Here is a 47,763-nt window from a genome sequence, read left to right on the forward strand (position 1 = left end):
CCTGCACCGGCTGCGGCGTCCACATGCACGGCCCGGTCGAACGCGACCATCCGTTCAAGGGCCTGTCTTTCATCCATCCCGAGCGTTTTGAGGAAGATGGCTGGTCACCGCCCGGCTTCACCGCTTTCGTCTCATCGATCATCGAATCCGGTGTCGATCCGAAGCGCATGGACGGCATTCGCTCCCAGTTGAAGTCGATCGGGCTCGAACCCTATGACTGCCTCAATCCCGGCCTGATGGATTATATCGCCACGTGGACGGCGAAGAAGTCCGGCGCGCTGCCGGCCTGACAGTAAGAGATTTCTGGCATGGGGCCGGGTAACATGCCGGCCCCATGTTCGTTTCGGAGAGACAATGCCTGCACCCGCCATCTACGTCGACGCCGACGCCTGCCCGGTGAAAGCCGAGGTCGAAAAGGTCGCCGAGCGCCATGGCGTCGTCGTCACATACGTCTCCAATGGTGGGCTGCGCCCCTCTCGCGACCCGATGATCCGCAACGTCGTCGTCTCCAAGGGAGCCGACGCCGCTGACGACTGGATTGTGGACAACGCGAAATCCAACGACATCGTGATCACAGCCGACATCCCGCTTGCCGCCCGCGCGGTGGCGCTGGGCGCCCATGTGATTGGGCCGACCGGGCGGCCGTTCACGCCTGAAACCATCGGCATGGCGGTGGCGATGCGCGACCTGAAGCAGCATTTGCGCGAGACCGGCGAGAGCAAGGGCTACAATGCCAGCTTCGCGCCGCAGGACCGTTCGCGCTTCCTGGGCGAGCTCGACCGCATCTTGCGGCGCGCGCTGAAATCCGTCACACCGGGCTAGAAACGGCACCAGGGGCCGGGCCATGGCGACAGACATCCCGATCACAAACCCGCTGCACCGGCACAAGCAATTCCTGGTGTCGGCCTGTGTCGGCCTGCCGGCGCTGGCGATCGCGCTGATCGCGGGCGCACCGCTTGCCTATTCGATTTCGATTGCCGCCGACGCCTTCTTCGTCGTCTTCATTGCGCTGGTCATCGCCAAGATGCCGCTGCTGTCTGGCCGCTATCTCAGCAAGAACGCGCGCGAGGTCGACCTGCCGGTGCTGGGCATCTTTGCCATCACGCTCGGCGTCGTCGGCATCGCCATTATCCTGTTGTTCCTGCTGATCAACCACAAGGACCGCGACCCCTTCGAGTTGGGTATCGCGATGCTGTCAATCCCGCTTGGCTGGTTCACGATCCATGCCATGGCCGCACTCCACTATGCCCACGTCTACTGGATGGACGGCGACGCAATCGATACCGAAACCAGGAAGAAAATGCCGGTCGGCGGCCTCGATTTTCCCGGCAGCAAACGGCCAGAGGGCTGGGATTTCCTCTATTTCGCCACGGTGATCGGCATGACGGCACAGACCGCAGACACGGCGATCACGACCTCCCACATGCGCCGCGTCGTGCTTGTCCACTCGATTCTGTCGTTCTTCTTCAACACGGTCATCGTCGCCGCCGTCGTCAATCTCGCGGTCAGTCTCGGCAACCCATAGCAATCCGCGCCCGTAATAAAAACGTGATCGCATGAAACATCGCTTTCGATAGCGACGTATTGGAAGGAAAGGACGAGCGCGGCCATGCCAGGATCGCGCAGACGAAAGGCAAGGAAAAGGATGAATACCGTTGCCATGAGCCAGACTGGCGCCGATAGCGCCGCTCCGAAGGATACGACGCTCATCTATCGGCAATCGCGCTGGACGCGTCTGACGCACTGGCTGTGGGCCATTTCGCTGTTCTTCATGCTCTTGTCCGGCCTGCAGATCTTCGGCGCCCGCCCGCAGCTCTATATCGGTAAACAGTCGGGCTTCGGCTACAACAACACTGTCTTTGCCATCGGCGCCGAGAACACCGCGACCGGGCCGCGCGGCTACACCGAAATCTTCGGCCATCGCTTCGACACCACCGGCGTGCTCGGCTGGTCGGGCCCGGCCGGTCAGGAAACCTCGCGCGCCTTCCCGTCCTGGGCGACGATCCCGTCCTACTACGACCTCGGCACCGCCCGCGTCGTGCATTTCTTCTTCGCCTGGATACTGACCACCACTTTGGTCGTCTGGCTGGTCGCCAGCCTGGCCAACGGCCATCTGCGCCGCGATCTGGCGCCGCGACTGGACGATCTCAAGCGGCTGCCGCAGGACATTATCGACCACGCCAAGCTCAGGTTCCACCACACGCGCGAATACAACACGCTGCAGAAAATGGCCTATGGCGGTGTGCTGTTCGTGCTGTTGCCGCTGATGATCATCACCGGCCTTGCCATGTCGCCAAGCATGAATTCGGTACTGCCCTGGCTCAACGAGGTGCTCGGCGGCCGGCAGACGGCGCGCACCATCCATTTCACGGTGATGGTGCTGCTGGTCGGGTTTTTCATCATCCACATGCTGATGATCCTCGCTGCCGGCCCCATCAACGAACTGCGCTCGATCATCACCGGCTGGTACCGCACGGACCCGCCGGCGCACGGCAACGAAGCCTCGAAGAGGAGCGCCTGACATGGCCAAATTCCAGATCAGCCGCAGAAAGTTCCTGACCGGCGCCAGCCTCGGCGTTTCCGGCATCATGCTGTCGGGCTGCGATGCGTTCGACAGCCAGCTCGGCATGGGCGACGGCCTGCGCAGCTTCCTCGAAAATGCCAACGGCCTGACCTATCGCGCGCAGCGCTGGCTTGCCGGCCGCGACGCGCTGGCGCCGGAATTCACCGAGGCTGACATCCGCCAGCCGCAGCGGCCGAATGGCGTCACCGCTCCCGACGACGACACCTACAAAGACCTGCTCGCCAACAATTTCGCCGACTGGCGGCTGGAGGTGACGGGACTGGTCGAAAAGCCGTTGTCGCTGAGCCGCGAGCAGCTGCAGAACATGCCGAGCCGCACCCAGATCACCAGGCATGATTGCGTCGAAGGCTGGAGCTGCATTGCCAAATGGACCGGAACGCCGCTGTCGCTGGTTCTCGACCAGGCGGTGGTCAAGCCTGAGGCGCGCTACGTCATGTTCCACTGCCTCGACACGATCGACCGTTCTCTCTCCGGCGAGATCAAATATTACGGCACCATCGACCTGATCGATGCTCGCCATCCGCAGACGATTCTGGCCTACGGCGTCAACGGCAAGCCGCTGCCGGTCGAGAACGGCGCGCCGCTGCGCGTCCGCGTCGAACGCCAGCTCGGCTACAAGATGCCGAAATACCTATACAAGATCGAGTTGGTCGACAGTTTCGCCAATGTCGGTGGCGGCCGCGGCGGCTACTGGGAAGACAATGGCTACGACTGGTATGGCGGTATCTGAACGTCACGCCGCAAATGCCGATCGGCCCGTGGAAGGCCACGAGCCGACTGGACCCTTTCGAAACAGATAGCTATTTTCCGGCCTGCCAAATCCAGCGGCGACGCTTCCCGGTCAGGCAACCTTGTCGAGCAGCGGCTTCAGCGCCGGATGGATCTCCGGCGAAGCGTGCTTGATCAGCGTCAGCAACGCACGCTCATTGTCATGCAGCGGACGGTCGGTCCCGATGCGCTCGGCCAGCCATTTCGCCTCGCCGGCATCGATCGTCTCGGCGCGGCGGGCGAGCGCCTCGGCGGCCCGGTTCTTCGATTCCCACTCGGCCTCGATATCACCGGGCGAGCGATAGGCTTCCATGATGCCGGCGAGCCCGCCCGACACCATGCGGCTGAAAAAGCCGCCAATCTCAGGCTCGGCCTGTTCGAAGAAACTGTCACGGCGCAAGGCAGCCTCGCGCGTCGGCGCCTCGTAGCCGGCCGAACACATGACGAAATTGGCGAGCGCCTTGACGAACAGCTCGTTCCAGGACGGATCATTGTCGCCCGCCGCAGTCTGCTCGTTGATCCTGAACAGCACTTCCGCCTCGGCGCGGGTGATGGCGATGTTGCCGTCGCCGCCATAGGCATGGAGGATGCGGCGCAACAGATCGACCTCGGCCTTGGCGACCAGCCCGGGAACCAGCGCAGCGCCTGAAATCAGCGGCCCCTTGCCGTCGACCACCGCATGGGCGACCTGCTCCAGCGCATAGGCGGACAGCCGGCCAGGCGACGATTTCGCCCTCTCCAGCACATGCACCAGCAACTCAAGCTCGGTCAGGCTGTCGACCATGCCGTCACGCGAGATGGTGCTCACCAGCCAGTTGGCATTGTCCTCCGAGATATAGCCGGCAGGCTTTTCCTGGTGGACGATGTAATCGGTGACGGCCTCGACGAAGAAGGGCGGCCATTCCTGGCATTTGTATTTCGCCGTCGCGTCGAGCGCAAACAGCGCCTCGGCCTCGCCGCGGCTCACCACGCCGTCCCCGAACACGTCGCGGCGTAGCATCAGCACGTCCTCGGCCGCGATGCGGTTTTTCGAAATCAGCCCTGCCACCGTTGCGCTCATGATCAGTTCGCCCATTTCGCCCCCGTCGGCTGCTGCCGGTCGCCAAGCGTCATCTCAACCCGTTCTATCAGCAGTGTCTTGAAAAACCGGCAAACGGCGTGGTTAGCGAAGACTTGTCAGGAAGATGTCGCTGACAGGTGACAAGGTGTCGCCGACAAGCTATGGATGGCGCGTCGAGGATTTAGGTAACTGAGTCCTACCTGTTTGCGGGAGAGAGCAGCGCAAGCTGCCGCCGAAGGGGAAATCGCCCGAAATCTCTCAGGCAAAAGAACCGTAGACGGGAAAGACACTCTGGAAAGTCGGGGCTTGCCCCCGCGCCGAAGGTGTAAGCGTCGCCGACAGAGTTCCGGTTGCGCGAGTCTCTCAGGCTTCAGACAGAGGGGCACGGACTGGTCGCCAGCAGCGGCCGATTGCGTGCGACTCTGGAGATGACATGACGGGCGACGACACCAAGCACCTTCCCCTCGAGGATCTGCACACTGCCGCCGGCGCGCGCTTCGGCGCCTTTGCCGGCTGGTCGATGCCGCTGACCTATCCGGCCGGCGTCATGAAGGAGCACCTTCACACCCGCGAACATGCCGGCCTGTTCGATATTTCGCACATGAAGCTGTTCGAGGTCAGCGGACCGGGCGCTGCGGCACTTCTCAACCGCGCCTGCCCGCTCGATGCCGGCGCGCTCGACATTTCCCAGTCCAAATACACTTTCTTCCTCAATGAGGCCGCCGGGATCATCGACGATCTGATCGTCACCCGCCTCGGCGATACCAGGTTCATGGTGGTCGCCAATGCCGGCAATGCTGTCGAGGACGAAAAGCATCTGCGCACGCTGGCGGCGGATTTCGATGTGACGGTCGATGCGCTCGACCGCGTCTTTCTCGCCATCCAGGGGCCGGAAGCCTGGGCCGCCCTCTCCCGCGCCGGCATCGAGACCGGCTCGCTGCTGTTCATGCACGGCATCGAGCCGAAGCAGAACTGGTTCATGAGCCGCTCCGGCTATACCGGCGAGGACGGCTTCGAGATCGGCCTGCCGGAAGCGGATGCGCGCGCCTTGGTCGCGAAACTGGTCGAGGATGAGCGCGTGCTGTGGATCGGCCTCGCCGCCCGCGACTCGCTGCGGCTGGAAGCCGGCCTCTGCCTGCATGGCCAGGACATCACGCCGGAGATCGATCCGGCCAGCGCCGGCCTGATGTGGGCAATCCCCAAGGATATCAGAGCGACCGGTTCCTTCATCGGCGCCGATGCCTTGCGGGCAGTCCTCGAGCGTGGCCCGTCGCAAAAGCGCGTCGGCCTGAAGCCGGACGGCCGCCAGCCGGTGCGCGCCGGTGCTGCCCTGTTCGATGCCGACGGCAATCCGGCCGGCCACGTCACCTCGGGCGGCTTCGGCCCTTCGGCGAGCCATCCCGTCGCCATGGGCTATGCCACAACGGCATTGGCCAAGCCTGGCACGAAACTCTTCGCCGATGTTCGCGGGACAAAAATACCGATTGATATCAGTTCCTTGCCCTTCACTCCTCATCGCTACCGCAAAGGATAATCCCGATGGCAAAAACCTATTTCACCGCAGATCATGAATGGCTGAGCGTCGAGGGCGGCATCGCCACCGTCGGGATCACCGACTATGCGCAGGAACAGCTCGGCGATCTCGTCTTCGTCGAACTGCCTCAAATCGGCACGAAGCTGAGCAAGGGCGATACCGCCGTGGTCGTCGAATCCGTCAAGGCGGCCTCCGACGTCTATGCCCCGGTCGATGGCGAGATCACCGACGCCAACGGCACGCTGTCGTCCGACCCGTCGCTGGTCAACTCGGCAGCGACCGGCGACGGCTGGTTGTGGAAGATGAAGCTCGCCGACGAAGGCCAGCTCGCCGGCCTCATGGATGAGGCCGCCTACAAAGCCCATATCGGTTGATATCAGGACCTATTGCCATGACCGCAGCACTTATCCCCTTCTCGGCCCGCCACATCGGTCCTGATGTCAATGATGTCAGAGCCATGCTTGCCGTGATCGGCGTTCCCTCAGTCGAGACGCTGATCAGCCAGGCTGTGCCACAGTCGATCCGCCTCGACCTGCCGTTGACCCTGCCCGCGCCGGCCAGCGAAGCCGAAGCGCTGGCCGAATTGTCGGCGACAATGGCAAAAAACACAGTGCTGAAGAGCTTCATCGGCGCCGGTTACCACGGTGTCCACGTGCCGCCGGTCATCCAGCGCAATCTGTTCGAGAACCCGGCCTGGTACACCGCCTACACGCCCTATCAGGCCGAGATCAGCCAGGGACGGCTGGAAATGCTGTTCAACTTCCAGACCCTGGTCACCGAACTGACCGGACTGCCGGTGGCATCGGCCTCGCTGCTCGATGAAGCGACTGCGGTCGCCGAAGCGGTCGGCATCGCCTTGCGCTATCACCGCGACAAGCGCACCAAAGTGGCGCTCGCCGGTACGCCGCACCCACAGACGCTGGACGTGGTGCGCACCCGCGCCGAGCCGCTCGGCATCGAGATCGACGGCGAAACCATCGACGACAACACTGCTGCCCTGCTTGTCTCCTGGCCGGACACGTTTGGCGTCTACGGCGACCACAAGGCGGCGATCGATAAGGCCCGCGCCACCGGCGCGGTGGTCGTCTTCATCGCCGATCCGCTTGCGCTCACGCTGACCGATGCGCCGGGCAAGCTCGGCGCCGACATTGCCGTCGGCCCGATGCAGCGCTTTGGCGTGCCGATGGGCTTTGGCGGCCCGCATGCCGCCTATTGCGCCGTCTCCGACAAATTGACTCGGCTGATGCCTGGCCGCCTCGTTGGCCAGTCCACCGACAGCCAGGGCCGCCCGGGCTATCGTCTCGCCCTGCAGACACGCGAACAGCATATCCGCCGCGACAAAGCGACCTCCAACATCTGCACCGCGCAGGCGCTGCTCGCCAACATGGCGACGGCCTATGCGATCTGGCATGGCCCGGCCGGACTGCAAGCCATCGCTGGGCGCATCCATGAACTGGCCAATCGTCTTGCGGCAGGTCTGAAGGCATCAGGTGTTTCCGTGCTCGGCTCAAGCCGCTTCGACACGGTGACGGCCGAGGTGAAGGGCAAGGCAGCTTCGATCGCGACCTCGGCCGAAAAGGGTGGGCGGCTGCTGCGTGTAATCGATGCCGACCGCGTCAGCATCGCCTTCGACGAGACCTCGACCGAGGCAGACCTCGAGGCGATCGCCGACCTGTTCGGGGCCAAGCCAGCTGCTGCCGACGCCGGCTCGATGCCCGGCAAGCCACGCGGCAAGGCGTTTTTGACCCAGCCGGTTTTCCGCGAGAACCACTCCGAGACCGACATGATGCGCCTGCTGCGCCGACTGGCCGACAAGGATTTGGCGCTCGACCGCACCATGATCCCGCTGGGATCCTGCACCATGAAGCTCAACGCTGCGGCCGAAATGATGCCGGTGAGCTGGCCGAGCGTCGCCAACCTGCACCCCTTCGCGCCGGCCAGCCATTCGGCCGGTTATCGCGCCATGGTCGGCGAACTCGAGGGATGGCTGTCGGAGATCACAGGCTTCGACGCCGTCAGCCTGCAGCCCAATGCCGGCAGCCAGGGCGAATATGCCGGCCTGCTCGCCATCCGTGCCTATCACCGCGCGCGCGGCGAAGGCCATCGCACCATCTGCCTGATCCCGCAGTCCGCGCATGGCACCAATCCGGCCAGTGCGGCCATGGCCGGCATGAGTGTGGTCGTCGTGCGCTGCCTGGAGGACGGCAATATCGACATGGACGATATGCGGGCCAAGGCCAACGAGCACTCGAAGAACCTCGCGGCGCTGATGTTCACCTATCCCTCGACACACGGCGTCTACGAGGAAGGCGCGCGGCACCTGTGCGCCCTCATCCATGAGCATGGCGGCCAGGTCTATTTCGATGGCGCCAACCTCAACGCGCTGGTCGCGCTGGCGCGGCCCGCCGACATCGGCGCGGATGTCTGCCACATGAACCTGCACAAGACCTTCTGCATCCCGCATGGCGGCGGCGGTCCGGGCGTCGGCCCGATCGGCGTCAAGGCGCATCTCCAGCCTTATCTGCCGGGCCATGTCACCGAAGGTTCGGCGCATGCCGTGTCGGCAGCACCGTTCGGCAGCGCTTCCATCCTGCCGATCACATGGATGTACATTCGCATGATGGGCGCCGCCGGCCTGAAGCAGGCGACGGAGACGGCCATCATCTCGGCCAACTACGTGGCGACGCGCCTCGCGCCGTATTTCCCGCTTCTCTACAAGGGCAGGCACGATCGCATCGCGCATGAATGCATCCTCGACACCCGCGTGCTCAAGGAGAGCGCCGGCATCAGTGTCGATGATATCGCCAAGCGCCTGATCGACTACGGCTTCCATGCGCCGACCATGTCGTTCCCGGTCGCTGGCACGCTGATGGTCGAGCCGACCGAGTCCGAACCCAAGCGCGAGCTGGACCGGTTCTGCGAGGCGATGATTGCCATTGCCGGCGAGGCCGCGAAGGTGGCGAAGGGTGAATGGCCGCTCGAGGACAACCCGCTGGTCAATGCCCCGCACACGGCGGCCGAAACGCTGGCCGGCCAGTGGGCCCACCCCTATTCGCGGCTGGAAGCGGCCTACCCCGCCGGTGACGTGGATACAGCAGCCAAATACTGGCCGCCGGTCTCCCGCATCGACAATGTCGCCGGCGACCGCAACCTCGTCTGCTCCTGCCCGCCGCTGTCGGAATATCTCGGCGCCGCCGAGTAACACTCTGGCTTGTCAGGCAGAACGCAAGGCCGGCCCGTCGGCCTTGCTCACACGGTCGTGGACAAGCACGCGGTTTCGCCCGGCGTGCTTGGCGGCGTATAGCGCCTTGTCGGCCTCGGCCAGCACGTCGTCGAGGCTGCTGCCGCCCTCTTCGCCGAAGCCGATGCCGCCGCTGACGCTGCTGCGCAGGGGACCGCGCGGCGTAGGCACCACTTCCGTACCGAAAGCGACGCCGATCTTGCTGGCGAGATCGTAGGCCTTGTCCTCAGTCATCCGCGACATGACCAGCGCAAACTCCTCGCCGCCCAGCCGGAAGGCGTCGACGCCGCCCCTGTCATACTTCCTGATGATTGCGGCGAAGCGGCACAGCACCCGGTCGCCGACCGGATGGCCATAGACATCGTTGGTCCGCTTGAAATGATCGAGGTCGAACATGGCGACCGACATGAACGGACCGAAGACGCGCTCGCCATAGAGCGAATTCAAGGCCCGCCGGTTCATCAGGCCGGTCAGCGGGTCGGTCAAGGTCTCGGCCTTCAACTCGATCTGCGCCTGCAAATGGTGCAGCGACAGCGTCAGCGCGCCGAGCGCCGTCATGCAGGCGACCGCGACGACGGAATTCAATCGCTCGGCCCAATTGTCGGGCGCAACGCCAAGCACCCACTGGCCCTTGACCAGAAGCACCGCGCCGCAGAGCCCGAAGGACAGACCACAGACGCCGCTCAAGGCCGAAACGACCAGCAGAATGCCGCGATCATGACCGCCCTTGATCCAGAACATCACCCCGATCGAGGCGAGCAGCCCTGTTGCCGTCGTATAGGTGAGGATGAGGCCGACACCGTCGAAGCCGAGATAGGTCACGCCTGCACAGACCGCCATTGCAAGCAGGGTCGGCAGGACGGCGCGGCTGTGATTGCGCACGCCGAGATACTGCATGGCCGAAAGCGAGAGGGTCAGGAAACCGAGGCAGAGCAGCGCCAGGGCCGCCTGGCAAAGCAAGGGGCTGGGCTCCCTGGTGTAGCGCCAAAAGACGATGACGTGGGCGACAAGCACCAGAATGCCGCACGCTACCGTCAACACGAAACGTGCGCGCGGCGCCGTGAACCAGATCCCAAACATGGTAATGCTCAGGCATGTGCCTGACAGCGCGGCTGCCAGCAGGAGCGAACTGAAATCAAGCATGGGTGAACGACAGCCTTCAGGGATCGTCGGTTGCGCCGCATCATAGGCGAGAGGTCGCGTCGAGATACCGTTTTTGGCCAGGCTTCCAGTGCAACTTTCCGACAGGGTTTACAAACCGTCGATAGATCGCGGCCGATACCGCAAACCCCGGTTGCGGAGCCTCACCCCTTGTTGAGCAGCGCCAGATTGGCGTTGACCACGGTCGGGTCGGCCATGCCGGCCCTGGCTTCCAAAAGCAAGGCCCTCGCCTTCTTCTTGTTGCCGCGCAGCAGCTGCGAATAGCCCATATTGTTGACGATCTGCGGCTTGCGGCCGGCAACCTTCAACAGCTGGTCGTAGGCACGGTCGGCGAAGTCGAAGCGGCCGAGCTCATCATAGGAGGCGGCGAGCCCCATCCATCCCTCGGCACTGTCGGCCTTCAGCTCCACCGCCTTGCGGAAATGCTGTTCGGCAAGGCCATAATTGGCCTCGCGGAACTGTGCCTTGCCTTGCGCCAGGTCGGACGTGCTGACGTCCTTCGCCGTTGGTTGGATCGAAGTGGTCTTGGTCTTGTCGACGTTCTCGGTCGTACAGCCGCTGCCCACCAGGACGGCCGCTAGCGCGGCCATTGCCGTGAAACTTCTGTGACGCATGCCCCTGGCCCCAATCGCCCGATTTACCGGGTCATTCTCTGGAAATCATGTGTACAGGAGAGCGATTAAGCTTCGGTGCTGAAATGCGCTGAAATTTTGGTTTCCGGCATACCAGCCATTAACCACCAGCGCCTCCGATGTGTTCTAAATTGCGGTGGCGCTCGCTACGCGACGCATCGGCAGGAGTTCGCCTCCAAATATCGAAATATCCTACTGCGTGGCAGTCATTTTGACGATGATCGGGATGACGGCGATCATCAGCACCACCGGCAGGATGCACACCACCACCGGCACCGACATCTTGGCCGGCAAGGCGTGTGCCTTTTCCTCAGCCAATGACATGCGCTTGTGGCGCATTTCGTCGGAGAACACACGCAACGCCCCGGCGAGGCTGGTGCCGAGTTCCTTGGACTGCTGCAGCAGCGTTGCGAACGAGCGCACCTCGTCCAGGCTGAGGCGATCGGCGAGCGCCTTCAAGGCATCGTCGAGGCTACGGCCAGCCCTCAGTTCCAGCGACACCAGTTGCAGGTTTTGGCTGAGAGACGGATAGGTCTTGGCCAGTTCCTTCGAGACCCGCTCGATGCCGGCTTCCATGCTCATGCCGGCATCGGAGCAGACGATCATCAAATCCATGAAGTCGGGAAAGCCGTTGCGGTATTCGCGCATCTTTTCCCGCACCTTCTGGCCGAGCACCAGGCCGGGCACGAAATAGCCGGCGGCTCCCGACAGGATGATGAAGGCCCAGCGGCTGGTCGCGGTGGAATCGGCGCTCGCCATCCACTGATTGACCAGGAACGCGCCGATCGCTGCGCCGACGAGGCAGGCGAAGCGGATCAGGAAGAACGTGCCGACGGCGCGCGGCTCCATATAGCCTGCCTGGATCAGCTTCATGCGCAGCCGGGCGACATTTTCCGGATCGCTCTTGGCGTAGAACTCCTGCGCCCGCTTCACCGCCTTCTCGCGCACGACGCTCTGGCTTTTCTTCGGCGCCGCCTCGACCTGTTCGGGAGCCTTGCTGTCGTCAACCTTCAGCCGGCGCTTGAGATCGTTGCGGTCGCCTTTGGCCACCACCAGCGGCCATGCCACCGCGCTACCGCCCAATGCCAGGAGCAGCGCAGCCACCGGCATCAGTGACGTCGGCGCCAGCGAGGCGAGGAACCGGATCACGTGTTCCATCTTAGAACCGGAAGTTCGACATCTTGAACATGATGATGTTGCCCAGCATCAGCCATGTCACCGAGCCGCCCAGCAGATACCAGGTCTTCGGCACGCCCCAGACGCTTTGATAGAATTGCGGCATCATCACCATGATGGCGGCGAACAAAAGCGCCGGCACCGCCGTCAGGATATAGGCCGACATACGGCCTTCGGTCGAAATGGCGCGCACCTTGCGGCGCAGCTTTCCACGTTCGCGGATGGTCGTAGACAGCCCGTCGAGGATCTCGCGCAGATTGCCGCCCGAACTCGTCTGGATCGACACCGCGGTGACGAACAGCGGCAGATCCTCCTGGCCGACCCGGTCGAACAGCGAATTCAGCGCCGAGACCAGGTCGGAGCCATAGGTCACCTCGTCGGAGACAACGCCGAACTCGGTACCGATCGGATCGGGCATCTCGCGCGACACCATGGAGATCGCCACCGGAACCGGATGCCCGGCCTTGAGGCCACGCGTGATCAGCTCCAGCGCCTCCGGCAACTGCACACCGAACCGCTTCACCCGCCGGTTACGCTTGGAACGCAGCACCAGCACCGGCAGCAGCGGCGCGAGCATCACAAACAGCAAGATGGCAAGCAGCAGCGGCAGGCCGTACCAGAGCGCGGTGAGCATCATCGCCAGCGCCACGCCCGTGGTGATCGTCAGGAACTTCGGCAACGGCATCACCATGCCCGACTGCGTGCGCAGTGCGCGGAAGCGGTCGGGCGAGAACAGCGACGTGCCGGCGTCCAGGCCGCGCTCCTTGCGCAGCTGGATCAGCACCTGTTCCTGGCTGATCTTGTTTTCCTGCAGCTTCATGCGCCGGTTGATGGCCAGGCGCTTGTCGCTCCGTCCGGCATAAAGCAGATAGCAGCCTTCGGCGATCATGATGCCAGTCAGCGCTGCCGCGGCATAGACGACATAGATCGGGCTGAAACTCTCGAACACAAGCCTACTCCTGCGGCCGGCCAGGTTCGAAATATTTGCCGGGGAATTCGATGCCCATATTGCGCAGATCCTCAAGAAAGCGCGGGCGAATGCCGGTCGCCTCGTAATGACCGAGGATGGTGCCGTCGGCTTCCATGCCGGTGCGCACGAAGCGGAATATCTCCTGCATCTGGATGACGTCGCCTTCCATGCCGGTCACCTCGGCGACGCTGGTCACCTTGCGCTTGCCGTCGGACAGACGCGTCAGCTGGACAATGAGGTCGAGCGCGCTGGCGATCTGGCTGCGGATCGACTGCACCGTCATCGGCATGCCGGTCATGCCCAGCATCTGCTCTAGGCGTGAAATGGCGTCGCGCGGCGTGTTGGCGTGGATGGTCGCCATCGAACCTTCATGGCCGGTGTTCATCGCCTGCAGCATGTCGAAGGCCTCCTCGCCGCGGCACTCGCCGAGGATGACGCGGTCGGGGCGCATGCGCAGTGCGTTCTTGACCAGGTCGCGCTGCTTCAGCTCGCCATGACCTTCGATGTTGGCGGGGCGCGTTTCCATGCGCGCGACATGCGGCTGCTGCAATTGCAGTTCGGCCGCGTCCTCGATGGTGATCAGCCGTTCGTCTTCGGGAATGAAGGCCGACAATGCGTTGAGCATGGTCGTCTTGCCGGTGCCGGTGCCGCCCGAGATGATGGTGGTCTTGCGGGCATGCACAGCGGCGGCCAGCACCTCGGCCATATTCTGCGTGATGGCGCCGAACTCGACCAGCTTGTGCAGGCCGAGCTTGTTCTTGGAAAACTTGCGGATCGACACCAGCGGCCCGTCGACGCCCACCGGCCGGATGGCGGCATTGAAGCGTGAGCCGTCGAGCATGCGGGCGTCGACCATCGGCTGCGATTCATCGACGCGGCGGCCAACGGCGGCAACGATCTTGTTGATGATGCGCAACAGGTGCGCCTCGTCCTTGAAAGGAATATGGACCTGCTGCAGCTTGCCGCGCTTTTCGACGAAGCAGTTCTGGTGGCCATTGATCAGGATATCGTTGATGTCGGGGTCCTTGAGCAAAGGTTCCAGCGGACCGAGGCCGACCATCTCGTCGACGATGTCGTCGACCAGTGACTCGAGTTCGACGGTGTTGATCGCCATCCGCTCCTGGCGGGTCTTTTCCGACACGAATTCCTGCACCTGCCGGCGCATTTCATCCTTGGGCAGGCGCTCCAGCGCGACAAGGTTTATCTCTTCGAGCAGCAGACGGTGGATGCGCACGCGGGCATCGAGCACCTTGTTGGCGCTTTTTCCCGGTGTTGTATCTGGCTTCGGCGGCAAGGCCTTGCGGATCGTCGGAATGACCACCGCATGATGCGCGACCGGCGCTTCTGCCGGCTTGAGCGGGCGGGCGTCACGGTTCTGCAGGGTCGAGAAGCGGCTGGTCATCCGGCTTTCCTCTTCAGGAGGCCCCTGCCGATGCCGAACAGCGAGCGTGATTTCTCCGGCGTCGCGACGGCTTCTTCCGGCAGGATGATCTTCTTCAGATCGTTGACGACATTGGCGTTCGGGTCGATCTCGTGCAGCGGCACGCCGCGGTCGACCGCTTCACGCACCAGCCGGTAATTGTTGGAGATGCCACCGACGAAATGCTCGCCAAGGATTTCCTGGACATCCGCCTGCTTGATGCCGTTGTCGAACATCTTCTGCTCGAACCGGTTGACGATGACATTCGGCTTCACTTCCTTGCCGGCCGTCTCGTAGACCGCCTGGATCAGCCGCTGCGTATGGCGCAGGCACGGCACCGTCATTTCGGCGACGATGTAGAGCTTGTTCGAGCCGAGCAGCACCGTCTCCGTCCATGGGAACCAGGTGCGCGGCATGTCGATGACGACATTGTCGAAATAGGCCGAGACAAGATCGAGCATGCGCACCACGACATCGGTCTTGAATGACCGCATTTCCGACGGACGCGTAGGCGCGGCCAGCACGCAGAGCCCGCTCGCATGCTTGGACAGCATGACGTCGAGCAGCTGGCGGTCGAGGCGCTCGGGCTGGTTCTCGATTTCGGTGATGTCGAAACGCGGTTCGAGGTCGAGATATTCGGCGCAGGCGCCCTGCTGGAAATTGAGGTCGACCACGCAGGTCGACGCGCCTCGCGTCACCGAATGATGCAGCTGGAAGGCGGTCTGCAGCGCCAGCGTCGTGGTGCCGACGCCGCCCGCGGCCGGCATGAAGGTATAGATCTGCGACTCGGTGTTTTCCTCGCGTCCCGGTCCTTGCAGGGCGCGCACGATCGAACGCACCAGATCGGCCGTGGTGATCGGCTTGACCAGGAAATCGGCGACCTGGAGCTGCACCAGGATGCGCACCGCCGCGGCGTTGAATTCCTGGGTGACGACGACGACCGGAACGCGGCCTTCGAGCCGGCGCATGATCCGCTGCAGCGACTCGATCTCTTCGAGCTTTGCCGCATCCATGTCGACGATGAGCGCGCCGAAATCGGCTTCCTGGACCTCGCCGCGCAGCTCGGAAATGTTCTTCTCGGCGGTCGAAAGCTGGATCACCTCGGAGGCCGCGAAGGCGGTGCGCGTATCCTGTACAAAGGTCCGGTCGCTGGACACCAGCAGGATTTTCTTGGTCTTGATGCCGCTTGCCATTTTGTCAGCCTGTCAGGTCATTCCCGGTCAAAATCGCCAGGCAGATCAATCGGTTGTCGACGTTGGTTGCACGGCCTTGGCACCCGCCGCCTGATCGGCGGCGTTCACCGCCGCCTCACTGCGCTGCGCCGGTACCAGCAGCCTTGTGTTCTGGACGCCGTACTTCCAGGGATCGACCATCTGCATCGCCGTATTGGCAGCTTGCGCGTTGCCGGCGGCGGTCGTCGGCCCCTCGCTGCGGATATAGTCATCGCTGGTGCAACCGCTGGCGAGGCCGGCGAGCAGCAGGGCAGTGCATGGTCCCAGACGCATGGCTTCAATCCTTCGGCAGGTCGAGGAAATGCCCGACCGTGGTGACCGGGGCCGGCTGCGCCGTGCTGCCGCCGGCCATGGCCATTGCACGGTTGGCATCAGACGCTTTCACTTCCTCGGTGTTATTGAGGAAATAGTCGACATTGCTCGCCGGCTGCGTGCCGTCGGTCGGCTCGAGCAACTTCTTCGACGGATCGACCGGCTTGACCAGATAGGGGGTGACGATGATCACCAGATCCGTCTCGCGCCGCTGATAGGATTTCGAGGAGAACAGCGAACCAAGCACCGGCAGCTTGCCGAGGCCGGGAAGACGCGACGTGGTGATGTCGTTCTGCGATTGCAGCAGACCGGCGATCATGAAGCTCTGGCCGTTCTTCAGGTCAACCGAGGTCCTGGCGCGGCGCACGATAAAGCCCGGCACCGAAATCTCACCGATATTGTAGGAGGCCGAGGCATCGATCGAAGATACTTCCGGCGCGATGTCGAGGCTCACCAGCCCGTCCTTCAGCACAGTCGGTGTGAAATCCAGGCTGACGCCGTATTTCTTGTAGCTGACGGAAATCTTGCCATTGTCCTCGGAGACCGGGATCGGGAACTCGCCACCGGCGAGGAAGCTTGCCGTCTGGCCCGAACGGGCGATCAGGTTCGGCTCGGCCAGCCGTCTGGCGAGACCGCGCTCCTCCAGCGCCTTGATGGCGACGTCGATCGACAGGCCGTTCGACAGCAGCCGGCCGATGATCTCGCCATTGCCCGCCGCCGGCACCGCGCCAGGCTCGATGGTGACGTCGCGCCCGCCAAGGCCGTAAGCGAAATTGGCGCTGTATTTGGCGCCGAGATCCTGTCCGGCCTGGCGGTTGATCTCGACGAAGCGGACGTTGAGCTGAACCTGCTGCGAAGAAGAGATGTTGACCGAATTGATCACTTCCTCATTGCCGGAGAAGCGGCTGGCAATCTTGCTTGCCTTCTCGGCCGCGACCGCGTCGTCCGCCTCGCCCGACAGCACGACGCGGCCGTTGGCCGAACCGACCTTGATCTTGGCGTCCGGCACGCTGGCGCGAATGGTGCTGGCCAGCTGGTCGGTGTCCAGCGTCACCTCGATGTCGACGGTGCCGACCAGCTGCTTGTTCTCGTCGAACAGCGCGATGCCGGTGGTGCCGAGATTGTTGCCCAGCACATAGAAGGATTTGTCGGTCAGCGGATTGACGTTGGCGATCTCCGGATCGCCGATGACGATCTGGTAGAAGGCGGCATTGGTCATGATCGTCTTCGGCTTGCCCTTGGCAACCTTGATCGACGCATTCTTGGTCGACGACACATAGACGATGTCGTTGTCTGCCTGGGCCGGCGCGCTGAATCCGAGCATCCCGGCCGCGGCCAGACAAGCCGCCACGGCCAGCGCTCGCATGGCGCGCACGCGTGTCGTCATCCGATATGCACTCAAGTCAGACATTGTCCCGTCCCTCGCCCGGTCCCCACCGGCAGTTATTTCTGGTCCCGCGCAGGAACCTGGTATTCCTCGGCCTGCGTGCCGCGCGTCACGATGACCGTCTTGAATTTCGGCTTCTCCGGCTCCTCCGCGGCGCTGAACAGCGCGCCGGCTGCCGCCTGGACGCCGGAGGCGACCGAGCCGCCGAAGGATGAGATTGTGGTGACGCCGTCCTTTGCGGCACCGCCATCGGCGGACGAGCGGAGCGACAGCGACAAGGTGCCGACGGTGCGCGCGAGCGCCACTTTCTGCGCGCCGTCGGTTGTCACCTCGATGGTCACGGAATTGGCGATCTGCGGTGTGGTCTGGCGCTCGTCGGCGCCCTGCCCGACGGTCAGCACCTTGGCGTCGGAGACGACGATCTCGGAGGTAACGGTCGAGCCCGCCGCCCCTTGCGCGTTCTTGGCCACTTCCTGGATTTCGCCGGCGTCGCGCGTCAGCACCACGTCGACCCGATCGCCCGGCGTTACGAAGCCGCCGACACCGGCGATCTCGTCGGTGCGGATGGTCACCGCCCGCATTCCGGGCGTCATCATGTTGGACAGCGTCGCGCGGCCGTTCGGGCCTGACAGCTTGCTGAGCAGCACCGGCTCGTTGATCTCGATCGGCGACAACACCACGCGGCTGCCATCGGCGAGCAATGCATTGATGGTGGTGAAGGCGCCCTGGGGCACGGATTCTTCCGACCACGGGATTTCGGTGAGCTGTGCGCGGTCGAGTTCCATGCCGTAACGCAGCGGCGCATTGGCCACCACAATGGTCTTGAACTCAACTTTTGGGGTCACGGGCGCCGGGATCGCCGCCGTCTTTTCCTCGGCATCGGTCCTGGCCTGGCTCTTGACCCAGAAATCCGCGGCAAAGATCGAGATCGCGCCGAAAACGGCGGCGATGCCGATCATCGTTATGGCCCTGCCCCTCACAACTAAACCCCTGACGCATGTGGTCTTTTGTTTGTTGAGGCCCACGCTAGGCCGCATAGTTAAAGATTCAGGAATCCCGGCCGGTCCGAACGGACCTATTTCTGCCGGCTTGGTTATCGAAAGGTTTTAGGATAAGAAGGGGTTAAATCCCCGAACGTAACAGGAACTTCCGTCGCTTGGCGCTGAAAAGCGTGGCAGTATCGACGGGTGATTCGCGGCACCGGATTCAATGGCAGGCATGGACGACAACAACGATCTTTTCGGCAATCTGGAAAAGCAGCCGCAACCGACCCGGACAACAGCGCGCCCGGCTGATCCACTGGTGCAGGCCACGAAACGTGCTGTTGCGACCAAGGATGGTAGCGAAGGTTATAGCGCCGCCGACATCGAAGTGCTGGAAGGGCTGGAGCCGGTCCGGCGCCGGCCGGGCATGTATATTGGCGGCACCGACGACAAGGCGATGCACCATCTGTTCGCCGAGGTCATCGACAATTCGATGGACGAGGCGGTCGCCGGCCATGCCACCTTCATCGATGTCGAGCTTTCGGCCGACGGGTTTCTGACCGTTACCGACAATGGCCGCGGCATCCCGGTCGATCCGCATCCGAAATTCAAGAAGCCGGCGCTCGAAGTCATCATGACGACGCTGCATTCGGGCGGCAAATTCGACTCCAAGGTTTATGAGACCTCGGGCGGCCTGCACGGCGTCGGCGTCTCCGTCGTCAATGCGCTGTCCGACCATCTCGAGGTCGAGGTCGCGCGAGGTCGCCAGCTCTACCGCCAAAGATTCTCCCGTGGCGTTCCGGTGAGCGGGCTGGAGCAACTCGGCGAAGTGCACAACCGGCGCGGCACTAGGATCCGCTTCCATCCTGACGAGCAGATTTTTGGCAAGGGCGCCGCCTTCGAGCCGGCGCGGCTTTACCGCATGACGCGCTCGAAAGCCTATCTGTTCGGCGGCGTCGAAATCCGCTGGAGCTGCGATCCGTCGCTGATCAAGGAAAAGGATCAGACGCCGGCCAAGGCGGAGTTCCATTTCCCGGGCGGCCTGAAGGACTACCTCAAGGCATCGCTCGGCGACGACTTCCAGGTGACGCGCGAAATCTTCGCCGGCAAGAGCGAGAAACAGGGCGGCCACGGCTCGCTCGAATGGGCGGTGACCTGGTTCGGTGGCGACGGCTTCATCAATTCCTACTGCAACACCATCCCGACCGGCGAAGGCGGCACGCATGAGGCCGGCTTCCGCAACGTGCTGACGCGGGGCTTACGCGCCTATGCCGACCTCATCGGCAACAAGCGCGCCTCGATCGTCACCTCCGAAGACGTCATGATCTCGGCAGCAGGAATGTTGTCGGTGTTCATCCGCGAGCCGGAATTCGTCGGCCAGACCAAGGACAGGCTGGCGACGATCGAGGCCATTCGCATTGTCGAGACCGCCATCCGCGATCCCTTCGACCACTGGCTGGCCGACAATCCGCAGGAAGCGTCGAAGCTGCTCGAATGGGTGATCGCGCGCGCCGACGAGCGCGTGCGCCGGCGCCAGGAAAAGGAAGTGTCGCGCAAGAGCGCGGTGCGCAAGCTCAGGCTGCCCGGCAAGCTCGCCGACTGCACGCAAAACGCCGCAGCGGGCGCGGAGTTGTTCATCGTCGAAGGCGACTCGGCCGGCGGCTCGGCCAAACAGGCGCGCGACCGCGCCAGCCAGGCGGTGCTGCCGCTGCGCGGCAAAATCCTCAACGTCGCCAGCGCCGGCAACGACAAGCTGGCCGCCAACCAGCAGATCTCGGACCTGATCCAGGCCCTCGGCTGCGGCACGCGCTCGAAATATCGCGACGAGGATTTGCGCTACGACCGCGTAATCATCATGACGGACGCCGATGTCGACGGCGCCCACATCGCCTCGCTGCTGATCACCTTCTTCTACCAGGAGATGCCAAACCTGGTGAATGGCGGCCATCTCTATCTGGCGGTGCCGCCGCTCTATTCGATCCGGCAGGGCGGCAAGGTCGCCTATGCCCGTGACGATGCGCACAAGGACGAGCTGTTGCGCACCGAATTCACCGGCCGCGCCAAGGTCGAAATCGGTCGCTTCAAGGGCCTGGGCGAGATGATGGCCTCGCAGCTCAAGGAAACCACCATGGATCCGAGGAAGCGTACCCTGCTCAGGGTCGATGTGATCGATGCCGTGGCCGCGACAAAGGATACGGTCGACGCGCTGATGGGTACCAAGCCCGAGGCGCGCTTCCGCTTCATCCAGGAACGCGCCGAATTCGCCGAGACGGAAGTGCTGGATATCTAGGCGCCGGCCGGTCTAGCCTGCGCTTCCGATACGGAGACCAGCTTGTGATCTGGGCGCGGCTGAAGAGCTACTTCGAAACCAGTTTGGCTGGCCTGACGCAGCCGACACGCTCGGACTGGATTTTCGCGCTGCGCACCGTCTCGGCCGGTCTGATCGCGCTTCTCGTTGCCTACGCGCTGAAACTCGACCACCCGCAATGGGCGATGATGACGGTTTTCATCGTCGCCCAGCCGGTCGCCGGCATGGTGCTGGCGAAAGGTTTTTACCGGCTGCTCGGCACTCTTGCGGGTGGGCTTGCGGCGATCGGAATCACCTCGGTTTTCGGTGCCAATCCCTGGCTTCTGGTCACGGCGCTGTCCGTCTGGATAGGGCTGTGCACGCTGGTTTCGTCGGTGCTGCGCAACCCGGAAGCCTATGGCGCAGCGCTTGCCGGCTATACCGCGATGATCATCGGGCTCCCTGCCTTCGGCCAGCCGCATGTGATCGTCGATCTCGCTGTCGCACGTTGCGCCGAGATCGTGCTCGGCATCGTCTGCGCCGGGCTGACCAGCCGGCTGATCCTGCCCAAGCTGGCCGCCGACGCGATCATTTCGCGGCTGAAGCGTAGCATCGTCGACCTTGCCACCTATGCCGGCGGCGCTTTTTCAGGCGGCGACCCGGCGACGCTGGCCGGCCTGCACCGCAAGCTGGTTGCCGACGCCCAGACGCTGGCCGAGATGCGCACCTATGCCCGGCTCGAAGCGCCGAGCTTCGCCACCCGCGCCCATCCGGTGCGCCGCACCATCGGCCAGCTTCTGTCGGCGCTGTCGGCGGCACGCGCGCTGCATTCGCACGCCGCGCCGAAAAACGCCGCGCTCATTCCGGTGCGCTCCGAACTGCAGTCGTTGGTCAGCGAACTGGCAGCCACGCCCGAAGCGCTCGACGACACGTCGCCATGGGTGACGCGGCTCGATGCGATCGCCGGCAAGGCCCGGCAAATGCCCGACGCCTCGACCGATCAAGGCAGCGACCGGGTCGGCACCATAACGCGCCTCACCATCGCCGCCGATTTCGCCGAAGCCTTCAAGCAGGTGCTGCGCGGTCTCGACGCTTTGCGCGCGCCAGTGACGCGCCCAGATCAGGGCAACAGGCAGCCGCCAGCGCTGGTGGTGCATCGCGACTACCCCGGCGCTTCGCGCAATGCCATCCGCGCCGCCCTTGCCACGCTGGCGGTCGCCGCCTTCTGGCTGACGACGAAATGGTCCGACGCCGCCGGCACCCTCATTCTCGTTGCCGTCGTCTCCAGTCTTTTCGCTGCGCGGCCAGACCCCGTGCAGGTGTCCTGGGGCTTCTTCAAGGGAACGCTGCTCGCTTTGCCCTTTGCCTTCCTTGTCGGCCAGGTCGCGCTGCCTGCCCTGCCCGGCTTCGGCTGGTTCACGCTGTTTGTCGTACCGATCCTGATACCGACGGCGCTGGGCATGGCCAATCCGCGGACTGTCGGCGTGGCGACGGCCTTTGCCATCAATTTCCTCGCCTTCCTCAGCCCACACCAGGCGATGACCTATGCTCCAGGCCCGTTCTTCGCCGGCTCGGCGTCGGTGCTGGTCGGCATCCTGCTGGCGATCGGCGTCTTCATCGTGGTGCTGCCCGCCGACCCATGGCTCGCGGCCAACCGCATCGTGCGCGCCATGCGCGAGGATTTGGCCCGGCTTTGCCTGCATGAGCGGGTGCCGCGGCGCTCGGCCTTCGAGAGCCTGGCCTATGACCGGATCAATCAGCTGATGCCGCTGTTGCAGAATGCCGGCAGGAAAGGCGATGCCATCCTGGGCGGCGGCGTCGCCGCCGTCACCGTCGGCCTCGAAATCCTGCGGTTGCGCGCCGCGCAGCAAAGCCCGGCCATTCCTTCCGAAACCGCGCTTTCGATCACCAATTTTCTGCGCGGCCTGGCGCGTGAACTGCTGTTTCGCACACCCGGCGACCCGCAGACGGCGACCGTCGCTGTCGCCCGGCAATATGCAGCCGGCCTGAGCGAGCGCAGCGGCAGTGCCGACACGCTGCAGATCGCAGCCTCGCTGCGCATCATCGCCGCCGCGATCGAGGATTTCCCGGATTTTTTCGCGAAGGATCGGGGTTAGGATGTCAGGCCGCGGCGATCGCCAGCGCGTGGCCACGCGCGTTTTCGCGCAGCGCGTCGAGATGGATAGACTTGACGAGGCCGGCGAGATCGCCCTCGGTGGACTGACCGCCCAATTCCTTCAGCATCAGCCAGCTGACTTCCTGCACGCCGGCGACGCGCTTGCCGTTGGCGACTTCGCGCCAGATCTTGAGCGCCCGCAGAATGATGCCATGGGTGGGCGCGGCAAGGCCGGCGCCGCGAAACAGCGCCTGCAGTGCAACGTCCTGTCCGCCGGCAAGCAGCGCCCGCACCCGCTGCTCCGACTGCTGGCTGAGCGCGACCAGGGTCGAGCCGAAGAAGTCGACCTTGCCATGTGCAATCGTGCGGATGATGAAGCTTGCGGTCAGGTCGCCGCGCAGACGCAGATGCTCGATGAGCGCCGCATGTTCCTCGGTGCGCGTGCCTTCGACCAGCCGAACCGAAGCCTTTACGCAGGCATCGCGCGTGACGCGCTCGGCTCTGGCCGCCCCCATCAGCGCCATCACCAGCGGTGAACCCTTCAGCGTTTCGCCGAGCTTGACCAGCAGCATGTGCCGGCAGTCGGCAGGCAGCCTGACATCGGTAACCATAGCCTCACGCAAATGCGCGATATGGCCATGCCGCTCGGCCATGCGGCGAAAGCTGAGCGACGCGATATCGGCGCCGTCATTGGCGAGCAGCGCAGCACATGCTTCCGGTTCGCCGATCTCGGCGATGGCCGCGGCAACCGCCATCGAGACGACCGGCCGGTCGGCGATCAGTTTTTGCGTCGCCTTGTGGCCGGCCGCAACACGGTCGATCAGGTCGGCATCGGTGAGCAGCGGCGAGCGCGCCAGCACCAGGGCTGCCACTTCCGGCTGGTCGGAGGCGAGCGCGCTGATAATCTGCAGCGGGGCATGGTGGCTCATGGACAGCGCCTCGGCCAGCGCCAGCCGCACCTTCGACGAGGCGTCGTCGAGCAGCAGCGTCAGTGCCGCCTCGGCGGCGCAGCGGTCCTCGAAAGGCAGGTCGGAATTGATATAGGCGCGGGCCAGCGCGCTCGCCGCCGCGGCACGCTCCGAGACCCTCGCCGTGTAGATCCATTTGAGAAAATGCGAGACAACCATACTGCCTGCTTGCGCCCCTAGCCGGAAAGCTTCCGGCCGCAGGAATGACCTTAGGCAGAAAAGGTTTACGAACGGTTCACCATGTTTATTAACTGGCTTGCGGGTGGCATGGGCAGCGCCTATCAACCGTCAGGCAGCAGAGGAGAACAACGATGGCCGGGCTTTATCTCGAAGAGTTCGTCGTCGGCCATGTCTTCCGGCACACGCTGCGCAAGACCATCACCGAAAGCGACAACATGCTGTTTTCGGTGATGACGCTGAACCCGCAGCCGCTGCATATCGACTTCGATTTCGCCGCCAAAACCGAATGGGGCAAGCCGCTGGTCAATTCACTCTTCACGCTCGGCCTGATGATCGGCATCTCCGTCAATGACATCACCGTCGGCACTACGGTCGCCAATCTCGGCATGAAGGAAACGGTGTTCCCGCACCCGGTCTTCCACGGCGACACCGTCCGTGTCGAGACGACGGTGCTCTCGGTCAGGGACTCGAAATCGAAGCCGGATCGCGGCATCGTCGAGTTCGAGCATCGCGCCTACAATCAAAACGACGTGCTCGTCGCCAAATGCACGCGCCAGGCGATGATGATGAAAAAGGCGGCCTGATGCGCTCGCTGCTGTTTGTGCCCGGCGATTCCGAAAAGAAGCTGGAGAAAGGCTTTGGCGCCGGCGCCGATGTGGTCATCGTCGATCTTGAGGATTCCGTTGCGCCACAACACAAGGCGACGGCGCGCGAGATCGCCGCACGCTTCATTGCCGGCAACAGACAGCAGACAAGCGCCGCCATTTATGTCCGCGTCAATGACCTCTCGACCGGATTGACCGACGACGATCTGGCAGTGCTGGTGGCAGTCAAACCCGACGGCATCATGCTGCCGAAGTCGAACAGCGGCCAGGACGTGCAGCAGCTCTCCGCAAAGCTCCGTGTGCACGAAGCCGAAAACGGATTGCCAGACGGTGGCATAAGAATCCTGCCGATTATCACTGAAACGGCTACCGGGGTGCTTGCCGCCGCGACCTATGCCGGGGCAAGCGCCCGGCTTGCCGGCCTCACCTGGGGCGCGGAGGATCTGTCGGCGGCGATTGGCGCGCGCGCGGCGCGCGACGACAACGGCCGCTACACCGATGTCTTCCGCTTCGCCCGCACCATGACCATCCTCGCCGCCGGCGCGGCCGAAGTCGCGGCGATCGACACGGTCTTCCCCGCCTTTCGTGACGTGGCTGCCTTCGAAGCGGAATGCATCGAAGCCGAGCGTGACGGCTTTACCGGCAAGATGGCGATCCACCCGGCGCAAGTGCCGGTCATCAACGCTGCCTTCACGCCGTCGGCCGAGGCGATTGAACGATCGCAGGCCATCGTCGCAGCGTTCGAAGCCGCCGGAAATCCCGGTGTGGTCGGCATTGACGGCAAGATGTACGACCGGCCGCATCTTCGGCTGGCCGAGCGGCTCCTGGCCCGGGCCGGCGCTGCGGGCGTTTCTGCCTAATCCCGTTGAGTGTGACGCCGCCCAACGGTCGCTCATCGGCGCGGATCCGCCGGCTCACGACGGCACGCGCCCGCAGGCCATTCAGCCGTTCCATGGTCCCGCATAATCCGCATAGAGCTTTGCCGGATCAGGCCGCGGCCGTTCCGGCGCCGGCCCCTGGTAGGAGCCGATATGGATGAAACCGACGACGCGTTCCTGCGGCGCCAGGCCCAGCATCACCCTGGCCTCCGGCACGTCGGAATACCAGTTGCTTATCATGTTGGTGCCATAGCCCAGCGCATTGGCCGCAATCATCAGGTTCATCGCCGCCATGCCGCCGGACAGGAACATTTCCCATTGCGGGATTTTCGGGTTTTCTTTCGGGCTGGAGACCACGCCGATCACCAGCGGCGCGCGCGAAAACCGCGCCAGTTCCTGGTTGCGGCGGTTTTCCGGCAGCGGCCCTTCGCGCTGCTCGGCAAGGGCGGCCAGCTTCCTGCCGATCTCGACGCGCGCCTCGCCACGATAGAGGATGAAGCGCCAGGGCTCCAGCCGGCCATGGTCGGGCACCCGCGTCGCGGCGGCGATCATCGTCGCGATATCGGCGTCGCTTGGCGCCGGTTCCTTCAATTCAGGAATCGGTGCTGAGTTTCGGGTCAGCAGGAAGTCGATGATCGGCGACACCATGGGGGCCTAGTCTCCTAAAGCACTCGATTTTGAGCTGAAGCGCGCCGTTGCGGATCGGGGCGGCTCGGGCATTGGCGCGGACATGCCGAACGAAAGAGCCAGGCGCCAAGGCGGATCGGACTCTTAAGCCTTGAAATTGCCACCGCCTTGGGCTTCAACGCAAGGCATGTTTGAGGGGACATTGCGCCTTTTCCTGATTTGGCTCGCCGCCGCGCTGTTGATGGTGCCGGCTTCAATGGCCATGGCGCAGAACGCCGACGGCATCTCCAATCTGAAACTCCCCGACATTTCGAGCTATGCCACGCCCAGGAACGATACGTCGCTGGCGCTCGGTGGCGGTGGCGCCATCACGCTCTCGGCCCAGCTGACCGACAAGGGCGCCGACATCACGCGCGGCATCGTCTGGCGCGTCTTCAAGCCCGAAGCCTCCAGCGACGGCAAGCTGCCGATGGTCGCTTCGGCGCATGGCGGCATCGCCGTATTTCAGCTCCAACCCGGCAGCTATCTCGTCCATGCGTCCTACGGGCGCGCCGGCGCCACCAAGCGCATCACCGTCGGCAAGGACGCCAAGCGCGAGAGCCTGGTGCTCGATGCCGGGGGCCTGAAACTAGACGCGGTGCTGTCGGGCGGCGTGCGCATTCCGTCGAAAAAGCTGCGTTTTTCCATCTATGAGGGCACCGCCGAGGCCAATGGCGACCGCGCCTTGATCATCCCCGATGTCGCGCCGAACAGCGTCGTGCGGCTCAACGCCGGCGTCTACCATGTCGTCTCCACCTATGGCGCGGTGAATGCCGTCATCCGCTCCGACATCCGCGTCGAGGCCGGAAAACTGACCGAAGCCACGGTCGAGCATCGTGCGGCGGAGATGACCATGAAGCTGGTGCGCGAAACCGGCGGCGAGGCCATCGCCGATACATCCTGGTCGCTGCTCAACGAATCCGGCGACCCGATCAAGGAAGCCGTCGGCGCCTTCGCCTCGATGGTGCTGGCCGAAGGTCAGTACACCATCATCGCCAAGAACCGCGATCGCATCTACCAGAAGGATTTCACCGTCGTCGCCGGCCAGAACCAGGAAATCGAGGTCCTGGCCACAGAGGCATCGGCCATCGACCCCGAGGAAGGCGCCGACTGACCGGCGCAAAGGAGGGCGGGGTCAAACGGCGGGTTTCGGTTCACTATCGCCGGCAACCGCGCTGCCTCAGGCCGCCTTGCGCATCCGTTTTGGCAGGAAAGGCACGCGTCCGCGCTGGGCTCTTGGCGTCGAGAGGTCGAACACCGATCGGTACAGGCGATCGAGCAGCGCCTTGCGGTCGCGCAACGGGGCAAGCTCGTCCCAACGCAGCACATCGCCGACACGCACCTCGATGGCCTTGCCCGACAGCCGCGCGAACTCGCGGACAAGCAGGGAAAGCCGCAGCGTCAACGATGCCTTGCCGATCAGCTTGGCCACGCGGTTGTCACGCTCGGCCATATTCATCGGGCCGCTGACGAGATGGAACAGGCGACCGTTCTGGCCGGAAAAATGCATTGGGATAACCGAGGCCTTGGCCTCCTGGACGAGCTTGGCCGGAAACATCTTCCACGGAAGGTCAATGGCGCGGCCGAAAACCTTGGGCGCCGTGGCGACACCACCGGCGGGAAAGATCACGATGGTGACCCCTTCCTTCAACAGGCGCACGGCCTCGTGCCGCACAGCCATGTTGTTCTTCAGTGCGTCCTTGGTCTCGGAAAAGTCGATCGGCAGCGAATACGGTTCCATCTCGCGGATCCTGAGCAGATCCTTGTGGATCATGACGCGGAACGGACGCTCGAGCTGCTCGGCCAGCGACAAGACGGCAATGCCGTCACCGATGCCGAACGGATGGTTGGCGACGATCACCAGCGGCGTGTCCGGCAGCTTCGCCGGCGGCCATTGATCGGCGCTGCGCACCTTGACGTCGATCAGTTCCAGCATGCGGCTGAACACGCGCTCGCCGCTCGACACCACCTGGCGGCGCCAGAAATCATAAAGCGCAGCATACCGGTCGCGGCCGGACATGCCTTCGATGGAGTGGATGAACCAGCGCGTCAGCGCCGGCTGGCTGGCATTGGCATAGGAGAGCTCGGGAAACGGTCTTTCCCGCATCTTCAGCTTGAGCATGGATGGCTCGTTACAGGTTTGGCGTGACAGGCATGTGAAAATGGCGGTGGATCGCTCCACCGCCATGTCGTGCGAGATATCGGCGCTCAGGCCGCGCGGCGTTTGCGGTCGGGCGACACCGCCTCGTCGGCAAGCTGCTTGAGCGCATCGGCCAGCGTGAGCGATTGCTGGTCGCGGGAGCCGAGCCGGCGGATGTTGACCGTCTCTTCTTCCGCCTCGCGCTTGCCGCAGACGAGGATAACCGGAACCTTGGCCAGCGAATGCTCGCGGACCTTGTAATTGATCTTCTCGTTGCGCAGATCGGCTTCGGCGATAAGCCCCGCCGCCTTCAGCTGCGCCACGACCTTCGTCGCGTAGTCGTCGGCGTCCGAGGTGATCGTCGCCACCACCACCTGCAGCGGCGCGAACCACAGCGGGAAATGGCCGGAATAGTGCTCGGTCAGGATGCCGAGGAAGCGCTCCATCGAGCCACAGATGGCGCGGTGCACCATCACCGGCTGCTTCTTTTCCGAATCCGAGCCGATGTAGAAGGCGCCAAAGCGCTCCGGCAGGTTGAAGTCGACCTGCGTGGTGCCGCACTGCCATTCGCGGCCGATGGCATCCTTCAGCACATATTCGAATTTCGGCCCGTAGAAAGCGCCTTCGCCCGGATTGATCGAGGTCTGGATGCGGTTGCCCGACCGTGTCCTGATCGTGTCCAGCACGCCGCTCATGATCGCCTCGGCATGATCCCAGGCCTCGTCGGTGCCGACGCGCTTGTCGGGCCGCGTCGACAGTTTGACGCTGACGTGGTCGAAGCCGAAATCGGCATAGGTCGACAGGATCAGCTCGTTGATGCGCAGGCATTCCGATGCCAGCTGCTCCTCGGTGCAGAAGATATGCGCATCGTCCTGCGTGAAACCGCGCACGCGCATCAGCCCGTGCAGCGCGCCGGACGGTTCGTAGCGATGGACATTGCCGAATTCCGCAAGCTTTACGGGCAGATCGCGATAGGATTTCAACCCATGCTTGAATATCTGCACATGGCCCGGACAGTTCATCGGCTTGAGCGCGAAGACGCGGTCGTCGTCAGTATCGTCGCCGGCCACCGTCACCTTGAACATGGCGTCGCGATACCAGCCCCAATGGCCCGATGTCTCCCACAGGCTCTTGTCCAGAACCTGTGGCGCGTTGACCTCCTGGTAGCCCTGCTCATCGAGGCGGCGGCGCATGTAGTTGACCAGGTTCTGGAACATCTTCCAGCCCTTGGCGTGCCAGAAGACGACGCCCGGTCCCTCTTCCTGGAAATGAAACAGGTCCATCTCGCGGCCGAGTTTCCTGTGGTCGCGCTTCTCGGCCTCTTCCAGCATCGTCTGGTAGGCGTCGAGCTCAGTCTGCTCGGCCCAGGCCGTACCATAGATGCGGGTCAGCATCGGGTTGTTCGAATCGCCGCGCCAATAGGCGCCAGCCACCTTCATCAGTTTGAAGGCGTTGCCGATCTGCCCGGTCGAGGCCATGTGCGGACCGCGGCAGAGGTCGAACCAGTCGCCCTGGGCGTAGATCTTGAGATCCTGGTCCTCGGGAATGGCGTCGATCAGCTCCAGCTTGTAGCGCTCGCCCTTGTCGGCAAAGACCTTTTTCGCCTTGTCGCGCGACCAGACTTCCTTGGTGAACGGCTTGTTGCGCGCGATGATCTCGCGCATTTTCTTTTCGATCACTGGGAAATCGTCAGGCGTGAATGGCTCGTTGCGGGCGAAGTCGTAGTAGAATCCGTTCTCGATCACCGGCCCGATGGTCACCTGCGTTCCCGGCCACAGTTCCTGCACGGCTTCCGCCAGCACATGCGCCGCATCATGGCGGATGAGCTCCAATGCACGCGGATCGGTGCGGGTGATTATCTCTACCTTGCCGGACTTGCCGAGCGGATCGGAGAGGTCGCGCACGGTGCCATCGATGGCATAGGCGACGGCTTTTTTGGCCAGCGACTTCGAGATCGATTCGGCAAGAGCAGCACCGGTCATCGCGGCGTCATAGTCGCGGACGGAGCCATCGGGAAATGTGAGGGAAACGGAATTCAGCATCAGGTATCTCCTATCCAGTCCCGCAAACGAGCGCGGGTGGTAAAATGAGCCGGAGGCGCCAATTGGACTGACGACAACAGCGGGCGGGTTTTAGAGGCAGCACGGTAAGAGGTAAAGAGCCGTCGTTGGCGCAGCCGTCAGGAAATGTCGCCACTGATGTCGCAGTCCGGTCGCGAAGGCTTGCGATTTTTCCCGGCACAGGTTGAAATCATAGAAATGGAAGACGCACTACCCAGCCGAACCGCCCTGCGCGTCTCGCGCCTGAGGGCTCTTAACCAGATCTCACCGCAGGCAGGACTGTTTCGCGATCCCTACGCGATCGCGATTCTGGGGGAAGCGGCGCCTGCAGCGCAGGAACTTGAGCAGGAAGACGAGCACGACCGGCGCATGCGCCTGTTCGTGGCCGCACGTGCCCGCCTTGCCGAAGACTGGCTGGCTGCGGCGGTGCGCCGCGGTACCAGTCAACTGGTGGTGCTTGGCGCCGGTCTCGACACGTTTGCGCTACGCAATCCCTACCCCGACCTCACTGTGTTCGAAGTCGATCATCCGGCAACGCAGGCCTGGAAACGCAAATGCTTCGCCGAGGCCGGCCTTGCCGAGCCGCCGGCCACCACATTCGTGCCGGTCAATTTCGAGCGCCAGCGCCTGGCCGACGAACTGGCATTGGCCGGCCTGAAGCCGACCGAGCCCTGTTTCTTCATCTGGCTGGGCGTCGTGCCTTACCTGACGCAGGAAGCGATCTTCGGCACGCTGTCCTGGATTGCCGGCATTCCCGGATCGGAGGTCGTCTTCGACTACAGCGAGCCGGCAGAGAACCGCGATGCGGCGGGACAGGAAGCCCTGTCCTTCCATGCGGCGCGCGTCGCCGCTGTCGGCGAGCCGTGGATCAGCTTCTTCGTCCCCAGCGCACTGGCCAAATCTCTTCGCGAGCTCGGTTTCGATGAGATCGAGGATTTGGAAAGCCGCGATATTTTCGCCCGCTTTTCCAAGGCGCCGAAGACAGACACGAATTCCGGCGGTCACCTCATGCGTGCCCGCCGAAACAGCTGAAATCGCTCACTTCACCAGCTGCGGCAGGTCCTTCAGGAACGCTGCGCGCGTCGCAGGGCCTTTGGCGTGTCGATCGGTTTGGTATCGACGACAAGCCGGGCAAAGACGATCCGGCGGCCGTCCTTTTGCGCCCAGCCCACGAACCAGCCGAGCGAGCGCTTGCCGTCCTTGCCGAGCCTGGTGCTGCCTGTCTTGCCCTGGACGGTCCAGTCGCCGGCCTGGAAACTCGGCAGGATGGCGCGGGTCATCTCATGTGCCTTGGCAGAAACCGGCATTTTGTCGGCAAGCAACCGGCGCAGGAAAGCTGTCTGCTCGACCGGCGATAGAGCGAGGAATTTATCCAGGATTGCGTGAGCCCGTTGTCCTTGCCGGCATCGCCCGAGACATCCGAATTGCCGTAGCCGAATGTCGAGACTTAACCGGCGAATTTCTCAGCTCCGAGCCGGCGCACGATCTCGCGCGAATACCACACGATCGAGTCGCGCTCCCAGATCGTCGGGTCGACCGTTTTGTGGTCGCGCTTCACGGCCTTGAACTCGGGCTTGTAGTCCCAGCTCGGCGTATGCGTGTCGCTCAGGATGCCGCTGTCGTAACCGATCAGCGCCAGCGGCACCTTGAAGGTCGACGCCGGGCTGACGCGCTGGTCGCAGACGCCGTGCTGATAAAGCGTCGCGCCGCTGGTCGCGTCCTGGATCAGCGTGCATTGGACATCGCCGAGCGGCGCCGATTGCGCCCGCATGGGAAATCCCAAGAACCAGGCCAGCAGGAACAGGACCGCGGCAATGATGAAGGGATGGGTTTCGATACGGCGCATACGAGCTCTCCTGGGGAATGACCATGAGGCGCTTAGCGAAGTGTCTTGGCTCGATTTTGACTCAAATGCGCAGTCTTTGTGCAGGCCGTTGTTAACCCTACCGGATCGTAAACGCGTCTGCCGTCAGGCCTCCGCTTCGCCGCGCTTCCTGCCGATCTGCCAGTAACGCCACGGCATGAACCAGACATAGCGCGGGGCGAGCGCCTCCGGCACGCGGTCGATACCGTGCGTCCCGAATGGCCCGCAGCGCAGCACGCGGAAAAGGCCCATCCAACTGCCGGCCCAAAGGCCGTGGCGAGCGATCGCCTCATGCGCGTATTCGGAACAGGTCGGCAGATGCCGGCAGGAATTGCCGACAAAGCCCGACAGCGTCAATTGATAGAGCCGTACCAGCGATGTGCCGAGAATGCGGCCGGGCGTTCTGCGCCAGGGCCCGGGCCAGTTGCGCCCGCGCCGGACCGGCCCAGCGACATGCGCATGCCGATGCTCGTCGCCCACCACTTGCTCCGTTTCGCGTTTCCAAGCCGATAGATGTGAGCTTCGGCTGGCAAACGCAATCCCATTCACGCACTCGCCTCTTTGTCGGCTTCATGGTCGCGAGCGGCGAAACGGGTGCCGCTCAGCCGGCGTCGCCCAGCGACTGACGCTCGCCGGCCGCTGCTCACGGCACCGGTCATGCCGTCTCTCGCCATGCCATTGAAACGTCGCGATCCGCATCACATCGCCGAAGATTTCCAGAAACTGGATCATGTCCGTATCTCCTTTGAGAGCGAATTAGACGCCCACTGGTCTTCGCCTTCAAACGAGTATAATTTCCGCTTCGGATAACTTTGGGTTATGCGAATGAAGCGCGGGCGGCTGCCTCTGACGGCGTTGCGAAGTTTCGAGGCAGCCGGCCGGCAATTGAGCTTCAGCCGGGCTGCCGAGGAGCTGTTCGTCTCGCAGGCCGCCATCAGCCGGCAGATCCGCGAGCTCGAGCAGTTCCTGCGCCGGCCCTTGTTCCACCGCCATCACCGCCGCGTCGAGCTGACCGAGGCGGGCCAGCGTCTGCTCGATCAGTTGGTCAGAAGTTTCGACGACATCGACAGGCTGCTCTCGGACCTGGTGGCGGCCCCGGCGCAGTCTGTTGTTCGCGTCAGCGTCGAGCCATCGCTGGCCTCGGTATGGCTGTTGCCGCGGCTCAACCGCTTCAGCCAGTTGCGGCCCGATATCGACGTCTCCCTCGAAGTCGACCCAAGGCCGATCGAGTTCCGCAGCGATCAGCCCGAACTTGCCCTGCGCTTCAGCGCGCGTACCACCTCATGGCCGCGCAGTGAGGCGGAATGGCTCGCCTCGACGGTGGATTCACCGGTCCTGTCGCCGGCCTTGCTGGCATCGGGCCCGGCTCTCGAAAAGCCGCTCGACCTCGCGCGCTACACGCTGTTGCATGAGGAGAACCGTCAGGGCTGGGCGCGCTGGTTCGAAGCGGCCGGCGTGGCCGCTGACGTCATTCCGGCGCGCGGCCCGATGCTGGCGGATGTGTCGCTGTCCAAGCAGGCAGCCCTGCTCGGCCATGGCGTGGCGCTCGGCGACCTCCTGCAGGTCGGCGAGGAGATCGCGTCGGGCGCGCTGGTCAAGCCCTTCGACATTGACGTCGCCTCCGGGGCCTATTTTCTGGTTGCCAAAAGTTTGAAGAAACTGCCGGAGCCGGCCAAAGCCTTTGCCGACTGGATCCGTGGCGAATTTGCCCAAAGCAGACGACCGCCAGAAGCCACGCCCCAGGGCATGGTTATATAGGTCAGGCTGCTTCTTCGGCGCGCTTCTTCTCGATCTGGCCAATGGCATCGACCACGGCATCAAAGGTCAGCATGGTGGAAGCATGCCGCGCCTTGTAGTCGCGCACCGGCTCCAGATATTTAAGGTCGCCAAAGCGTCCCTCAGGCGGCGCGCCGTTTTCCTTCAGCATCTTCACCATGGTGTCGCGCACCGCGCGCAATTCGTCGGCGCTGGCGCCGATGACATGCTGAGCCATGATCGATGACGAGGCCTGGCCGAGCGCGCAGGCCTTCACGTCATGAGCGAAATCGGTGACGACGCCATCGTCCATCTTGAGGTCGACGGTGACCGTCGAGCCGCACAATTTGGAATGGGCGCGCGCCGTCGCGTCCGGATGATCGAGCCGGCCGATGCGTGCGATGTTTCCGGCAAAACTCAGAATTTTCGCATTGTAGACATCGTCAATCATATTTTTCCAATCCGTCGCCGCCAAGCGAACAGCGATTGCCGCTGTAGCGTCTTTCATTCGCCGGGCACGACCATATATAATGCTGGCAGTCGGGTATCGACAAGGCAACGCAAAGCCGCCGTCCTTGCCCATTTCGTTCACGCCGCTTGCGGGCTGGAAACCGGGCGAGTTTCCAACACCCGAAAGGTCGTGGTCCGTTCAACTCGTCCCTCCTGAGAGGGGGACTACGGGAGACGCCTTTATGGATGCCGTCATCAAGAAGATCATGCCCCCTTCCGACTATCTGGAGAAGCCGGTCACCGACAGGCCGAGCGAAGCCGAGGTCGAGGCCGCCGTGCGCGTGCTGCTGCGCTGGACCGGTGACAATCCGGAGCGCGAGGGCCTGATCGACACGCCCAAGCGCGTCACCAAGGCATTCCTCGAAATGTTCAACGGCTACGACATGTGCCCCGCCGAGGAGCTCGGCCGCACCTTCGAGGAAGTCGCCGGCTATGACGATCTCGTCATCGTCAAGGACATCAAGTTCCACTCGCACTGCGAGCACCACATGGTGCCGATCATCGGCAAGGCGCATGTCGGCTACCTGCCCGACGGCAAGGTCGTCGGCCTGTCCAAGATCGCCCGCGTCGTCGACATCTTCGCCCACCGCCTGCAGACTCAGGAGGCCATGACGGCGCAGATCGCCGGCGTCATCCAGGACGTGCTCAACCCGCGCGGCGTCGCCGTCATGATCGAGGCCGAGCATATGTGCATGGCCATGCGCGGCATCCGCAAACAGGGCTCCACCACGCTGACCTCGACCTTCACCGGTGTCTTCAAGGACACGCCTGAGGAACAGGTCCGTTTCGTCACCATGGTGCGCGGGTAATCGTCTGCCGTCACCTTCCAAAGGCGTAGACTTAGCCGAAAACGGTGATTTCCGAGATCCAGAGCGGAGCGTATTGAAATACGTGAGCAGCGGAGGCGCAGGAAGCTGCCATTGTGCAGGCCGGCCTCCCAAATCAGCACATCTTTAGACCGAACAAGGACCGCCGATGCCGGCACTGCAATTTCCCGAGGCTCCAGCAGACAAGAAGGCGCTTGAGGAAGGCTCCGTCCTTTCACCGCGCTTTGACGCCAGCGGTCTCGTCACCGTCGTCGTCACCGATGCTGAAGACGGCATGCTGTTGATGGTCGCGCATATGAATGCCGAGGCGCTGGCGCTGACGCTGGAGACCGGCATCGCCCATTACTGGTCGCGCTCGCGCAACGCGCTGTGGAAGAAGGGCGAAACCTCCGGCAATTTTCAGCGCGTCGTCGAGACGCGGATCGACTGCGACCAGGACGCCATATGGCTTCGGGTGAAAGTGTTGGGCCACGACGCAACCTGTCACACCGGCCGGCGTTCATGCTTTTATCGGACGGTGGGGTTCAACGACGGCAAGGCAATGCTTGCCGACGACGGCAGCACGCCGCTGTTCGATGCGGAAAAAACGTATCGGAAGCCTGCGTGAACCATTCAACAGTCGCAAACCACTCATATTCACTATTCTCAAACGTCCTTCCTGTAGAACGGACGCGGGACAAGGGAGATCATGATGCTCGAGTGGGCGTCATTGCGTAACAGGCCGGATATGCGGGAGGCCAATGGCCCCTCATCGTCCGGCGGCGTGCCTGACCCGCTACCTGCGGGCAAGACAGGCATTTCGCTCGCGCTGGGCGGCGGCTGCGCACGCGGCTGGGCGCATATCGGCGTGCTGCGCGCGCTCGACGAGGCCGGCATCGAGATATCGATGATCGCCGGCACCTCGATCGGCGCGCTGGTTGGCGGCTGCTATCTCTCCGGCAAGCTGGATGAGCTCGAGGAATTCGCCCGCAGCCTGACCAAGCGACGCATCTTCGGCCTGCTCGATCTCAATCTGCGCGGCAGCGGACTGTTCGGCGGCATGAAACTCGACGCACGCTTGCGCGAGCACATGGCCGGCATCCGCTTCGAAGATCTGACGAAACCCTTCGTCGCCGTTGGCGCCGAAATCCGCACCGGCCATGAGATCTGGTTGTCGAGCGGCTCGCTGATCACTGCCATGCGCGCCTCCTATGCGCTGCCCGGCGTGTTCGAGCCGGTGAATTGCAACGGCCGCGTGCTGGTCGACGGCGCGCTGGTCAACCCGGTTCCGGTTTCGGTCTGCCGGGCCTACGAGCAGCCGTTGGTCGTCGCGGTCAACCTTCACTACGATCTGTTCGGCCGCGCCGCCGTCATCAAGCACAGCGCCGGCGAACTGCTGATCGAGAAGGATGCGCCCCGGCCAGGCCAGGCCGATCCCGATCACCAGGCCCACCAGACGCGGCTCGGCATCACCGGCGTCATGGTCGAAGCCTTCAACATCATCCAGGACCGGATTTCGCGCGCAAGGCTTGCCGGCGATCCGCCTGATATGTCGCTGCAGCCGAAGCTCAGCCATATCGGCCTGACCGAATTCCACCGCGCCGACGAGGCGATCAGCCTTGGCTATCAGGCGACGATGGCGCAGATCGGCGAGTTGAAGCGGCTGCAGACCGTTCTGGCTTAAACCAGTTCGGCAATCTCAGGCCCTTGCCGCGTCGATGATGCGGAACTGCACCGTGCGATTGCCGTTCCAGTAATTGCCCGACAGCGAGCCGGCGACATGCACTGTCTTGCCCCGGTTCTTGAACAGGAACTCACCGAGCGCGGTATCGACGGAGCGAAAGGCGATCGCCTGGATGCGGCCGCCGCTTTCCGACTGCAGGTCGGCGCGAATGTGGTTGGTGCCGACGGCGCGCACATCGGCCAGCCGATGGCGCGGCAGCGCGAACACCGGCGCGACATGGCCGGCGCCGAACGGGCCGGCCTTTTCCTGCGCATCCAACAGTGCAAGCGTCGCCCCTTCGGCGGCGAGCGCGCCGTCTATGGCCAGGCTTTCCTCGTCCTGCAGCCGGAACACTTCGGTCGCTGCGCGCTCCTCGAAGAAGGCCCGCAGTTCGCCCAGTTTCGCGCGTTCCACCGTGATGCCGGCCGCCATGCCATGGCCGCCGCCCTTGACGATCAGCCCGGCTCCGGCGGCGTCACGCACCAGTCGTCCGAGATCGAAGCCCGACACCGAACGGCCCGAACCGGTGCCGATGCCATTGGCGTTGAAGGCGATGGCGAAGGCGGGACGGCGCGCGTGGTCCTTCAGCCGCGACGCAATCAGCCCGACAATGCCGGGATGCCAGTGGGTACTGGCCGTGACGATGACGGCCGGGCCACTGCCGCCGGCAAGCTCGGCATCGGCTTCGGCGCGCGCCGCGGCCAGCATCTCCAGCTCCATCTGCTGGCGTTCCTGGTTGAGCCGGTCGAGCGTCTCGGCAATCGTGCCGGCCTCGACGGGATCGTCGGTGGCAAGCAGCCGGCTGCCGAGGGCTGCATCGCCGATGCGCCCGCCGGCATTGATTCGCGGGCCGATCAGATAGGCCAGATGAAAGGTGGTGATCGGCTCGCCGATGCGCGACACCCGCGCCAGCGCGGCCAGCCCCTCATTCTTCTGCTGCCGCGCCATCTGCAGTCCTTTGACCACGAAGGCACGGTTGACGCCGATGAGCGGCACCACGTCGCAAACGGTGGCCAGCGCCGCGAGATCAAGCAGCGACAGCAGGTCCGGCTGCGCGGCGTCCGGCAATCGGCTGCGCAGTATCCTCGCCGTCTGCACCAGAGCGAGGAAGACGACACCGGCCGCGCACAGATGGCCCTGTCCCGACAGATCATCCTCGCGGTTGGGATTAACGACCGCGGTCGCTTCCGGCAGCGCACCGCCGACCTGATGGTGGTCTAGCACCACCACATCGGCGCCGGCCGACTTGGCCGCATCGATGGAGACAGCGCTGTTGGTGCCGCAATCGACGGTGACGATCAGCGTCGCGCCGCGTGAGACGAGTTCGCGCATCGCCTCCGGATTGGGACCATAGCCCTCGAAAATGCGATCTGGAATGTAAATCTCCGACGGCACCGAGAAATGCGTCAGGAAGCGTTTGAGCAGTGCCGACGAGGCGGCGCCGTCGACATCGTAGTCGCCGAAGATCGCTACCTTCTCCTTGGCGATGACCGCCTCGGCAATACGGGTCGCTGCCTTGTCCATGTCGGTCAGCGAGGCCGGGTCCGGCAAAAGGTTGCGGATCGTCGGATCGAGGAAGCGCTCGGCCTGGTCGGCGGTGACGCCGCGCCCTGCCAGCACACGCGCGACGATGTCGGGAACGCCATGGCCCTGCGCGATGGCAAGCGCCGTCATGTCCTGCCGTTCGCTCAACCGGTGTTCCCAGGAAACACCGGTCGCCGACTGCCTGACATCGAGGAAGAGGCGTTTGTCGCCCGTCATAGGACGCGTCGTCTGCAGATTGTCATTTCCGGCAATATGCGACGGCTAAACAGGAAAGTCTCAAAACTTTTCCAGATCCTGGTGACGCGCCTTGATCTCGCGCACGGTGCGCGACGACGAGCGCAGCACGATGGTGTGCGTGGTGATGGAATTGCTGCCGAACTGGACGCCGGCCAGCATGTTGCCGTCGGTGACGCCGGTCGCGGCAAACAGCACATCGCCGCGCGCCATATCCTCGGCGCGATAGACCCGCTTCGGCTCGACAATGCCCATCTTGGCTGCGCGCGCCACCTTTTCCTGCGTGTCGAGGATCAGCCGGCCCTGCATCTGGCCGCCGGTGCAGCGCAGTGCCGCCGCCGCCAGCACGCCCTCCGGCGCGCCGCCTGTGCCGAGATAGATGTCGATGCCGGTCTCTTCCGGGTCGGTGGTGTGGATGACGCCGGCGACATCGCCATCGCCGATCAGCCGGATCGCCGCGCCCGTGGCGCGCACCGCTTCGATCAGCTTTTCATGGCGCGGCCGGTCGAGGATGCAGGCGGTGATTTCCGCCACCGCGACGCCTTTGGCCTTGGCGAGGTTGGCAATGTTTTCAGCCGGCGAGGCGTCGATGTCGATGACGCCTTCGGCATAGCCCGGACCGATGGCGATCTTGTCCATGTAGACATCGGGCGCAAACAACAGGCTGCCCTTTTCGGCAATGGCGATGACGGCCAACGCATTGGGCAGGTTCTTGGCGCAGATGGTCGTACCTTCGAGCGGATCGAGCGCGATGTCGACCGCCGGACCTATGCCGCTGCCGACCTCTTCGCCGATATAGAGCATCGGCGCCTCATCGCGCTCGCCCTCGCCGATCACCACCGTGCCCTTTATGGCGAGGCGGTTGAGTTCCTGGCGCATGGCGTCGACCGCGGCCTGGTCGGCGGCCTTTTCATCGCCGCGCCCACGCAGCCTGGCGGCAGCGACCGCGGCGCGTTCGGTGACACGCACCACTTCCATGGTGAGTATCCTGTCGAGACCGGCGACAATGTTCTGGGCCACATTCATCGGGAGAAAATCCTCGTTCAAACGCGCCTCCGCCAGGGGCGCGATCCTTGTGTCAAAGCTCCATGACAACGGCAAGACTGGTGTCGATACTTTTTTGAAATCGCAGCAAAATCAATCGATTAAAGTATTTAAACAGCGCAAGGCCAAATCGGCTCCCGACAGCTCCGCGACCTGTTGGATCGCAAAGCGTAAGCTCCGACCAGAGGTGGCAATCGCATATGTCAAATCTTTCATCCGATATATTTATTAGTCAGGAATACAAGACAGCTGCATTTTTACGGAGACGACACGGATGACCGATCGTAGACAGAAGCGTTCTCGTTTTGCGAACATATGGACGATCAGCACCGCGTCATTAATGGTTTTGGGCTGTTTGTTCGTTTATGTATATTACTTAAATTTCACGTTGTTTGATTGCTCAAATGATCGCACATCATATGAGGCCTCCGACGACGGAAAAATGACTGCAAGTTTGATAAAGAGGGGCTGCGGGGCAACAACTGATTTTACGACATTTGTTTATGTACAAACAGAAAGTCCAGCGACGGAATCAGACAATTGGGGAGACGCGATCTTCGCCATACAGGGCGACGAAAACATCCGCTTGAGATGGATCGGCCGGAAACTAAAAATAGCGGCGCCAACCTCAGGGAAACGAGTGGTTCTCAAAAAAGACCGCTGGAGCGGCGTGGAGATCGTCTATGAATATTTCTAGCGCCACTTCATTGTCTTGCGCCTGAGCCTCCCCTTCGCTGCTGTTTCGGACAGAGAGGCAGTAGCACCTAACCTGCCCGCTCGATGCGGATGACCTGCGGCTTGTCGGTCAGATGGCCGTCCTTGGTGATGCCGTCGACAGCCTTGCGCACTGCCGCTTCCGTCGTCTCGTGGGTGACCAGGATCACTGTCTTCTGCGCGTCGGTTTCCGGCCCGGCCGCGTGCTGGACGATCGACTCCAGCGAAATGTCGTTGTCGGCCATGCGCTTGGCGATCGCGGCAAAGACGCCGATGCGGTCATGCACTGTGAGCCGGATGAAATAGCCACCGGCATGGCTGCGCATCTGAGCCTTCTTGTAGGGGCGCAATTCCTTGGCCGGCAGGCCGAAAACCGGACCGTGCTGGAAGCCCGGCCGGCTCTTGGCGATGTCGGCGATGTCGCCGACGACCGCCGAGGCGGTGGCGTTGCCGCCGGCGCCGGGGCCGGAGAGCAGAAGCTCGCCCAAAATGTCGGTTTCGATCGCCACCGCATTGGTCACGCCATGCACCTGCGCGATGACAGAAGCTGTCGGCACCATGGTCGGGTGCACGCGCTGCTCGATGCCGCTGTCTGTGCGCTGCGCCACGCCGAGCAGTTTTATCCGGTAGCCGAGGTCGCCGGCGGCACGGATGTCGGCCTGGCTGATGTTGGAAATGCCTTCCATGTAGATGTCGTTGGCGGCAATTTTGGTTCCGAAGGCCAGGCTGGTCAGGATCGACAGCTTGTGCGCGGTGTCATGGCCCTCAATGTCGAAGGTCGGGTCAGCCTCGGCATAGCCCAGCCGCTGCGCGTCCTTCAGGCACTCGTCGAACGAGATGCCCTCGGCTTCCATGCGGGTCAGGATGTAGTTGCAGGTGCCGTTCAAGATGCCGAAGACGCGGGTGACCGAATTACCGGCCATCGCCTCGCGCATCGTCTTGATGACCGGAATGCCGCCGGCCACCGCCGCTTCGTAGTTGAGGAGCACGCCCTTCTTCTCGGCGATTTCGGCGAGCGCCACGCCATGCTTGGCCAGCAGCGCCTTGTTAGCGGTGACGACATGGCGCCCGGCCTCAAGTGCTGCCTTGACCGACGAGCGCGCCGCCCCTTCGTCGCCGCCGATCAGTTCGACGAAAACGTCGATATCGGCGGTCTGCGCCATCTTGTCTGGATCGTCGAACCATTTGGCGGCGCCCAGATCGACGCCGCGATCGCGCTTGGGGTCGCGAGCCGAAACGGCGGTGACGACAACATCGCGGCCACATTGCCGGGTCAGTTCGGCCGCCTTGTCGCGCAGGACGCGCACTACCGAGGCGCCGACGGTGCCCAGACCCGCAATTCCAACACGCAACGCTTCAGCCATGTCCGGCGACGCCCCTCAAAATCTGCTCAAATAGGATGTGCCGCAGGCTTAGCGATGCGCGGCGAGCGGCACCACATTGTTCGGCTGCTTGGCGCTGGACGCCAGGAACCGCTTGATGTTGCGCGCCGCCTGCCGGATCCGGTGCTCGTTTTCGACCAATGCGATGCGCACATGATCGTCGCCATGCTCGCCAAAGCCGATGCCCGGCGCCACCGCCACGTCGGCGTGCTCGATCAGGAGCTTGGAAAACTCAAGCGAGCCGAGATGTTTGAACGGTTCCGGGATCGGCGCCCAGGCAAACATCGAGGCCGCTGGTGCGGGAATGGTCCAGCCGGCGCGACTGAAGGCGTCGACCATGACGTCGCGGCGCTTCAGATAGACCTCGCGCACTTCGGCGATGTCGGCGCCATCGCCATTCAGCGCATGAGCCGCCGCGACCTGAATTGGCGTGAAGGCGCCGTAGTCGAGATAAGACTTCACCCGGGTCAGCGCCGAGATCAGCCGCTCATTGCCGACGGCAAAGCCCATCCGCCAGCCCGGCATGGAGAAGGTCTTCGACATCGAGGTGAACTCGACGCAGACATCGATGGCGCCCGGCACCTGCAGCACGGAAGGCGGCGGATTGCCGTCGAAATAGATCTCCGAATAGGCAAGATCCGACAGGATGATGATGTCGTTCTTCTTGGCGAAGGCAACGACGTCCTTGTAGAAATCGAGCGATGCGACCAGCGCCGTCGGGTTCGACGGATAGTTGAGGATCAGCGCCAGCGGCTTCGGGATCGAGTGACGGACACCGCGCTCGAGCGCCGGAATGAAGCCGTCATCGGGCTCGACCTGCAGCGAACGGATGACGCCGCCCGACATGATGAAGCCGAAAGCATGGATCGGATAGGTCGGGTTCGGGCACAGGATCACATCGCCGGGCGCGGTGATCGCCTGCGCCATGTTGGCGAAGCCTTCCTTCGAGCCGAGCGTGGCCACCACTTGCGTATCGGGATTGAGCTTCACGCCGAAGCGACGCTGGTAGTAGGCCGCCTGGGCGCGGCGCAGACCGGGAATGCCGCGCGAGGAGGAATAGCGATGCGTGCGCGGATCGCGCACCACTTCGCACAATTTGTCGACGATCGCCTTCGGCGTCGGAAGGTCCGGATTGCCCATGCCAAGGTCGATGATGTCGGCGCCGCGCGAACGGGCACTGGCCTTCAGCCGGTTGACCTGCTCGAACACGTAAGGCGGAAGCCGGCGGACCTTGTGAAATTCTTCCATGTCAGTTCCAGACGATTAGAATTGGCTTTGGCAGAGTTGGCTTGGCTAAGCGGACCTTGGAAAAGGCGGCTTTCGGCGCGCCATATAGCTCTATTTGCAAGTAGGGTCGAGGGCGGGGTCGCATTTGGCTTCGATCTGCTTCAGCGTGTCCTTGCCATGGTTCTTCGCCAGCGAGTTCAGGGCCGCCGGGCTTGTGGACGGGACACCGCCGCCGCCCTTGGCCGCTTGCCCCTGCTGTTCGCCCTTTAACAGGGCAAGCTTGGCCTGGGTCTCCTCAGGGGTGAGCTGCTTTGCCGCCACCTGCGGTGGGATGTTGAGATTGGGATAGGAGCCGGTGTCCTGCGGCCCTTGCGTCAGGCCGACATTCATCCCGTTGCCGGTGTTGGCGCTCGTGCAACCGCCTGCTGCCAGCAGACCCGGCGCCAGACACGCGATCGCAACAGCGATGCGGCAAGAGCGGCCTGCTCCCGAATAAATGGTCTTGCCGGTGTTAATCGTCATATTGTTTTCCTGGCAGCCGGGGTACAGCACATTGGACCCGGTCAGATGTCCCATGATAATATGTCAAGAAAACGCCTCGGGAGGAACCCCGCGAGCCATGTCCCAAGCACCTGATTCGAGCAAAGCGGAAGATGATCAATCTTCGACCGTCGAGCAATATCTGGTGAAAGACCCGGAACGCTTCGCGTTGAACATGGCGCGCATGGTCGAGCAGGCCGGCAAGGCGGCCTCCGCCTGGGCCGAGCCGCGCGAAAAGGGTGAGGTGCGCGATCACGTCGCCGAGCCCGTGGTCGACATGGTCAAAACCTTTTCCAAGCTCTCGGAATACTGGCTTGCCGACCCGCAGCGCGCGCTGGAAGCGCAGACGCGGCTGTTCGCCGGCTACATGACCGTCTGGGGCAACGCCATCCAGAAGGTCAGTCCGAACGCCGAGGCGCCGGACGATGCGGTCAAGCCCGAGCGCGGCGACAAGCGCTTCCAGGACCCTGAATGGGGCCGCAACGCTTTCTTCGATTTCCTTAAGCAGGCCTATCTCGTCACCTCGCGCTGGGCTGCCGACCTGGTCGAGCATGCAGAAGGGCTCGACGAGCACACCCGCCACAAGGCCAGCTTCTACGTCAAGCAGGTGTCCAACGCCATCTCGCCGTCGAACTTCATCCTGACCAATCCGGAGCTGTTTCGCGAAACCGTCGCCTCCAATGGCGAAAACCTGGTACGCGGCATGAAGATGCTGGCCGAGGACATCGCCGCCGGCAAGGGCGATCTGAAGCTGAGACAGGCCGACTATTCGCCCTTCGAGATCGGCAAGAATGTCGCGACATCACCCGGCAAGGTGGTCGGGCGCAGCGATGTCGCCGAGATCATCCAGTACGATCCAACGACCGAAACGGTGCTCAAGCGCCCGCTGCTGATCTGCCCGCCCTGGATCAACAAATACTACATCCTCGATCTCAACCCGCAGAAATCCTTCATCCGCTGGGCTATCGAGCAGGGCCACACCGTCTTCGTCATTTCCTGGATCAACCCTGACGAGCGCCACGGCGCCAAGGGCTGGGAGGCCTATATCCGGGAGGGTCTGCAATATGGCCTCGACATGGTCGAGAAAGCCACCGGCGAGAAGGACGTCAACGCCATCGGCTATTGCGTCGGCGGTACGCTTTTGGCGGCAGCCCTCGCGCTCCTCGCGCAGGAAGGCGACAACCGCATCAAATCGGCGACCTTCTTCACCACGCAGGTCGACTTCACCCACGCCGGCGACCTCAAAGTGTTCGTCGACGAGGATCAGGTTGCGGCTGTCGAGAAATCGATGAACGAGAAGGGCTACCTCGACGGCACAAAGATGGCGACCGCCTTCAACATGCTGCGCTCGGGCGACCTGATCTGGCCCTATGTCATCAACAACTACATGCGCGGCAAGGATCCCCTGCCCTTCGACCTGCTCTATTGGAATGCCGATTCCACCCGGATGGCGGCGGCCAACCATTCCTTCTACCTGCGCAACTGCTATCTCGAGAACAATCTCACACGCGGCGTGATGGAACTCGCGGGCCGCGTTGTCTCACTCGCCGACGTCACCATCCCGGTCTACAACCTTGCGTCGAAGGAAGATCACATCGCGCCGGCGCTGTCGGTGTTCCTCGGTTCGCAATATTTCGGCGGCGACGTCGAGTATGTGATGGCCGGCTCCGGCCACATTGCCGGCGTCGTCAACCCGCCGGCGGCCAAGAAGTACCAGTACTGGACCGGTGGCAAGCCGATGGGCGATTTTGGCCAGTGGTTTGCCTCGGCGGTGGAGCATCCCGGCTCCTGGTGGACGCACTGGCAGCACTGGATCGAGACCCAGGACGACACCCTCGTTCCGTCCCGTAAACCGGGCAAGCATATGAAAACCCTGGGTGATGCCCCCGGCACCTATGTGAAGGTGCGTGTGTAACGGCGGCGCCTGTTGAAGGTGCCATTCTGTAACGGAATGTAATGTCTGGTGAGTTGACGGGCCGCCAAAACGGGGCGAAATGGTGTCGTCAACCATCAAGACGCCTCAATTCGCCTCCAACGAGCGATTAATTCAGAGGCTTGCAGAATTGACACAAGTCTCGTTTCCGGTTTGGGAACACTAGGGTATTGGACGTGAACGTTTCGACGCCGCACCAATAGCCGGCAGACCGGACACCGAGGGGGAATTTAGTTTTGAAATCAGTAGGTTCGCGTCTCGCGGGGAGAGAGGGTCGCACCGTTGCGGCAGCGCTTTTCTCTGTGCTTCTGGCGTCCTGCACCTCCGCCGGCGACCCGACAATGTCGGTCGGCATGCCCGGCTACAACGCCACTTCTTCCGACATCGCGGCGGCTTCCGCCACCAGCCCTGCAGCTCCGGGCGATTCGACCGCGCAGGTCACATCGACTGCGCAGGTCACATCGGCAGGGCCGCAGATGATGATGACGGCCGCGGGCGATGCTACGCTGCCCCAGCAGGTCGCCTATGTGCCGATAGCCAAGCCCGGCACCAGTTTCCCGGTCAACGTTCCCTCCAGTGCCGAAACCATCGTCGGCCAGACGCCGCAGGCGCTGCAACAGCCGACGCAGACCGCGGCCGCAGCGGACGGCGTGGCGCAAAAGATTGCGGCCGCCGATGCCGGCGTGACCGCACCGAAACCAGCGGCCGCGGCCCCTGCGACCAACGAGGTCTACGTGACGGCCGCCGCACCCCAGCAGGTCGACGCGCCGAAGAAGGGTTTCCTCGCTTCTCTGTTCAGCACGACACCAGCCTCGGCGGCACCCGCTCCGTTGATCAGCTCCCGCTCGGGCGAACAGCCGGCGGTTGCTGCGCAGCCCAAGGCAGCGCCGGCAAAACCGATCGTCACGCTGGCTTCGGCCAGTTCGGCCGACAAGCCGGTGCAGCTTGCTTCGCTCGGCGACGACAGCAGCAACCACATCACCGGCAGCGATGCGCTGCCCGGCGTGCGCCAGACGGCGCTGTTCGAGATCAAGCGCAAATCCGGCATCGATGACGAAAGCGACGTCGATTTGAACGAGGACGAGGGCTCGGGCGGCGCCTATCAGGTGGCCTCCGCCGCCGGCCTCGCCCGGTTGGCGCCCAACGGCCTCCTGAAGCAGAACGAAAGCGTCGACGTCGCCTGCCTGAAGCCGTCGCTGGTGCGCGTGCTGAAGACCATCGAGGGCCACTACGGCCGCAAGATGATGGTCACCTCCGGCTACCGCGATCCCGCCCGCAACCGCCGCGCCAACGGTGCGAAAAATTCGCTGCACATGTATTGCGCCGCCGCTGACATCCAGGTGCCGGGCGTCTCGAAGTGGGAGCTGGCGAGCTACATCAGGACCATGCCCGGCCGTGGCGGCGTCGGCACCTATTGCCACACCGAATCCGTCCACGTCGATGTCGGCCCCGAGCGCGACTGGAACTGGCGCTGCCGCCGGCGGGGGTAAAACGCGTTCATACGGCCGATGGCCCGCCGTTCCCTCCGGCTAGCAACCAGCACCGTTCGAGATTGGCGGAAGCCTCCGCGACTTCGCGATGGGCGTTCCGCGCCAATCTCCGTTGCATGCGACTACACCAGACCAGAAAGCGGCGCAGGCCACCCGACAGGCCGTCTCCCGCTCCTCCTGAAAAAAGTTGTCGCATGTGGCCGCTGATGGGTTGCCGGTTGCACACAACGCAATTATAAGCCGCTTCGTCTGAGCGCGCCCATCGTCTAGCGGTTAGGACACCGCCCTTTCACGGCGGTAACAGGGGTTCGATTCCCCTTGGGCGTACCAGCAATTTCAACAACATGACGTGGCAGGCGATTTCGGTCCCCAAAGGTGGCGCCGTGCGGAGGGAATGCCGGTCTGTTTCATTTTAGGCGAAGCTCTGGATCACGCTTCGCCAATTTGCTGCAATCGCCAGCGTCGATGCGCCTACCAAAAACCTCGGCCATAGTGGACGCAACGGCCTCAATTCCGGAACCTCGCGCTCAATATGGCGTTTCAACTGGTGTGCAACCAAGGAGGCCAAAGCCATGGATTGGAACCGCGTTGAAGGAAACTGGAAACAGGTAAAGGGCAAGGTCAAGGAACAGTGGG

At 63.4% G+C, this 47,763-nt stretch carries 42 protein-coding genes, 1 tRNA gene, 3 pseudogenes and 1 riboswitch; of the genes and pseudogenes, 23 read left to right on the top strand and 23 right to left on the bottom strand.

The features are described from left to right. The 5 genes and pseudogenes from ACWTU9_RS30365 to ACWTU9_RS30385 all read left to right on the top strand — a co-directional run. Positions 1 to 290, top strand: a pseudogene (locus ACWTU9_RS30365) (S-(hydroxymethyl)glutathione synthase); the annotation flags it as partial. Between the two features lie 64 nt (positions 291 to 354). Beyond that, entirely contained in the window at positions 355 to 822 is a 468-nt protein-coding gene (locus tag ACWTU9_RS30370) for a YaiI/YqxD family protein (protein WP_455861537.1), read from the top strand. Between the two features lie 22 nt (positions 823 to 844). Then, on the top strand, positions 845 to 1,525 hold the full coding sequence (locus ACWTU9_RS30375) for a DUF1345 domain-containing protein (protein ID WP_455861538.1): 681 nt from the start codon (positions 845 to 847) through the stop codon (positions 1,523 to 1,525). A 120-nt stretch (positions 1,526 to 1,645) separates the two neighbouring features. Then, positions 1,646 to 2,521: a cytochrome b/b6 domain-containing protein gene (locus tag ACWTU9_RS30380; RefSeq protein WP_455861539.1), complete on the top strand. Its 876-nt coding sequence runs from the start codon at positions 1,646 to 1,648 to the stop codon at positions 2,519 to 2,521. A gap of 1 nt (position 2,522) precedes the next feature. Then, complete coding sequence (locus ACWTU9_RS30385) at positions 2,523 to 3,314, top strand: molybdopterin-binding protein (protein ID WP_455861540.1); 792 nt, start codon at positions 2,523 to 2,525, stop codon at positions 3,312 to 3,314. Positions 3,315 to 3,425: 111 nt separating this feature from the next. Here ACWTU9_RS30385 and ACWTU9_RS30390 read toward each other — a convergent pair whose 3' ends face one another. After that, complete coding sequence (locus ACWTU9_RS30390; protein WP_455861541.1) at positions 3,426 to 4,427, bottom strand: hypothetical protein; 1,002 nt, start codon at positions 4,425 to 4,427, stop codon at positions 3,426 to 3,428. A 182-nt stretch (positions 4,428 to 4,609) separates the two neighbouring features. Then, a riboswitch (glycine riboswitch) is annotated at positions 4,610 to 4,696 on the top strand. A 149-nt stretch (positions 4,697 to 4,845) separates the two neighbouring features. Between ACWTU9_RS30390 and gcvT the strand changes: the two genes are divergently transcribed. Genes gcvT through gcvP form a run of 3 tightly spaced genes read left to right on the top strand, consistent with a single transcriptional unit; the run spans position 4,846 to position 9,148 of the window. Continuing rightward, positions 4,846 to 5,946: a glycine cleavage system aminomethyltransferase GcvT gene (gene gcvT, locus ACWTU9_RS30395; protein WP_455861542.1), complete on the top strand. Its 1,101-nt coding sequence runs from the start codon at positions 4,846 to 4,848 to the stop codon at positions 5,944 to 5,946. Positions 5,947 to 5,951: 5 nt separating this feature from the next. After that, on the top strand, positions 5,952 to 6,320 hold the full coding sequence (gene gcvH / locus ACWTU9_RS30400; RefSeq protein ID WP_454574138.1) for a glycine cleavage system protein GcvH: 369 nt from the start codon (positions 5,952 to 5,954) through the stop codon (positions 6,318 to 6,320). Between the two features lie 17 nt (positions 6,321 to 6,337). Continuing rightward, positions 6,338 to 9,148 carry an aminomethyl-transferring glycine dehydrogenase gene (gcvP, locus tag ACWTU9_RS30405; protein WP_455861543.1) on the top strand — a complete coding sequence of 937 codons (2,811 nt, stop codon included), beginning with the start codon at positions 6,338 to 6,340 and terminating at the stop codon, positions 9,146 to 9,148. A gap of 12 nt (positions 9,149 to 9,160) precedes the next feature. Here gcvP and ACWTU9_RS30410 read toward each other — a convergent pair whose 3' ends face one another. The 9 genes from ACWTU9_RS30410 to cpaB all read right to left on the bottom strand — a co-directional run bounded on the left by ACWTU9_RS30410 (position 9,161) and on the right by cpaB (position 18,436). Continuing rightward, positions 9,161 to 10,267, bottom strand: a complete 1,107-nt coding sequence (locus ACWTU9_RS30410) for a GGDEF domain-containing protein (RefSeq protein ID WP_455861544.1) — start codon at positions 10,265 to 10,267, stop codon at positions 9,161 to 9,163. Positions 10,268 to 10,491: 224 nt separating this feature from the next. After that, the gene (locus ACWTU9_RS30415) at positions 10,492 to 10,962 is read right to left on the bottom strand and encodes a hypothetical protein (RefSeq protein ID WP_455861545.1); all 471 of its coding nucleotides are present in this window, start codon (positions 10,960 to 10,962) and stop codon (positions 10,492 to 10,494) included. A gap of 210 nt (positions 10,963 to 11,172) precedes the next feature. Beyond that, on the bottom strand, positions 11,173 to 12,138 hold the full coding sequence (locus tag ACWTU9_RS30420) for a type II secretion system F family protein (protein ID WP_455861546.1): 966 nt from the start codon (positions 12,136 to 12,138) through the stop codon (positions 11,173 to 11,175). A 1-nt stretch (position 12,139) separates the two neighbouring features. After that, positions 12,140 to 13,105: a type II secretion system F family protein gene (locus tag ACWTU9_RS30425; protein WP_455861547.1), complete on the bottom strand. Its 966-nt coding sequence runs from the start codon at positions 13,103 to 13,105 to the stop codon at positions 12,140 to 12,142. A 4-nt stretch (positions 13,106 to 13,109) separates the two neighbouring features. Then, the gene (locus ACWTU9_RS30430) at positions 13,110 to 14,528 is read right to left on the bottom strand and encodes a CpaF family protein (RefSeq protein WP_454574144.1); all 1,419 of its coding nucleotides are present in this window, start codon (positions 14,526 to 14,528) and stop codon (positions 13,110 to 13,112) included. Continuing rightward, entirely contained in the window at positions 14,525 to 15,739 is a 1,215-nt protein-coding gene (locus ACWTU9_RS30435; RefSeq protein WP_455861548.1) for an AAA family ATPase, read from the bottom strand. The genes ACWTU9_RS30430 and ACWTU9_RS30435 overlap by 4 nt, the downstream gene beginning before the upstream one ends. A 45-nt stretch (positions 15,740 to 15,784) precedes the next feature. Then, the gene (locus ACWTU9_RS30440; RefSeq protein ID WP_454574146.1) at positions 15,785 to 16,051 is read right to left on the bottom strand and encodes a hypothetical protein; all 267 of its coding nucleotides are present in this window, start codon (positions 16,049 to 16,051) and stop codon (positions 15,785 to 15,787) included. A 4-nt stretch (positions 16,052 to 16,055) separates the two neighbouring features. Further along, entirely contained in the window at positions 16,056 to 17,501 is a 1,446-nt protein-coding gene (locus tag ACWTU9_RS30445; RefSeq protein ID WP_455861549.1) for a type II and III secretion system protein family protein, read from the bottom strand. A 32-nt stretch (positions 17,502 to 17,533) separates the two neighbouring features. Continuing rightward, positions 17,534 to 18,436 (bottom strand): Flp pilus assembly protein CpaB, encoded by a 903-nt coding sequence (cpaB, locus tag ACWTU9_RS30450; RefSeq protein ID WP_455861550.1) that lies wholly within the window; start codon positions 18,434 to 18,436, stop codon positions 17,534 to 17,536. Positions 18,437 to 18,695: 259 nt separating this feature from the next. Here cpaB and parE point away from each other — a divergent pair, with 259 nt between their 5' ends. Both parE and ACWTU9_RS30460 read left to right on the top strand, forming a co-directional pair. Beyond that, the gene (gene parE / locus ACWTU9_RS30455) at positions 18,696 to 20,750 is read left to right on the top strand and encodes a DNA topoisomerase IV subunit B (protein ID WP_455861551.1); all 2,055 of its coding nucleotides are present in this window, start codon (positions 18,696 to 18,698) and stop codon (positions 20,748 to 20,750) included. A 44-nt stretch (positions 20,751 to 20,794) separates the two neighbouring features. After that, positions 20,795 to 22,864, top strand: coding sequence for an FUSC family protein (locus tag ACWTU9_RS30460; RefSeq protein ID WP_455861552.1), 2,070 nt, complete (start codon positions 20,795 to 20,797; stop codon positions 22,862 to 22,864). A 4-nt stretch (positions 22,865 to 22,868) separates the two neighbouring features. On the opposite strand, the gene ACWTU9_RS30465 is transcribed toward ACWTU9_RS30460, so the two are convergent. Further along, positions 22,869 to 23,990 carry a DUF2336 domain-containing protein gene (locus tag ACWTU9_RS30465; RefSeq protein ID WP_455861553.1) on the bottom strand — a complete coding sequence of 374 codons (1,122 nt, stop codon included), beginning with the start codon at positions 23,988 to 23,990 and terminating at the stop codon, positions 22,869 to 22,871. Between the two features lie 92 nt (positions 23,991 to 24,082). On the opposite strand from ACWTU9_RS30465, the gene ACWTU9_RS30470 reads away from it, so the two are divergent. Beyond that, the gene (locus ACWTU9_RS30470; protein ID WP_455861570.1) at positions 24,083 to 24,595 is read left to right on the top strand and encodes a MaoC family dehydratase; all 513 of its coding nucleotides are present in this window, start codon (positions 24,083 to 24,085) and stop codon (positions 24,593 to 24,595) included. Beyond that, positions 24,595 to 25,476, top strand: coding sequence for an HpcH/HpaI aldolase/citrate lyase family protein (locus tag ACWTU9_RS30475; RefSeq protein ID WP_455861554.1), 882 nt, complete (start codon positions 24,595 to 24,597; stop codon positions 25,474 to 25,476). Before ACWTU9_RS30470 ends, ACWTU9_RS30475 begins: the two co-directional genes overlap by 1 nt. Positions 25,477 to 25,557: 81 nt before the next feature. Here ACWTU9_RS30475 and ACWTU9_RS30480 read toward each other — a convergent pair whose 3' ends face one another. After that, positions 25,558 to 26,142, bottom strand: a complete 585-nt coding sequence (locus ACWTU9_RS30480; protein ID WP_454588447.1) for a nitroreductase family protein — start codon at positions 26,140 to 26,142, stop codon at positions 25,558 to 25,560. Between the two features lie 166 nt (positions 26,143 to 26,308). Here ACWTU9_RS30480 and ACWTU9_RS30485 point away from each other — a divergent pair, with 166 nt between their 5' ends. Beyond that, positions 26,309 to 27,274: a hypothetical protein gene (locus ACWTU9_RS30485; protein WP_455861555.1), complete on the top strand. Its 966-nt coding sequence runs from the start codon at positions 26,309 to 26,311 to the stop codon at positions 27,272 to 27,274. Between the two features lie 66 nt (positions 27,275 to 27,340). On the opposite strand, the gene ACWTU9_RS30490 is transcribed toward ACWTU9_RS30485, so the two are convergent. Then, a complete protein-coding gene (locus tag ACWTU9_RS30490; RefSeq protein ID WP_455861556.1) occupies positions 27,341 to 28,282 on the bottom strand; it encodes a lysophospholipid acyltransferase family protein in 942 nt (313 codons plus the stop codon). 86 nt (positions 28,283 to 28,368) lie between these two features. Further along, positions 28,369 to 30,342, bottom strand: a complete 1,974-nt coding sequence (thrS, locus tag ACWTU9_RS30495) for a threonine--tRNA ligase (protein WP_455861557.1) — start codon at positions 30,340 to 30,342, stop codon at positions 28,369 to 28,371. Between the two features lie 156 nt (positions 30,343 to 30,498). On the opposite strand from thrS, the gene ACWTU9_RS30500 reads away from it, so the two are divergent. Then, the gene (locus ACWTU9_RS30500; protein WP_455861558.1) at positions 30,499 to 31,392 is read left to right on the top strand and encodes an SAM-dependent methyltransferase; all 894 of its coding nucleotides are present in this window, start codon (positions 30,499 to 30,501) and stop codon (positions 31,390 to 31,392) included. A 6-nt stretch (positions 31,393 to 31,398) separates the two neighbouring features. Here ACWTU9_RS30500 and blaOXA read toward each other — a convergent pair. The 3 genes and pseudogenes from blaOXA to ACWTU9_RS30515 form a co-directional block, all read right to left on the bottom strand. Continuing rightward, positions 31,399 to 32,206: pseudogene (gene blaOXA / locus ACWTU9_RS30505) on the bottom strand (class D beta-lactamase). Between the two features lie 123 nt (positions 32,207 to 32,329). Beyond that, entirely contained in the window at positions 32,330 to 32,704 is a 375-nt protein-coding gene (yidD, locus tag ACWTU9_RS30510) for a membrane protein insertion efficiency factor YidD (protein WP_454588611.1), read from the bottom strand. A 90-nt stretch (positions 32,705 to 32,794) separates the two neighbouring features. Then, on the bottom strand, positions 32,795 to 32,956 hold the full coding sequence (locus tag ACWTU9_RS30515) for a hypothetical protein (protein WP_455861559.1): 162 nt from the start codon (positions 32,954 to 32,956) through the stop codon (positions 32,795 to 32,797). Positions 32,957 to 33,049: 93 nt separating this feature from the next. On the opposite strand from ACWTU9_RS30515, the gene ACWTU9_RS30520 reads away from it, so the two are divergent. Beyond that, the gene (locus ACWTU9_RS30520) at positions 33,050 to 33,982 is read left to right on the top strand and encodes a LysR substrate-binding domain-containing protein (RefSeq protein ID WP_455861571.1); all 933 of its coding nucleotides are present in this window, start codon (positions 33,050 to 33,052) and stop codon (positions 33,980 to 33,982) included. A 1-nt stretch (position 33,983) separates the two neighbouring features. Here the strand turns inward: ACWTU9_RS30520 and ACWTU9_RS30525 are convergent, their stop codons facing one another. After that, complete coding sequence (locus tag ACWTU9_RS30525; protein WP_454588439.1) at positions 33,984 to 34,430, bottom strand: iron-sulfur cluster assembly scaffold protein; 447 nt, start codon at positions 34,428 to 34,430, stop codon at positions 33,984 to 33,986. 241 nt (positions 34,431 to 34,671) lie between these two features. Here ACWTU9_RS30525 and folE point away from each other — a divergent pair, with 241 nt between their 5' ends. From folE to ACWTU9_RS30540, 3 genes are all read left to right on the top strand, one after another. After that, positions 34,672 to 35,298, top strand: coding sequence for a GTP cyclohydrolase I FolE (folE, locus tag ACWTU9_RS30530; RefSeq protein ID WP_455861560.1), 627 nt, complete (start codon positions 34,672 to 34,674; stop codon positions 35,296 to 35,298). 166 nt (positions 35,299 to 35,464) lie between these two features. Beyond that, complete coding sequence (gene hisI / locus ACWTU9_RS30535) at positions 35,465 to 35,923, top strand: phosphoribosyl-AMP cyclohydrolase (protein WP_455861561.1); 459 nt, start codon at positions 35,465 to 35,467, stop codon at positions 35,921 to 35,923. An 84-nt stretch (positions 35,924 to 36,007) separates the two neighbouring features. Next, positions 36,008 to 36,979 carry a patatin family protein gene (locus ACWTU9_RS30540; RefSeq protein WP_455861562.1) on the top strand — a complete coding sequence of 324 codons (972 nt, stop codon included), beginning with the start codon at positions 36,008 to 36,010 and terminating at the stop codon, positions 36,977 to 36,979. Between the two features lie 15 nt (positions 36,980 to 36,994). Here ACWTU9_RS30540 and recJ read toward each other — a convergent pair whose 3' ends face one another. Beyond that, entirely contained in the window at positions 36,995 to 38,779 is a 1,785-nt protein-coding gene (gene recJ, locus ACWTU9_RS30545) for a single-stranded-DNA-specific exonuclease RecJ (protein ID WP_455861563.1), read from the bottom strand. A gap of 60 nt (positions 38,780 to 38,839) precedes the next feature. Then, complete coding sequence (glpX, locus tag ACWTU9_RS30550) at positions 38,840 to 39,823, bottom strand: class II fructose-bisphosphatase (RefSeq protein ID WP_455861564.1); 984 nt, start codon at positions 39,821 to 39,823, stop codon at positions 38,840 to 38,842. Positions 39,824 to 40,115: 292 nt separating this feature from the next. On the opposite strand from glpX, the gene ACWTU9_RS30555 reads away from it, so the two are divergent. Then, positions 40,116 to 40,538: a hypothetical protein gene (locus ACWTU9_RS30555; protein ID WP_455861565.1), complete on the top strand. Its 423-nt coding sequence runs from the start codon at positions 40,116 to 40,118 to the stop codon at positions 40,536 to 40,538. Between the two features lie 67 nt (positions 40,539 to 40,605). Here the strand turns inward: ACWTU9_RS30555 and ACWTU9_RS30560 are convergent, their stop codons facing one another. The 3 genes from ACWTU9_RS30560 to ACWTU9_RS30570 all read right to left on the bottom strand — a co-directional run bounded on the left by ACWTU9_RS30560 (position 40,606) and on the right by ACWTU9_RS30570 (position 43,740). Then, on the bottom strand, positions 40,606 to 41,919 hold the full coding sequence (locus tag ACWTU9_RS30560) for a homoserine dehydrogenase (protein ID WP_455861566.1): 1,314 nt from the start codon (positions 41,917 to 41,919) through the stop codon (positions 40,606 to 40,608). A 48-nt stretch (positions 41,920 to 41,967) separates the two neighbouring features. Further along, positions 41,968 to 43,185 carry an LL-diaminopimelate aminotransferase gene (locus ACWTU9_RS30565; protein ID WP_023681615.1) on the bottom strand — a complete coding sequence of 406 codons (1,218 nt, stop codon included), beginning with the start codon at positions 43,183 to 43,185 and terminating at the stop codon, positions 41,968 to 41,970. 90 nt (positions 43,186 to 43,275) lie between these two features. Next, positions 43,276 to 43,740: a hypothetical protein gene (locus tag ACWTU9_RS30570; RefSeq protein WP_455861567.1), complete on the bottom strand. Its 465-nt coding sequence runs from the start codon at positions 43,738 to 43,740 to the stop codon at positions 43,276 to 43,278. Positions 43,741 to 43,783: 43 nt separating this feature from the next. On the opposite strand from ACWTU9_RS30570, the gene phaC reads away from it, so the two are divergent. From phaC to ACWTU9_RS30590, 4 genes and pseudogenes are all read left to right on the top strand, one after another. After that, complete coding sequence (phaC, locus tag ACWTU9_RS30575; RefSeq protein ID WP_455861568.1) at positions 43,784 to 45,619, top strand: class I poly(R)-hydroxyalkanoic acid synthase; 1,836 nt, start codon at positions 43,784 to 43,786, stop codon at positions 45,617 to 45,619. Between the two features lie 359 nt (positions 45,620 to 45,978). Continuing rightward, a complete protein-coding gene (locus ACWTU9_RS30580; RefSeq protein WP_455861569.1) occupies positions 45,979 to 47,127 on the top strand; it encodes a YcbK family protein in 1,149 nt (382 codons plus the stop codon). Between the two features lie 255 nt (positions 47,128 to 47,382). Then, a tRNA-Glu gene (locus tag ACWTU9_RS30585) sits at positions 47,383 to 47,457 on the top strand. 242 nt (positions 47,458 to 47,699) lie between these two features. Next, positions 47,700 to 47,763: pseudogene (locus ACWTU9_RS30590) on the top strand (CsbD family protein); the annotation flags it as partial.

The organism is Mesorhizobium sp. 128a, assembly GCF_053848025.1.

Bases quoted from the DNA above. Each gene is read 5' to 3' on its own strand.
- ACWTU9_RS30445 (WP_455861549.1), bottom strand. From the start codon at position 17,501: ATGTCTGACTTGAGTGCATATCGGATGACGACACGCGTGCGCGCCATG.
- ACWTU9_RS30435 (WP_455861548.1), bottom strand. From the start codon at position 15,739: ATGGCAAGCGGCATCAAGACCAAGAAAATCCTGCTGGTGTCCAGCGAC.
- folE (WP_455861560.1), top strand. From the start codon at position 34,672: ATGGATGCCGTCATCAAGAAGATCATGCCCCCTTCCGACTATCTGGAG.
- ACWTU9_RS30430 (WP_454574144.1), bottom strand. From the start codon at position 14,528: ATGACCAGCCGCTTCTCGACCCTGCAGAACCGTGACGCCCGCCCGCTC.
- ACWTU9_RS30560 (WP_455861566.1), bottom strand. From the start codon at position 41,919: ATGGCTGAAGCGTTGCGTGTTGGAATTGCGGGTCTGGGCACCGTCGGC.
- ACWTU9_RS30580 (WP_455861569.1), top strand. From the start codon at position 45,979: ATGTCGGTCGGCATGCCCGGCTACAACGCCACTTCTTCCGACATCGCG.
- ACWTU9_RS30520 (WP_455861571.1), top strand. From the start codon at position 33,050: ATGAAGCGCGGGCGGCTGCCTCTGACGGCGTTGCGAAGTTTCGAGGCA.
- ACWTU9_RS30410 (WP_455861544.1), bottom strand. From the start codon at position 10,267: ATGTTTGGGATCTGGTTCACGGCGCCGCGCGCACGTTTCGTGTTGACG.
- ACWTU9_RS30390 (WP_455861541.1), bottom strand. From the start codon at position 4,427: ATGGGCGAACTGATCATGAGCGCAACGGTGGCAGGGCTGATTTCGAAA.
- ACWTU9_RS30515 (WP_455861559.1), bottom strand. From the start codon at position 32,956: ATGATCCAGTTTCTGGAAATCTTCGGCGATGTGATGCGGATCGCGACG.
- ACWTU9_RS30525 (WP_454588439.1), bottom strand. From the start codon at position 34,430: ATGATTGACGATGTCTACAATGCGAAAATTCTGAGTTTTGCCGGAAAC.
- ACWTU9_RS30415 (WP_455861545.1), bottom strand. From the start codon at position 10,962: ATGCGTCACAGAAGTTTCACGGCAATGGCCGCGCTAGCGGCCGTCCTG.
- cpaB (WP_455861550.1), bottom strand. From the start codon at position 18,436: ATGATCGGCATCGCCGCCGTTTTCGGCGCGATCTCGATCTTTGCCGCG.
- hisI (WP_455861561.1), top strand. From the start codon at position 35,465: ATGCCGGCACTGCAATTTCCCGAGGCTCCAGCAGACAAGAAGGCGCTT.
- ACWTU9_RS30370 (WP_455861537.1), top strand. From the start codon at position 355: ATGCCTGCACCCGCCATCTACGTCGACGCCGACGCCTGCCCGGTGAAA.
- ACWTU9_RS30380 (WP_455861539.1), top strand. From the start codon at position 1,646: ATGAATACCGTTGCCATGAGCCAGACTGGCGCCGATAGCGCCGCTCCG.
- ACWTU9_RS30485 (WP_455861555.1), top strand. From the start codon at position 26,309: ATGTTTGAGGGGACATTGCGCCTTTTCCTGATTTGGCTCGCCGCCGCG.
- ACWTU9_RS30420 (WP_455861546.1), bottom strand. From the start codon at position 12,138: ATGGAACACGTGATCCGGTTCCTCGCCTCGCTGGCGCCGACGTCACTG.
- ACWTU9_RS30500 (WP_455861558.1), top strand. From the start codon at position 30,499: ATGTCGCAGTCCGGTCGCGAAGGCTTGCGATTTTTCCCGGCACAGGTT.
- ACWTU9_RS30375 (WP_455861538.1), top strand. From the start codon at position 845: ATGGCGACAGACATCCCGATCACAAACCCGCTGCACCGGCACAAGCAA.
- glpX (WP_455861564.1), bottom strand. From the start codon at position 39,823: ATGAATGTGGCCCAGAACATTGTCGCCGGTCTCGACAGGATACTCACC.
- parE (WP_455861551.1), top strand. From the start codon at position 18,696: ATGGACGACAACAACGATCTTTTCGGCAATCTGGAAAAGCAGCCGCAA.
- ACWTU9_RS30565 (WP_023681615.1), bottom strand. From the start codon at position 43,185: ATGGAAGAATTTCACAAGGTCCGCCGGCTTCCGCCTTACGTGTTCGAG.
- gcvT (WP_455861542.1), top strand. From the start codon at position 4,846: ATGACGGGCGACGACACCAAGCACCTTCCCCTCGAGGATCTGCACACT.
- ACWTU9_RS30465 (WP_455861553.1), bottom strand. From the start codon at position 23,990: ATGGTTGTCTCGCATTTTCTCAAATGGATCTACACGGCGAGGGTCTCG.
- ACWTU9_RS30555 (WP_455861565.1), top strand. From the start codon at position 40,116: ATGACCGATCGTAGACAGAAGCGTTCTCGTTTTGCGAACATATGGACG.
- ACWTU9_RS30385 (WP_455861540.1), top strand. From the start codon at position 2,523: ATGGCCAAATTCCAGATCAGCCGCAGAAAGTTCCTGACCGGCGCCAGC.
- thrS (WP_455861557.1), bottom strand. From the start codon at position 30,342: ATGCTGAATTCCGTTTCCCTCACATTTCCCGATGGCTCCGTCCGCGAC.
- recJ (WP_455861563.1), bottom strand. From the start codon at position 38,779: ATGACGGGCGACAAACGCCTCTTCCTCGATGTCAGGCAGTCGGCGACC.
- gcvH (WP_454574138.1), top strand. From the start codon at position 5,952: ATGGCAAAAACCTATTTCACCGCAGATCATGAATGGCTGAGCGTCGAG.
- phaC (WP_455861568.1), top strand. From the start codon at position 43,784: ATGTCCCAAGCACCTGATTCGAGCAAAGCGGAAGATGATCAATCTTCG.
- ACWTU9_RS30480 (WP_454588447.1), bottom strand. From the start codon at position 26,142: ATGGTGTCGCCGATCATCGACTTCCTGCTGACCCGAAACTCAGCACCG.
- ACWTU9_RS30540 (WP_455861562.1), top strand. From the start codon at position 36,008: ATGCTCGAGTGGGCGTCATTGCGTAACAGGCCGGATATGCGGGAGGCC.
- ACWTU9_RS30490 (WP_455861556.1), bottom strand. From the start codon at position 28,282: ATGCTCAAGCTGAAGATGCGGGAAAGACCGTTTCCCGAGCTCTCCTAT.
- ACWTU9_RS30440 (WP_454574146.1), bottom strand. From the start codon at position 16,051: ATGCGTCTGGGACCATGCACTGCCCTGCTGCTCGCCGGCCTCGCCAGC.
- gcvP (WP_455861543.1), top strand. From the start codon at position 6,338: ATGACCGCAGCACTTATCCCCTTCTCGGCCCGCCACATCGGTCCTGAT.
- ACWTU9_RS30570 (WP_455861567.1), bottom strand. From the start codon at position 43,740: ATGGGACATCTGACCGGGTCCAATGTGCTGTACCCCGGCTGCCAGGAA.
- ACWTU9_RS30475 (WP_455861554.1), top strand. From the start codon at position 24,595: ATGCGCTCGCTGCTGTTTGTGCCCGGCGATTCCGAAAAGAAGCTGGAG.